The organism is Chloroflexota bacterium (assembly GCA_016235055.1).
Classification (GTDB): Bacteria; Chloroflexota; Anaerolineae; order JACRMK01; family JACRMK01; genus JACRMK01.
In genome coordinates this window covers 57672-114518 of record JACRMK010000061.1, presented here as the reverse complement: position 1 = coordinate 114518, position 56847 = coordinate 57672, and the positions used below count along the sequence as shown (strand labels likewise).

Below are 56847 nucleotides of genomic sequence, written 5' to 3'. Positions count from 1 at the left end.
CCTGCAAGTCACGGAGAACGAGGTCTTGACGATCCTCGGGCCGAGCGGCTGCGGCAAGACCACGCTGCTGCGCTGTATTGACGGGCTGATTCCCCTGACGACCGGGCGCATCCTGATCGACGGCGCGGAGGTCAAGCAGCCGCGCCCGGATGTCGCGATGGTCTTCCAGCACTTCGGACTGTTCCCGTGGAAAACCGTGTACGACAACATCGCCTACGGGCTGGCGCTCCAGCGCCGGCCGAAGGGTGAAATCCGCGACACGGTCATGCATTACGTCAAGATGGTCGGCTTGAGCGGTTTCGAGAAAGCCTACCCCTACCAAATGTCGGGCGGCATGCAGCAGCGCGCCGGTCTGGCGCGCGCGCTGGCCGTGAACCCCAAGGTCCTGCTGATGGACGAGCCGTTCGCATCGGTGGACGCGCAGACGCGCGAAATCCTGCAGGAGCAACTGCTCGGCATCCTGGGCCGCGAGCCGAAGACGATCGTGTTCATCACGCACAGCATCGACGAGGCGCTGGCGCTGGGGCACCGCGTCCTGATCCTGACGCCGCGCCCGGCGCGCGTGCGCGAGATCCTTGCCATTGACATCCCCGGCGAACGCACGCTCGACGCGATCAAGACCAGCCACCAGTTTATCGAATTGCGCAGCCACATCTGGAACCAGATGCGGCATGAATTGCATTAGGACGAGGCCCGCATGACTACTGCCCATACAGCGCCGGTGGTTACTTCGGCGCGCCGCAATGAAGCCGCCGCGCGCGTCCAGCGGCGCGAACGGTTGCAGTTGATCGGCCTGCGCGTCGCCGTGTTGCTCGTGCTGGGCGGGGTCTGGGAATATTTCGGCGCGCGCGCCAGCCCGTTGCAGTTTGCGCCCCTCTCGCTGATTGCGCAGTCATTCGGTGTCGCCTTGGGCAGCGGCGAACTGTGGCACTACCTGTCGCTGAGCCTCCAGACCATGCTCATCGGCGCCGTCATCGGCATATCCAGCGGGCTCGGCCTGGGCCTGGTCATGGCGCGCTTCCGACTGGTCGACCTCGCGCTGGACACCTATATTACCGTCCTGTTCTCTCTGCCGATGATCGCCATCGCGCCGCTGATTCAGCGCTGGCTCAACTCGGGCGAACTGACGGGCATCGTGATCGTCATACTCTTCACCTTCTTCCCGATGGTGGTCAACACCTATCAGGGCGTCAAGAACGTGGACGGGCGCTTGATGGAAGTGGCGCGCTCGTTCCGCACGAACGAATGGCAATTGTGGCGCGACGTCGTGCTGCCCGGCGCCTTGCCGTTCATCGCCGCCGGCTTGCGCATTGCGATTCCACGCGCGCTGCTCGCCATGGTCGTCGCCGACCTGTATGCGACGGCCTCGGGGGTCGGCCGCATGATCGCCGTCTACACCAACCGCTATCAGCCGGAAATGGTGTTCGTGCCGGTGCTGACGCTGGCCTTCCTCGGCGTGACGCTGGTGACGCTGTCCAACTGGCTCGAACGCTGGCTGGTGCCGTGGGCCCACGCCCGGAAGGAGGGCTGACATGACCGCCACCGTGCAACCCGCCGCGCGCAAGCTGACGAGCCGCGCGATCGAGGCGCGCCAGCGCCGTAACGCGTCGCTCTACACGCTGGGCGTGCGCGGCGCCTCGCTGGTGATCGTGATTGGCGCCTGGGAGTACTTCGGACGCGGCGTCAATAATCTGACCTTCACCTACCCCTCCGCGGTCATCGCCGCCTTCGGCGTGCTGATCGGCAACGGCGAATTGTGGAAATACCTGTCCGACAGCCTGCAGGTACTCCTGTACGGCCTGTCGATCGGCACGGTCGTCGGCATCCTGCTCGGACTGCTGATGGGGCGCTGGCGGCCGCCGGAAGTCCTGCTGCAGCCGCTGTTGTTCGCTTTCAACTCGATGCCGCTGGTCGCGCTCCTGCCGTTGCTGGTCATGTGGTTCGGCATCGGCGTGCAGGGCAAGGTCGTGGCGGTCTTTCTGTTTACGTTCTTCCCACTGGTCGTCAACTCGTTTCAGGGCGTGAAGAGCGTGGACCCGCGCCTGCTGGAGGTCGCGCGCTCGTTCAACACCCGCGAGCGCCGCCTGTGGAGCGACGTGCTGCTGCCATCGGCCATGCCGTTCATCGTGACCGGTTTCCGGCAGGCGATCAGCCGCGGCATGATCGGCATGGTCGCCGCCGATTTGCAGACCGCGCTGACCGGCATCGGCTACATGATCGTGCGCTACTCGAACAGCTACCAGATGGACAAAACATTCGTGCCCGTGATCACGCTCGCCGTCATCGCGCTGGTGCTGGTGCAAGGCCTGCGCATCGTGGAGCGTCGCTTGCAGCCGTGGACGCAGCCGGACACGGCCGTCTAAGGAGCCGCCATGCCGCAGCCAGTGTTCCCGCGCTTCTCCGAGGCCGAATACCAGCGGCGCCATGCCAATGTGCGCGCGATGCTTGCCCGCGAACGGCTGGACGCGCTGATCATTCACGGCGACTCGTCGCTCAACCGCTTCGGGCAAGCCGACATCCATTACGTCTCGAACTTCCTGGGCAACCGCGACAATCTGGTCGTCTTTCCGCCGGCGCACCCGCCGACGCTGTTCATGCAGTCGCGCAACCACGCGCCCGACGCGCGCCGCGCCTCGATCCTGCCCGATACGCGCTGGGGCGGCCGCGACTCGGCCGAGACGGTGCTGGCGCACCTGCGTGAGATCGGCCTGACGCGCGGCACGCTCGGGGTGGTGGGCAACTTGCCGTATGGCGCGTATGTTGCGCTGGCGCAGGCGCTGCCCGATATGAAGTTCCGCAACGCAACGGCGGCGTTCCGCATGCTGCGCGTGGACAAGAGCGACGAGGAGATCGCTTGGATTCGCCGCGGCGCGGCGTACACGGATGCGATGATGGTCGCGCTGGAGGCGCAGGTGCGGCCCGGCATGCGCGAGGACCAGCTGAGCGCCATCGTCGAGGGCGCGTACATCCACGATGGCGGCCAGCATCACCTGCACTATATCTCGTCCACATCGATGTACGCATCCGATCGCTGCGTGCCGGCGCAGAACCTGAGCGAGCGCGTCGTGCAAAAGGGCGACGTGATTCTGACCGAACTCAGCGCGGCCTATTGGGGCTATTCCGGCCAGATTCTGCGCCCAATCGCCGTCGGTGCGGAGCCAACAGGCGATTACGCCGATCTGTACCGCGTCGCGGAGGAAGCCTACTGGCGCGTCTGCGCGGCGATCAAGCCGGGCGTGACGGCGCTCGACGCGCAGCAGGCCGGCGCCTACATCGACGGCACGCCGTACACGATCCTCGACGGGCTGGTACACGGCTTCTGCGCCGGGCTATTGCCGCCCTCGATCGACACGCCCGCCACCCAGGAAGAACCGCTCAAGCCGTTCGTCTTCCGCAAGAACCAGTGCCTGGTCGTGCAGCCCAACATCGTCACGAAGGACCTGCAGAAGGGCGTGCAACTCGGTAACCTGTGCCTCGTGACGGACAGCGGGCTGGAGACGCTGCAGAAATACCCAAATATGTTTGTGCGCGCAGGCTAGCCGCTGCACGAATCGCCACTCGGCATCATGACGCCATAGACCCTTCGGGTTTTGAAAACCCGAAGGGTCTCAGGACCACCAACCATGCAAATGCACCCCGACCCGCTGATCCAGCAAGTGCTCGACACCTGGATGCCGCGTTTCCTCAACAGCGACATCGCCTATTACGACATCCTGACGACCGTGGCGCGCATGCGCACCTGGGACGACTGGGGTCCGCAGTGGATGCAGACCGCCGCGATGCACGAGCAACTGGCCGAGCAGGCGTGGTCCGCGGGGCGCAAGATCAGCGCGATCAACGCTTTCCAGGTCGCGGCGGGATACTATCACACCGGCTATCACATCTACACGCGCGACATGGCGGTACACGAGCATGGCCTGCGCAAGATGGTCGAGTTGCACGACCGCATGCTGCCGTACATGGAGCCGCCGGTCGAGAAAGTCACTATCCCTTTTGAGAATAGCCATTTCGTCGGCCTGTTCAGCAAGCCACGCGGCGCGACCAAGCCGCCGGTCTGCATCTTCATCCCTGGCCTCGACTCGACCAAGGAGAACCGGCACCGCGGCCGCGCGCCGTACCTGCGGCGCGGCATGGCCGTGCTGACAATTGACGGCCCCGGGCAGGGCGAGGTCAGCCAGTGGCTGACGATTCGCGCCGACTACGAGACCGTGATCGGCGCGGCGATCGACTACCTGGGTGCGCGCGGCGACGTGGACGTGGAGCGCGTTGGCATCAGCGGCGGCAGCCTGGGCGGCTACTACGCGCCGCGCGCTGCCGCCTTCGAGAAGCGCATCAAGGCGTGCATCGGTAATTGTGGGCCGTACGACTGGGCCGAGTGCTTCTGGATCATCCCGCAGGTAACGCGCGAGGCGTTCCAGCACTACACCGGCGCGCAGAGCATGGACGAGGCGTACGAGCGCTCCAAAGCGCTGACGCTGAAAGGCGCCGCCGCGCAGATCGCCTGCCCGCTGCTGATCGTGCACGGCAAGCTCGACCCGCTGATCCCGTGGCAGCAGGGCGAGCGGATCGTGAAGGAAGCGTCGGGCCTCAAGCAGTTCGTGCTGTACGACGAGGGCAACCACGCGCTGAACAACATCTCGTACAAGTCCGGCCCGCGCATGGCGGACTGGATGGCCGAGCAGTTGGGCGGCGTGGTCGCGTAGGGGCGGGCCTGTGACCCGTCCGCGCCGGACAGGTCAAAGACCTGTCCCTACGCCGATGGGTTCGTCGGCGTACCCGTCTATTCTGTAAACTGCTTCACACGGGGAGGTTCGATGGCCGAGCGCGACATGAGCCAGCGAGGCGGCTGGTCGTTCCGACCGGGCGTCAGCGTCGTGCGCCCGCTCGATTTCGTCGTGCAGGCGCCCGTGCCGGTCGCTGACGGGTCGATCGCTCTGCATATGATCTTCACCGACGACGGCCTGTACGCGCCGGCAATCGTGCGGCGGCCGGCCGGGTGCGGCCCGTTCCCGGCGATCATCACGATGCACGGCGGCTCCGGAGGCCTCGGCATTTCGTATCTGATGGACGAGGTGCTGGACCGCGGCTGGGTGTTCGACCGCTTTGTGCGGGAAGGCTATCTCGTCTGCCACACCGAGGGCCGCATGGAGATCGAGGACGCGTACGGCACGACCGTGCCCGCGCCGCTCGACCACAACGACATGGTCAACGCCTTCCACTACGTGCGGCAGTTGCCGGCCGTGGATCCGGCGCGCGTCGGCTTCTTCGGCGTCAGCCACGGCGGCGAGATGCAGATGAAGCTGATCAGCGAACTCGGCGATGGGCCGGCCGCACTGGTGCCGGGCGAGCCGGCGGTGATCGAGTACCTCGGCCTGCGCTACGACGGCGAACGCATGGAGCGCAACCTGCAATTCAACGGCCCGCAGCCCGACAGCCAGATCGACCTCGCCCGCGCCTGGGAGCGCATCCAGCGCATTTCACCTACGGTGCCGATTCTGGTGCTCGGGCGCGACGGCGACCACTTGCAGGGCATCTTCCACAAACTGTACGAACTGCTGGTGCGGGCCGGCAAGCACGCGCACTGGGCGACCTGGGACCATCCCGAGCACGCCTACCAGTGGGGGCCGCGGCGCGGCGCGGACGGCTATGCGCCTGATCCGATCCAGCAGGCGACGCTGGACACGGTCGTGGAGTTTCTAAACGAGCATGTGCGGGACCGGCAGCCATAACGGCAGGCCCGACGCACGGGCCATTTTGATTTTGAGAGAGGAGCATCCATGAGCGGCTTCGATTTTCAGGAGGTGCGCGCGCGGCTCGACCAGGGCAAGTATTTCAACGCGATGCGCAACACGCCCTACTACGCCGACGCGGTGTACCCGCGCTTCTCCAATGCGGAGTACGCGCGGCGCTACGCGCTGACGCGCGAGAAGATGGCGCGGCTGGGGCTGGACGTGTTGCTGGTGGGCGGCGGGCCTGCGCACTGGTCGTACGGCGCCGGTGTCACGTGGCTGGCCGGCCACCACGAGTGGCACTCGATGGCGACACAGTTGGTCGTGCCATTGGCGGGCGAGCCGACGTTCATCTACTCGATGGGCGGCACGCACGCCGAGGCGACGCGGCGCGCGGTCTATCCGAAAGATGTGCGCGAGTCGGGCGGTGGGCGTTTCACCGAAGTCGCGGCCCAGCGGATCGCCGAGCTGGGGCTGACTAAAGGCCGCATCGGCGTCACGGCGGTCGATTCCGTGTTCATGGACTACATGCCAGTCAACCAGTGGCAGGTCCTGCGTGAGAAGCTGCCGGATGCCAAGCTGGAGCGCGTCGGCGACTTCTTCCATGAGTTCGTGTATATCAAAAGCCCGGAAGAGCAGGCCTACGTCACCCGCGCCGGCGAATTGTGCGTGCGTGCTATCGAGGCGATGACCGCGGCCGCGCGCCCCGGCGTGACCGAGTACGAACTGAAGGCCGAAGCGGCGTTTGCCATCCTCGACGGCGGCGGCGAGATCGACTTTCTGATTCTCGGCGCGTGCCCGATGGACAATCCCGCGTTGATCTTTGGCAACCCGCGCCCGTCGCAGCGCCGCTTGCAGAAGGGCGACATTATCCTGAACGAGTTGGCGGCCGGCTTCAACGGCTATACCGCTCAGATCGGCGTGCCGATCTGCGTCGGGAAGCCGACAGACAAAGTCAGGCGCATGTTTGACGACGTCGCCCTGCCCGCCTACGAGCGCATGGCGGCACAACTGGCGCCCGGTAAGACGCTGCGCGAGGTCTGGCAGGCGAGCCAGTACATCCACGAGCAGGGCTACCAGTCGCGGCCGGGCCACCTGCACGGCGTGGACTTCGTGACCCACTCGCCGCACATCGGCGCGGAAGGGCCGCGCGGCCACGACTACGAAATGGTGCTGTCACCCGGCATGGAGTTGATGCTGGAGCCGAACCCGATCACGCCCGACGGCCTGCTGGGCCTGTTCTTCGGGCACACCGTGCTGATCACCGGCAGCGGCCACCACCGTGTCACCGATCGTCTGCCGCTGCAGATGATGGTCGCCGGGGCATAGGGAGGAGAGACCATGAAATCATTCGACTTCGCTCAATATCACGGGCAGCTCGACCGGCGCGAGCCGTACGGCAACATCAGCGGCACGCCGTGGTACCCCGGCGCGACCTACGCCAAATTCTCCGACGTCGAGTTCGAGCGGCGGTACCGGACCACGCGCGAGAAGATGGCGCGCCTGGGGCTCGACGTGCTGATCGCGCCCGGCAGCCCGCACCACTGGTCGTGGGGCGGCGGCATGCTGTGGCTGTCCGGCCACTGGAACTGGCACGCGATGGTGGAGCACGTCGTCGTGCCGCTGAAGGGCGAGCCGGCGCTGATCTACTCGCAGGGCGGCGCGCACCTCGAGGCGACGCGCCGGGCCGTGTACCCCAAGGACGTGCGCAACTCGCGCGGCGGGCGCTTCGCCGACCTGATCGCCGAGGTCGTCACGGAGCGCGGCTGCGCGGAAGGCCGCATCGGCATCGCCGAGGCCGACTGGAACTTCCACGACTACATCCCGGTCAACCAGGTTGAGCGGATGGGCGAGTTGCTGCCCAAGGCGCGCATCGAGTTGGTGCCGGACTTTTTCCACGAACTCGTGTACAGGAAAAGCGCGGAGGAGCAGGCGTTTGTCGCCAAAGCGGGCGAGATGTGCGTCAAGGCGCTGTACGCCATCCGCGACCGCGCCCGCCCGGGCGTGACCGAGTACGAACTGGCCGCCTCGGCGGCGAAGGCGATCATGATGGAAGACGGGCAGGTGGACTTCCTGATCATCGGCTCGACGCCGATGGCCAATCCGGCGCAGGTCTTCGGCAACCCGCGCCCGTCGCACCGCGTCCTGCAGGAAGGCGACATCATCATGAACGAGTTGGCCGCCGCTTATCACGGCTACTCGGCCCAGATCGGCATCCCGATCTGCGTCGGCAAGCCGACCGAGAACGTCAGCAGCTTCTTCGACGAGATCGTGCTGCCGGGTTACAAGCTGATGGAACAGACTCTGAAGCCGGGCAACGACCTTGAGGAAGTCAAGAAGGCGGGCGAGTTCTTCCGCGCCCACGGCGCGCAGTCGCGCGCCATCCACCTGCACGGCATCGACTTCGTCAGCAACTCGCCGCACGTCGGCACCGAGCACGTGCGGGCGTACCCGTACGAGCAGAAGATGCAGCCCGGCGCCGTGCTGATGCTGGAACCGTGCCCGATCACGGCCGACGGCCTGCTCGGCCTGTTCTATGGCCACACGTACATTATGACGGACACCGGCGCGCGGCGCGTGACCGAGTGTCCCGACGAGTTGCTCGTCGCCAAGTGGTGATCTGACGCTGCGTGGTCGTCATCCATGTCCTGTGCACGGCGGCTTCGCCGCCGTCCGCCGCTTTGCGGCGGGCACAGGATGAAGCGCGAAGGCAATGCCCTGTGCTTTATGGACGCCTCGCGCGCGAAGGACCTCGAATCTGCGCTTCACGGTATCACACTATAGGCTGCGAGTCTGAACAAGGACCCACACATGATTCTCGACATGCACGCGCACGTCATCCCGCCCGAGGCGCTGCGCGAGGTCAACCCGGCTGAGGAGTGGCGCCCGCGCGTCTTCCGCGACGAGCAGGGCAAGCAAAAGGTGGATCACGGCGGCGTGGTCATCGGCGCGGCGACCCGGGAGTTCGTGCACATCGATCGCATCCTCGCCGAGCAGAGGCCCGCCGGCGTGGACGTCATCGCGCTCTCGCCGTGGACATCGCTCTTCAACTACGAGCGATCGACGGACGACGCGCTGCGTTCCGGCCGCCTGCAGAACGAGGCGATTGCCCGTTACGTGCGCGACTACCCGCAGCAGGTCGCCGGTTACGGCACCGTGCCGCTGCAGTACCCCGCGCTCGCGGCGCGCGAAGCCGCGCACGTCGTCAAGCAACTCGGCCTCAACGGCATCGAGATTGGCACCAACGTCAACGGCGTGTACCTGGGCGACGAGAAACTGCTGCCGTTCTGGGAAGCGGTCGCCGCGCTCGACACGTTCGTGTTCGTGCACCCGGTGCCGGGCGTCGGCGGCCCGCTGATGCGCCAGTACGATCTCGGCAACCTGTACGGCAACCCGGCCGAGAACGGCCTGACGACCGCCAGCCTGATCTTCGGCGGTGTGCTGGAGCGCTTCCCGTCGCTGAAGATCTGCATCGCGCACGGCGGCGGCGTCCTGCCGTACATCATCGGCCGGCTCGACCAGGGCTACCGCGCGCGGGCGCGCTCCAAAACGATTATCACGCGCCTGCCGAGCGAGTACCTGCGCATGCTGTACTTCGACACGATCACCCATTCCGCCGAGGCGCTGCGTTACCTGATCGCGGTCGTCGGCGCCGACCACGTTCTGCTCGGCTCGGACTACCCGTTCGATATGGGCTACGAGCGCCCGGCCGAACTGGTCAACAGCCTGAACCTGCCGCCCGCCGAAGCGCAGGCAATTCTCGGTGCGTCAGCCGCGCGCCTGCTGAAGTTCAGCGCCGCCTGACGCCCCACCCGGAGGTACGCACATGGCGCACGTCAAACACCAGTCCGAGTTGCCGCATCTGCGCTCGACGCGCGACCACCGCACGCGCATCGACCTCGTGAAGGACGGCGCGCTGCACGCCGAGCACATCAGCGCCGACATGATCACTTACCAGCCGGGCGACACGGCGGCGCGGCACTACCACAAGGATTGCGAGCACCTGTTCTACGTCACGTCCGGCGAGGGCATCCTGCACGTCGACGATGCCAGCTACCCGCTGCGCGCGGGCAGCGTCGCGCTCGTCGGCCCGGGCGAGGTCCACTGGTTCGCGAACCCGACGCCGGCGACGTTCACGTTCCTGGAGTTCTGGGCGCCGCCGCCGACCGCATCGGTCTGGGTGGACCAGGGCGACATCTGAACGTGGGCCCCCGCGTGAGTTCACGCGGCCATTGAAGCCGGAGGCCCTGCCCTGCCGCAGCGTGGCGAACGGCCGCGAGGCGGCGTCGCTACGGGTATATCTTCTCGCGCCGCTCGAGCATGCTGACGAACTCCGCCAGCCGCCGGGCGCGCGTCTCCGCCTGCTTGGCAATCTGGAGCCGGTGCAGGATGGCGTAGCGGTTGCGGCTGTCAAGCGTGGCGAAGAAGGCGGCCGCCTTCGGTCGACACTCCAGTTCCGCCCGCAGGTCGGCGGGGATGGCGGCGCGACTCTGCGCATCGTACGCCGCCTCCCACTGCCCGTTCTGCTTGGCGCGCTCTACGGCCTGCAAGCCGGCGGGCTGCATGCGCCCGGCGCGCGCCAGCACCGCCACCTTCTCGCGATTGACCTTCGACCAGATGCTGCGGGGGCCGCGCAGCGTGAACTTTTGCAGGAAGTGCGTCTCGCTATGTGATTTCTTTTGGCTGTCGATCCAGCCGTAGCACAACGCTTCGTCAAGCGCCTCGGCGTACGTTACCGACCGGCGCCCGGAGTCCTTCTTCGCAATAGCCAGCCACACACCCGCCGAGGTCGCATGATGCGCTTTCAGCCAGTTCGCCCATGCCTGCGCGCTTCTCATCTTCAGAACCAAGAACTCAGTTCGTATTGGGCGGCTTGTCTTCACGAGTAGCACATACCATTTCGACCTGATGAAGCGGCTGAGAACGATAGAGCGAACAATTCAGTTTCGCAGATGACTCTTCGCAGTCTGTTCAATAAGAGCCTCTACGTGCTTAAGGGCCAGATCGTAAAACAAACCCACTCGCTCCCTATTGGCAACTGCAATCGTCAGGGCGGCTCCAATATCCTCCGCTCCATGGTGCAGCGGGTAATTGACTGATGTGGCTATTTCTATGCTCAACATCGTTGACAACGCCGTCAACCCGGTCTGAAAATGCTCCTCCTCTCCGGTCTGCATGCGAAACAATGGCTTACTGAGATCCGGAGGGTCAAACTGTCGTGCTACTGCGATATGGTGGTAACCATCGATGTACCACGTGCTTATTGATTCAGATATCACATTAAGCCGTCTTCGCAATTCCTCATCTGTCATTCCGGGTTTATCAAGCTCTTTGACTTGGCCCCAGACTCTGTATCCTTCCCGAAGCCATTCGCGTACCGCTTCCAGTTGCTCGATCTTCCGTGGAACGGTTATCTGTTGCATATCCTTCTGTTGATCAAATCGCTTCTGAAGCACAACTAACCGACGCTGGAATATGTATGCTACACACCACCCCACAATGGTGACAAGGAATCCACCGATAGCAATGAGTGTGATGCTCGGATCGATTTGTGTAGTCATAGTGATTGTCCAGGGGGAACTCAACCTGATTAAATCCGCACCGATGTGTCTACGTCCCTACCGCTTCAACAACTGCTGCTCCAGAAACTCGGCCGTATCCTGCACCGCTTTCAGTTCGTTCGCGCGCTTGGTAAAGCCGTGCCCCTCGTCGGGGTAGATGTCGTAGCGCACGGCGACGCCGAGCGCACGCAACTTCTCGACGATCTGGTCGCTTTCGCTCTGCGCCACCCGCATGTCCAGCGCGCCCTGAATGACGAACAGCGGCGCGCGGATGCGGTCCGCGTACGTCACCGGCGAACGCGCCATGAGCTCGTCATGGTCTTTCACGGGGTCGCCGATGGTCAACTCGTCCATGTGCCGCCACCATGGCGGGTCCGTCAGCACCGTCGAGACGAGATTGGACGGGCCGAACCAGTCCACGCCGGCCGCGAACAGGTGTGGCAGGCGCGCCAGCGCGGAGAGCACGACGAAACCGCCGAACGACGGCCCGAAGATGCCGATACGCTTCGGGGCGACCCACGCCAGCCCGCGCAGATACTTGACGGCGTGCTCGACGTCGCGCAGTTCGCCGCCCCCCCAGTCGCGGTAGATCGCCATCTCGAACGACTTGCCGTAGCCGGTCGAGCCGCGGATGTTCGGCGCCAGCACGGCGATGCCGCGCGACAGCCAGTACTGATACAGGCCGTAGCCGTAATACGGCTGCTCCTGCGCTTCCGGCCCGCCATGCACGGCGATCACCACCGGTGCGCGCCGCCCCGCCTTCAATCCGCGCGGTTTGTACAGCCACGCTGCGATGCGCCAGCCGTCCGCCGACGGATAGCGGACCAGTTGCGGCTCCACCAGGTCTTTGCTGTCGATGCCGCCCAGCATGGAGTGCGTGATCGTGTCGAGTTTTGCCGTGCGCAGGTCGAGCACGCACAGCTCCGCCGGGTTGGTGGCCGCACTGCGGAAGAACGCCAGCTTGCGGCCATCGGGTGAGAACGACGGCATGGAAATGACGCTGCGCGGCAGCGGCGGCAGCTTGAGCATTCGTCCGCTGCGCTGGTTGCGCACATGCAGCCGGCTGATCCCGTCCGCGTTGACATCCCACGCCAGCAGGCGGCCGTCGGTCGTGCCCTCCACGTGGTTGATGTCCCATCGCGGCGTCAGCACCCATGCTGCTTGCTGCTGCCGCAAATCGTACTGTGCAAGCCCCCGATACTCGCGCCCCTCGTCGCTAATAAAATAGAAGCCGCTCGAATCCGGCAGCCACGGCCCCGTGGCATACGCCGCATCGCCGCGCCCGGCGTGCGGCGTGATGCAGCGCGTCTTGCCGGTGCGCACATCGATCAGGTGCAGGTTGTAGTCGGTCGCGGTAATCCACTCCAGCGCGGTCAAATACCGGCCGTCGGGCGACCACGCTTCGGGGTAGTACAGGCTCTCGCCGGCGAGCACACGGCGCGTCTCGCCGCTGCGCATATCGCGCACGACCACGTCCATGTGCGCGGGCGACCGATCGTTGGCGGCATACGCAATCCAGCGGCCGTTGGGCGACCACGGGTTCCCCTCGATGTAGTGCTGCACGTGCGGCTCGCTTGTCAACTGCACCGGCTCGCCGCCGCGCGCCGGCACCAGGTACAACTGGTGATACTCGTCACCCTGGTAATCGACGCTCAACAGGATATGCTTGCCATCCGGCGACCAGGCGCCGGTGCGCGCAATCCGGTTGGCGAACGCCGTCAGTTGGATCGGATAGCCGCCCGCCGCCGGCTGTTTCCACAAGTTGAACTGGCCGGAGATGTTCGTGATGTACGCCAGCCACTGGCTGTCCGGCGACCAGGTCAGCGTGGCGCCGGCATTGGTAAAGTAGCGGCGGATCGCCGCGAACTGGTTGAACGTGTAGAGCGGCTGGCTGGCTGAAGTTGTTTGCATGGATTGGCGACGTTTTCCGCTTTCACTTGTCATTGGCGCCCAGCGCCGCGTTGGCCGACCGCGCCATGATGGCGCTGCCGACAAGAAAGATCGCGCCGCCCAGCGCGACCGATATGATGACATTGGCGCGGTTATACTGTGCGACGGCTGTGGCCGCGCCGGCCAGCATCAACAGCCCGCCGGCCAGCATGCCGAACGTTGGCCCAGCCCCGAAGTACCGGGTCATCGGCTGCGCCAGTAACAGTGAGAACAGCATCATGCCGAAGAAGACGGCTGGCCCGACCAGTGCCAGGGTCGGCGTGGGACTGGCGAGTCCCAAAAACAGCGAGATCACCATCGGGATGCCGCCGAAGCCGCCGCCCCAGATCAAAAGGAATAACTGGCCTGGGTCGCGATCTTTGATCATCGTCCGCAAACCGTACCCGAAAGCGGCTCCGCCGATCAATTCGAAGACGCCGAGAAAAGCCAGTGGAAAGATATTCTCGCCGTTCATGTCGCACCTCCGATGGCCGACGCGGTCCGTCGGACAGGTGTATCGCCGCAAGGCTCGCGCGTTTACGATTCCAACTGCCCGCAGTTTAGCGGAAGGTTTCCAACATGGCAAGCACGCGCGTAGCGATGCGTACACTGGCAGACTATCGGAATGCACAAGCGTCAATCCGGCACGGTGTGAGTCCTGCGCGCGGCGTGGCGGGTCACAGGATAACCGGCATCCACGCTGGCCGCAAACACGCATCGCTGGCGTAGCGCGGCCAGCAGTTCCATGTGCGCCCGGCCGAAGCCGGTGGACAGCACCGTGCCGGAATGACCGGCTGGAGTCATGAGCGCGCCACAGAGCGGAAAAGCGCGCTGATCCGAAGAAGAACGGCAAACTCTTCGAAACAGATACATTGCTGTTGCCATCGTCATGATCAAGAAGCAGCCAATTCTGCTTGGCACATTATGTCACGGCAATCCTAGTGATTCTACAATACACACGCTGAGAACTTGCGATTATCAACGTATCAAAGAGCAATCACGGTTCGGTGTACGAAGCACACTACATAATGTGATTAATCGAATTACTTAGCACACCTTAAAATTCCATCAAGTTGTCACTTTATGAACGCAACCGTTCGTTTAATCGTATATCGCCTGCCCATCTCTGCGCACAGACGCAGTGAGACGGCGCCCATACGCGTGAACCATCGCGATGTATCACCGCGATCGGTTTCACGCACAGTCATGAGCTTACACGCACTATCCAGAGGAATCGCCATGCACATGCCTCAGGGCGCCACCGGCCGCAATACCGATTGGCCGCTGGTCGTCATATTCTCGCTGGTATTCATATCAGCCGCGTCGTTCGGCGCCTATTACTACTTCGATCGCTACATGCACGACAACGATCCCGTGCTGACGCGGCAAACGCGGCATCTGGAGGAGATGATTGCGCGCGACCCGCAGAACGCCGATCTGCGCGTGTCGGCCGCCGACTTCTACGTGGAGATCGGCATGGCCGATCAGGCCATTCAACAGTTGAACGAAGCGCTGAAAATCCAGCCCGACCATCTGGACGCGTTGATCCTGCTGGGCAAAGCCTATACGGCGAAGAATGACTATCGCGCGGCGCTGGCGCGCTATAAGCGTGTCGTCAACCTGTACGAGGGCAACCCGATCGCCAAGATCGATCCGCGCATGAGCGTGGTGTACTACCAGATGGGCGAGTTGTACAACAAGCAGGGCGAAACCGCGCAGTCCGTCGACGCGTTGAAACACGCGCTGGCGGTCGATCGCACCGACTCGGACGCGCACTACCTGCTCGGCACGATCTACCAGAAGCGCGGCGACAACGCATCGGCCGCCGCCGAGTATGAGCAGGCGTTGCGCTTCGTGCCGGACTTTGCCGACGCCTACAAGGCGCTCGCTCAAGCATACACGGCGCAGGGCAAGGCGCCGGAGGCCGCCTATGCGCAGGCCATGACGATCCTGGTGCAGGGCGACGCCTCCGCTGCCGTCGCGCAGTTGGAGGCGCTGCGCAAGAGTTCGCCCGAACTGGCTCAGGCGCAACTGGGGCTGGGGCTGGCGTACGACAAACTGGGCCGGCGCGACGAGGCGCGGTCCGCGCTCAAGGCCTATCTCGCCTCGAACCCCGATGATGTGGCGGCCAGCCAGGCGCTGTTCCGCGTGAGCCAGGGAGGCAATCCATGAGCATGCCAAGCGATCTGACCGCCGCGCCGCGCAGCCGCGCACGCGGCCTGCTGCTGCTGTCCGGCGTGCTCTTGCTGGCCGGCACGGTCCTGCTCTGGAGCTACTATCTGGCCACGCGCCAGCCGCTGTCGCGCATGGTGCCGGCCGCGAAAGCGCTGTCCAGCTCGATCAAGCCGCACTATCTGTTCTCGATCTACGGCATGGAGCAGCCGCTCGGCGTGGCGGTCGATCCGGCCGGCGAGCGGCTGTACGTAACCGAGAGCGACGGCGAGCGGCTGGTGCGGGTGTTCGATGGCGACGGCAAGGCGCTCTTTAGCTTTGCGCCGCCGAGCTCTTCGCCGGCATCGCGCTCGCCGGGTTATGTGACGCTTGACAGCAGCGGGCGCGTGTTCGTCAGCGATATCGGGCGTCACACGGTGGACATCTACGATGCGGGCGGCAACTACCAGAACAGCATGGCGCCGGCCTTGAAAGACGGCTGGTTTCCGCTGGGCTTGCGCTATATCGGCGGCACCCTGTACCTGACCGACATCACCGACGCGAAGCATCGCGTGGTGGCGCTGAAAGCCGATGGCACGCCGTTCGTCACGTTTGGCAGGGAAGGGCATGAATCGGGCGAGTTGTGGTTCCCGAACTCGGCGGTGGCCGATGGCGACGGGCGCATCTACGTTGGCGACAGCAACAACGGGCGCGTGCAGGTCTTCGACCGGCAGGGACAGGTGCTCAGCATGATCCCGGGCTTTAGCCTGCCGCGCGGTATGGCGATCGACGCCGAGCAGCGCCTGTACGTGGTGGATGCGGTCGCGCAGGAAGTCGAAGTCTACGACACGACGAAGGCACAGGCGGAACTGCTGTTCCGCTTCGGCGACTTCGGGCTTGGCGACGGGCAGTTCAACTACCCGAACGACATCGCCATCGACGGCAGCGGACGGCTCTACATCACCGATCGCGCCAGCAACCGCGTGCAGGTGTGGGTCTATTGACGGGCTGACATGGCGGGCGGGTTGAAACGGTTATGGTGGCTCTGGCTCTGCCTGGCGCTGTCGGCCTGCGATGGGCTGGCCGATTCGCCGTCGGCGTTGCCGACGGCGTTTCCGGCGCGGCTGGCGGGTGATGCCGCGACGCCGGCGGCCCGGCTGCCAGGGGTGATGGCGACACGGGCGCCGTTTGCCACGCCGCTGCCGCCGACGCCGCGCCCCGGCGCGCCGCCAATCACGCACCCGTTGGCGGGCAAGGCCGACTGCATCTCATGCCACAGCGCGCGGACGACCTTTGCCATGCCGCCCAGCCACAGCCTGCGCACCAACGACATGTGCATTGGCTGCCACACCCTCGATCCGTCCGTGTTGCAACCGGCGCCGAAGCTGGCGCGACACACGGCCGAGGGGCGCGCCGCATGCCTGCTCTGTCATCTGCGCGGGGACAATGGCGCACAGGGCGTACCCGCCAATCACGCCGGACGGTTGAACGACACATGCCGCTCGTGTCATGCGCTCAAATGAGGCGGCGACCGGTGTACACATGCCGGCAGAACCGCAGCGGATTCTGCAGCCGGAAGGGGGTGGTACGGTACCAATGTGCTATTCGCATAACGCGCAATGCCGGTATCCTCTGCGAAGAGCCGCGCGTTAGGGTCTATAGCACAGGTGAGTGGAGTGGATGGATGCCAGCGCATATGCTGGACGGACAATGTGAAAGGAGGCTGTTGCTGTATGAAATATCGTATTGTGCCCGCCGTAGCCGTCGCGATCGCCCTCATGATGGCGCTTTCCACGTCCGCCTTCGCGGATGGTGGGCCGCACGGCGGTTTCAGCTCGACCACCGATTCCTGTTCCGGCTGCCACCGGAGCCACACCTCGGTGGGCCCCAAGTTGCTGCGCGTGACGACCGGCTATGACCTGTGCGTCACCTGCCACGGCGGCACGGGGGCGTTGACGAATGTTGTGCAGGGTACCTGGATGGGCGTGGGCGGCGGCGGCCTGCGCGGCGGCGGCTTTTCGAACGCCACGATGAACTCCAACCTCACGGCCGCAGCCACCAGCGGCCCCACGACGGGGGCGCACAAGGTGCTCGGCATGGCCGGCTACACGAGTGACACGGTCTGGGGCATGGGCGCGCTGAACAGCGGCGCCGGCACCACGGTCGTCTTGCAGTGCTACACCTGCCATGACCCGCACGGCAAGGCCAGCAGCACCAAGAGCGCTTCCTACCGCATCCTGCGCGCGCATCCGGACCTGACCGGTGCGGGCAGCGGCGCGGATGTGCCCGATACCGGCGTGGCCAAGCGATACACCATCAACGACGCGAGCGGCAAGTACTACGGCCAGGTCTATCCGGCGGCGAATGACACCGACGCCGACAACGGCAAGATGACGGCATTGAACGCCTGGTGCGCCACGTGCCACCAGCGTATTCATGCCACCGGCGCAGGCACGGGCAGCACGTCGTCTGGCGATGCCATCTTCAACTATCGTCATCGCACCGACGGCAGCAACGTTTCCACCTCTGACGCCAACGGCGCGCCCGGTTGCCTGACCTGCCATGTGGCGCACGGCTCGAAGGCCGTGATGTCGACCAACTCGTCTGCGGTGCCGAAGCCGGGTACCGCCGAGGGCGGCGGCGTCTATCTGGACAGCGCGATGTTGCGGATTGACAATCGCGGCGTGTGTCAGAATTGCCACAACAAGTAGTAAACTCCCCGGCGGCGCGCCGCTCGCACAGGGCGCGCCGCTGGGTGGTTGGTATCGGCCTGGCCGCCGGAGTTCTGCTCGGCATGGGGCTATTTTTCGTCATTGCCGTGCTGATCACCCCGGCCTCCGCCGGTTCGCCGGCGCCGAATGTGGTGGCGGCGCCCGCGACGGCCAGCCCGACGGCCGTCGCGCCGGCGCGGCCCACGCCGCTGCCTGTGCCGACCGTCACTGTCGTGCCGCCGCGCGGCAAGGCCAGTAACATCGGGCATCGCGTCACAGGACGCGAAAACTGCCAGTCCTGTCACGGCGCCAAACAGATGGCGCCGCTGCCGGCTGATCACGCCGGATACGCGGACGCCGGTTGCCGCGCCTGCCACGAGCATGTGGTGGACGCGCCGGTCACAGCGCACGAAGTCAAGTCGCGCGCCGCCTGCGCGACCTGCCATGCGGGCGGACGCATGGCGCCGCTGCCGGCCTCGCACAAAACATATACCGAGAAAATGTGCGCCGTCTGCCACGAGCAATCCGTGCCCGCACCGGACATGGCGCACCGGCGTGACGGGCATGAGCCGTGCTCACAGTGCCACGGCGGCGCAGACACGCTGGTAATGCTGGCAGCCTCGCACACCTGGCGGTCGGATTCCACCTGCATCGGTTGCCACACCGATGTCGGCAAGACGCCGGTCGCCATTACCCACACCATCAGCGATGCGCGGGCCGCTTGCGTGCAGTGTCATGCCAGCGGGCAGATGACGCCGCTGCCGGACGATCATCGCGGCCGCACCGATGCGATGTGCCTTTCATGCCACGCCACAGCAAAGACGCCGTCGCCCAGCGTGCCGCACGCCATTATCGGGCGCGAGACCTGCACGGGGTGCCACGGCGAGCGGGGCATCGTGCGCCTGCCGTCCGACCACAAAAACCGCACTGACGTCATGTGCAGCGTCTGCCACGACGCTCTCGCGGCGGCGCCGGGCGCGCCGCACTCACTGGCGGACAAAGCGGTCTGCTCGGCCTGCCATAGTAGCAAGACGACGCTGGGCGCGCTGCCGGCCAGCCATGCGCGGCGCACCGACGCCATGTGCATTCTCTGCCACGCCGCGGCCGCCACGATGGCGCCGGTGATTCCACACACGCTGGACAAGCGGCAGGATTGCATGGTCTGTCATCAGCCGGGCAGCAAGCCGAAATGACGACTCGCCGCCGGCGCGGAACAGAACGGAGAACGGGTTTGGAACGCAGTGGTCGAACGATGCAGTCTGGCCGCGGCGGCGCCGTGGCGCTGTGGCTGGCGTTCTGCTGCCTTGGGTGGCTGTTCGCCGGGCCGCTGTCGCCGTGCGCCAGCGCCGACCCGGGCAGTCCGACGCCGTTCGCCACACTGCAGGCGGGCACATCGCCCACGCCGCTGCCGCCCACCGCGACGCGCACGGCCACGGCGACACGCACCGCCACAGCCACGGCCGTTGCAACGTCAACCGGCACGCCCACCGCGACAGCGCCGCCTGCCACGAGCACGCCGATGCCGGCAGCCACGCCCAGCGCACCACCCGCTCTTGCTACCGCCACGGTCACAGCGAGCGCGACGGCGGCCGCAACATCCGCGCCCACGAGTGCCGTCACGGGCACGGCGACCACCGCGCGCGCGCGTGGCTCGGCCACGCCATCGCCCACGTTGACGGCGACGCCGACCATGACGCCGACGCCTGCGCTCAACGTATCCCACTATCGCATCGGCTGGGATAAACCGCTCGAGCGCATGACCTATGCTGCGAACACCGACAGCGTGGCCGGCGCCATGCCGCGCTTCACCGAGTTCCGCGTGCGCTTCCAGATCGTCAACGACCAGGCCGCGGCGGCCGGTTGGAAGCCACGCCTGGAGTGGAGCGCCGCCGCCGATCGCGACTTTCAACCAGTGAGCGCGGGCACGAACGCCGTCGGCCAGCCGTTCTACGTGCGGCCACTGCGCACCGTCTCTAACAACCAGCCAATTCCATCCCGTGCGTTCGGCCTGGGGGCGGGGCGCGGTGTGGCCCAGGATGGCCGGTTGCTGACCGGCCAGAATCCCGCGCCGGCCTTGACGCTCAACGGGCGGTCCTATACGGAGATCGAATTCAGCGTGCGCGCCACGGTGGACGCATCCTATGGACAGGACTACTACTTCCGGCTGACCGATGACGGGCGCGCGCTGAACGGTGGGGCCGTGGCGCGCATCGCGATTGGACCCGCGCCGACCCTGGCGCTGACCAAACCGCAGTATGCCGGTATTCCGGCGGGCAATGCGTCCGGCCCGCGTGCGATGGCCGCAGCCGCGACCAGTCCGCATGGGGCATACGATCCGACGGCGGATGCCTGCGCGCGCTGTCACCGCACGCACACCGGCCAGAACCGGAATGTCCTGTCACGCTCATCGCCGCAGAGCAACCTGTGCTTCACCTGCCACGATGGCACGGGCGCATCGAAGAACATCAAGTCCCAGTTCACCGACACGGCCGTGCCGGCCAACGATGCGGCCACCAGCGCGTTCTATGCGCACCCGGCCACCACCGCCTCGTCGCACACACAGGCCAAGATCAACGAGTTCAAGGGCGTGTTAAACCGGCATGCCGAGTGCGGCGACTGCCACAACGCGCATGCGGCGGCGGGCGGCAATGCCAGCGCGCTGGCGGGCGGCTACACGGCATCCGGCGCGCTGAAGGGTGTCAGCGGCGTCGCGCCGACCAATGGCGCGGCCGGCACGACGCCTTCCCTGGCGTGGAGTTCCTCGATCAACTACGAGGACGAGCTGTGTTTCAAGTGCCACAGCAGCAACACGACGCTGCTCGCCTATGCCCGCGAGTCGTACAAGAAGAGCGACAAGAGCGTAGAGTTCAACCCGGCTAATCCCTCATTTCACCCGGTCGAGGCGGCCGGCAAGAACACGACGACGGCGATGGCCAACCAACTGGCAGGCACCTCGCCCTACAAACTCTGGAACATGACGCCGACCTCGCTGGTGCGCTGCGTGCAGTGCCACGGCGACTATCGCCTGGCGACGCCGGCCTCGCCGCCGGCCGCCAACGCGCGCCTATCGGCGCACACCAGCAAGTATCGCGGCCTGCTGATGAACAACTACCTGGATCGCACACTCAAGCCGACGTCGGGCACCGACAACTACGCGGCCGCCGACTTCGCGCTCTGCTACCAGTGCCACGCCGAGGCGCCGTTCGCCGACGCCAGCGCCAACGCGCGCACTGACACGAACTTCCGCTACCACGGCTTCCATCTGCGCACGCTGTACGACAAGAACCAGAGCCCATCCACCGACATCGACACGCCGGGCGCCGGACAGGGCAATGCGATCTGCGCGGAGTGTCACTTCCGCGTGCACGGCCAGAGTGCCGGCGCGCGCGGCGACGCGGGCGGCACGCGCCTGATCAACTTCGCACCCAATGTGACCGCCTCGGGCACGCAACTGGCCTGGGACCCGGCGACGCGCACCTGTTTTCTGACATGCCACGGCGAGAACCACTCGCCGCAGCGCTATTGAGTGAAAGAGGTCTGCTGCATGCGCCTCATCCGTCATCTCGTCTACCGGCTGCGCCAGGTTTCGCGCGGCGCCTATCTGGTTGGCCTGGCCGGCACGGCCGTTGTGCTGCTTGCACTGGGGGCGTCGGGTGTGTTTACATGGGACTACATCAACTCCAGCTACTTTTGCGGCACGACCTGTCACCTGATGGATCCGCAGTACCAGACGACCCTGGCGTCGTCGCACAACAAAGTCTCGTGCGTGGAGTGCCACGTCGGCCGCACGACGATCGCCATCTCGCTGACCCGCAAGGACGAGGGCGTGCGCGAAACGATCGCGTATGTCACGAACAACTACGAATTGCCGCTGATCGCCAAGGAGACGCGCGCATCGAGCGAATCGTGCGAGAAGTGCCATGCACTGCGCACGCTGCCGGCGACGCGCCTGAAAGAGATCCGGCATTACGATGACCTGGCGCCGAACAAGGTCTCCTCGACCATGATGGCGATGCGGATCGGCATTGGCGGCGCCACGCCGAGCGACCCGCCGGGCGTGCACTGGCACGCGACGCATGAGGTTTGGTACGCCACCGACGACCCCGTGAAGCAGAAGATCCCGTGGGTGCAGGCGATCGACGCGGACGGTCGCGCGACGACGTATACCGAAGGCGGCAAGCCGGTCAGCGCATTCGAGCTGGGCATGTACAAGAAGGTGCGCATGGACTGCCTGGATTGCCACAACCGCCTGGCGCATGACTTCCGCGAGCCGACCGCGTTGATGGATCAGGCGCTGGCGCAGGGGCGCATCAACCCCAATATCCCGTTCATCCGCAAGAAAGGGGTCGAGTTCCTGAAAGGCGGGTACACGTCGCAGGACGAGGCCGACCGGGCGCTGGCGCTGGTGGAGCTGTATTATCGCAAGCAGTTCGGCGACTATTACGACAAGAACCGCGCGGTGATTCAGACGGCGCTGTCGGCGATCCGACAGGAGTACGTCAAAGCCGTATTCCCGGAGTTTTCAACCGACTGGACGGCGCATCCGAGCAACATGGGGCATCTTGAATCACCGGGTTGTTTCCGTTGCCACGATGGGAACCACACGACGCCCGACAAGGCGCAATCGATCCCGCTGAAGTGCAGCCTGTGCCACACGGTGCCACAGGTCGGGGCGCCCGGCCGCCCGACGACCATCAGCACGGGGCCGGTGGCGGGTGCGCCGGCCTCGCACCGCGACGGCAAATGGCTGTCGATGCACGGCAAGACGACCGACGCCACCTGCCAGCAGTGTCACGACACGCGCAACGCGGGCGGCAAGGACAACTCCTCGTTCTGCGCCAACGGCGCGTGCCACGGTGTGGCGTGGCAGTTCGCCGGGCTGGATGCGACGGCGCAGCTCGACACGGCGAATGCGACCGCCGGGCCGGCGGCGGCGCGGCGCGTTGCCAGGCCTGTTTCGCACGGGGTGGAGAGCGTGCCGGACTGCCAACTCTGCCACGGGCCCAAGACCAGCGTGAAACCGTTCCCGGCCGATCACCTCAGCTACGCCAACGACCGCTGTGTGACGTGTCACCGCACAGGACGTTAAGTTCGGTTTCAGGTAAAATGAGCGCGCTCTGGCTTGTGCGCACACGACGCCGTCGCGGTTCGTGAACCGCCCGTGAGGGCAACACGGGCTAGGTACAACCTGAACGGTTGCCAAGTGCGCATCCACCGCGAAGTTCATGGCAATAACTTGTTTGTGCAGATTCCCACTATCAATGCAACGCATTATGTATGCTCATCCGTCCGGTTTACAGACTTATTACATAAGTCTAATAGAAATCAATGACATAGTTAATCGCTTCTTAACCATATACTCATCTTGACTGGTATAATATAGTTTTAAAGGTGGAGGGAAGAGAGACTATCTGCAGTGCAGGCAGACTCTTACACAGGAGGGACTACGATGAAATATGAAGGTGTGGTAGACCGTATCCAGGTCTTGTCGGAGGAGCAGCACAAGCTTTACTTGATTGCATCGTCGCGGGAATTGACCACCGGGGAACGTCGTCGGCTTGGCGAGATCAAGACCGAGTTGCAGTCGCTCTGGCTGAATCGCAAGCAGGAGCGCACCCGCTTCCGTGATCCGTTGAACGACTACGTCGAAGCGAACAAGCGCGGCGGCAAGGCCGTCTAGCGTTCGCCGGCATAAAAAAAGGCCGCCCCACATGGGCGGCCTTTTGCATTCTGAACAACGTGCGCTTATAACTTCTCAGTTGCCTTCTTCTCGATGCGGTAGCGGCACGCGTCGTCGCCGACGTTGATGCAGTTGAACTCTGTCACCCCATGCTCGGCGTTGGTCGCATAGCGCATCGCCTCGGTCAGCGCGCCGACGGTAACGTAGCAGCACGGCGTCTTGAGCTCGCGCTTGCGAAAGCGGCACGGGCAGTCCTGGGTGACGTAGATAAACTGCTCCGGCGTCTCCTCGACATGCGCCGGCATGTTGAGCGTGTCTTTGGCGCCGTGCGCGATCCGGTTCAGGATCAGCTTCATACGCGTGTCGGCCGGCAGCAGCTTCAGCGCCAGCCCGGCCAGGCCGAGGATGGCCGGTTGCTCCTGCAGTGCGTAGCGGAACGTGGCGCGCCCGATGCGCAGCATGAACGCGCGCGCGCCGCGCGGCCCGTAGAAATCCTCCACCGCCTGTTGCGCCTCGCCGTAGTCGAGGAAGCTGACCTCTTTTTCGAGGTTGTTGGGCGGGTAGTTGCCGATGAAGCGCTTGAGACCGCCAAAGTTCAGCACGGCCTTGATGCCTTTTTCGCCCATGACGTCTTCGATCGCCATGAAGAGCGTCCGCAGGGCCGCGTTGGATACCTTCGGTTGATCGGTCATGCTATCATATCCTTGTGCCGGCTAGACAAGGCGCGCGAGATCCTCGGCCGCGCGCTTCATATCGAGGAACACAAGGCCGAGCTTCGCCTCTTTGCGCGCCAGCACGGTCAGCACCGCTTCTTCGCCGACCGCCGAGAGAAAGACGTAGCCATGCTCGCCGCGAATGTAGACCTGGTCGAGGATGCCGCGACCAAGCTCGCCGGCGATGCGCTCGCCCAGCGAGAGCATCGCGGCCGACATCGCCGAGACGCGATCCTCCTCGACGCCGGCCGGCAGCGAGGAGGCGATGATCAGGCCATCCACGCTGACGATGGCCGATGCTTCGATATCAGGTGTGCTGATTTGCAGGTCGCGCAAGCGGCTGACCATGCGATCGGTGCGTGAAACGCTCATAGGAAGGCTCCTTCGACAGGCAGTCGGATGTTGGCCCGTCTATGCCCTCCCCCCGACCCCCTCCCAACTTCGTTGGGAGGGGGCGAGATTCTTAGGGGAGGTGCGCGGCGGCTGCGCCGCCGCGCACCTCCCCGTTAGCTTTTCCCCTTCTCCCCCGCGCGCGCGGGGGAGAAGGGGCAGGGGATGAGGGGGGCATATTGGCAGCCGACTCCAAAATGAGAATTGCTGTGGTACTATGGCGCCCGTCAGGGTCTTTCACCCAGGGCGACTCAAAAGCCGCTTGACAAGGTGAGAGCTCGTGCCCTGAGCGGCACACGGCGCCGTCGAAGGGCACAGCAATGCACGCGCTTCGACCCCGTCTGCGACTCGCCCCGCGCCGTTAGCGGGGGTGGGCGGTACGGCAAGCTCAGCGCCCGCTTCGTCGGATTATGTTCGTGCCCTACGACAATTGAATCGCCCTGGTCTTTCACCGGTGTTCGCGCGCCGCGCCCGTACAGGGGCGAACAGCCGATGGCGGTACGTCCACGTCCGCGTGATGACGGCGCGTCACTATCGGACAAAGTGAGGAAGCGCATGTTGATTGCATTGGTTGGACCGACCGGAGTGCTGGGTCGCGCGCTGGCGCCCCAATTGCTGTCCATCGGGCATCGCGTGCGGGCGCTGGCGCGCTCCGTCGACAAGGCGCGCGCGTTGCTCCCGCCGCCGGTCGAGGTCGCGGCGTTTGACCTGCTGGCGCCAGATGCGGCGGTGCGCCTGCCGGAACTGCTGGCGGGCTGCGATGCCGTCGCGCACATTGCGACCGCGATACCGCGCGATGGGACAGCACTCGGCGCATGGGACGCCAACACCCGGCTGCGCACGGATGGCGTGCGCGTGCTGATCGCGGGGGCGCTGGCGGCCCGCGTACCCCTCTATGTCCAGCAGAGCATCACGATGGCCTACCCCGATTGCGGCGACGAGTGGATTAGCGAAAGCGCGCCGCTGGCCGGGGCCGGCGTGGGCACGCCGGTCGTGCAGATGGAAGCGCAGGTGCGCGCCATCGCGCCGGGTGCGATGCGCTGGTGCATCCTGCGCTGCGGCAATTTCGTCGGCCCGGATACCGCCCAGGACGATGTCATCAGCCGCCTGCGCGCTGGCTCGCTGTCTGTGCCCGGCAGCGGCATGAACTGGGTATCACTGGTGCACGTCAACGACGCAGCGGCCGCGTTTGTCGCGGCGCTGCAGCGCGCGCCCGCCACGGGCGTCTTCAACATCTGCGCCGATCCGCTACGTTACGGCGACTACCTCGACCGACTGGCCGAGGCGACCGACGCACCGCACCCGCGCCGCGACCCGTCTCGGCCAACGCCGCCCGCCTGGCGCTGCAGCAGCCGGGCCGCTCGCGAGACGCTGGTCTGGGCCCCGCAGCGCGGGCTTTATCCCGGGTGATTTCCCACAACGGCCGGACCTCGCAGGTTTTGAAAACCTGCGAGGTCTCGACGCGCCTGGTACGCAACAATATGGGTTATCACCGCCTTACCCATCTTGACCCGCAGGCTTTTTGCACGATAATAAGAGCCGACCGTTGCTTCGATCCGTACAGCGAATCGGAGCCATCTTCGATAGTACCGGGTGTTTGCCTTGATGATGCCGTATAGCGACCGGAAGTGTATCGTCGCGCTGGCGCTGTTACTCGCCGCCGCGCTCATGCTGCCGGCCTGCGCGCCCGCCGCGCCGACCGTGGCGGCGAGGCAGGCCACGCCGTCGGTCGAGCCGCCGACGCCGGTGCCGACGTTCACGCCGACCCCGGCCACGCCATCGCCGACGGCGACCGCGACAGCGGCGCCGACCAGCACGCCCGCTCCGGCCACGGCGACCGCCAGCGCCACGAGCACGCTTGCAGCGACCAATACACCACAGCCTGTGCCGCCCACGGCTACCGCCACGCGCCGGCCGCCAACCGCCACCGCGCCGCCGGCCGCGCCGACCGAGACGCCCAAGCCGTCGGTGGATTTCAAGGTCGTTGAAGCCCGAATGCTAACGATGGCCGAAAACAAGGGTTGTGCCGGCGACCACAACTTCTTCATCACCATCCTGGACAAGAACGGCGCGCCGCTCGATGGCGTTTACGTCTTGAGGCGTTACCTCGATCAGGTCGTTGTTCCACCCAGTGGCGCCAAAGGGCCTGGCAAAACCGAAGACGAAGCTGGCAGCGGCAACGCTTTTCGTGTGGTGCGCGACACAGCGGGCCGGGAATACTCCAGCGAGTGGACACGCGAGATGAGCACCATCGACCAGGGCATTCCCAATGCGGATCTGATCGCGGGCGGATACTGTACGAGCGATGCCGACTGCAACCAGCGCAAGGCGGAAAACGGCTTGTGCCGCAAGCACTATTCGTACAAGGTCGTCTTCCAGCGCCAGTGATAGACGGCACGGCGCCAAGTTCGCTATGAGCCCGCGTTATCGTTGCCTGCTGGCGGGACTTGCGGCTGGTTTGCTTGCCGGGTTGTTGCTGGCCTGCGCGCCCGCATCGCCCACGGTGATCGCACGCCTGGCAACGCCGACGGCCGAGCCGCCGACGGCGGCGCCGACGTTTACGGCGATTCCGGCCACCCCGTCTGAAACGGCCACCACAGTGCCGACCAGCACATCCGTTCCGGCCACGGCGACGGCGACCGCCACGCCTACGCCGACCAGCACGCCGCCGCCCACAGCCACCGCCACGCGCCGGCCGCCGACGGCCACGCCGCTGCCGACCGACACGCCCAAGCCGGCGGTGGACTTCAAGGTCATTGAGCAGCGGTTGCTGGGGGTCAAGGAGAATGGCGGGACTACCTCCAACGGCTCGATCGTCTCGTGCGGCTTCCTGCACATCTACCTGATCAAGGTCATCGATATCAACAATGTGCCGCTGCCGAACATCCTCGTGCGGCGCGTCTATGCCGGCAACGCCCAGATACCACCGACCGGCGTCAAGGGGCCGGGCATGACCGAAGAGGTGACGCCGACTCACGATGGCGACATGCTCTTTGTGATGGGCGACACGACCGGCGCGAAGTTCACCAGCGAGCAGACGCGCGACCTGACGATGCGTGACACGAATATTCCCAACGCCGATCTTATTGCGGGCGGGTACTGCCGCGACAACACGGAGTGCGCCTACCGCAAGGCCAATAACCTGTTGTGCGCCGGGCATTACTCCTACAGCGTCATATTCCAGCGCCAGTGGTGATCGTAGCGCTGCAAACATCGTGACTTCACTATGAGCCAGTTTGACCGCTACTTCCTGGCCGGCCTGGTCGCCGGACTGCTTGCCGGGCTACTGTTGGCCTGGGCGTTGCCGCTCGGGCCGGTCGCGCTCGATCCGCCGGGCCTCAAGCCCGAGATCCGGGAGCAGTGGGCGGTGCTGGCGGCGATGACCTACGCTACCGATGGCGATCTGGACCTGGCCAGCCGCCGTATCGCCGTACTCGGCGGCGAGCCGCGCGATATCATAGCGCCGCTGGCCGAGCAGTATATCAACCAGTTGAAGCCGGAGTCGCAGCGCCGTAGCCTGGCGAAGCTGGCGTTGGCGCTCGGCGCCGACTCGGTCAACCTGCGCGTTTATGGCGCCACCCCGGTGGTGACCACCACTTCGCGCCCGGTCGCCAGCCCGTTTCCGGCGCTCTCACCCAGCCCAACGATTGGCACAGCCATCACGCCGCGCCCGACGCCCAGCGTCACTCCATCCCGCACGATCTACCGCTTGTTCGAGCAGACGCGCGTGGCCTGCGATCAGGACAAGAACGCCCCGCGCGGCCGCATCCTTGTCTATGTTCAGGATTCGGGCGGGAAAGGACTGGCGGGCACGCGCCTGCGGGTGCAGTGGGCCGATGGCCAGGACGTATTCTTCACCGGACTCAAAGGCACCGACCCCGGCTACGCCGACTTCGATATGCAGCCGGGGCGTTCGTATAGCGTGCAAGTCGCCGACGGCATCAGTCCGGCGGCGTCCGGTCTCGACACCGACCAACTCCAGCCTGATTGCCCAAATGACGGCAAACCACATTTCCGTGCATGGCGTCTGGTTTTCCGCCGCGTCGACTGAACGCCCGTTCGATCGCTTCCTGCTCAGCGAGGCCTCGAAGCAACGCTGGTTGAATAAAGTGTCTGGTTCTTGGCTGCCCCGGATTTGCAGGTTTGGGGGATTTCGCTGACAATTACCGCGAACCTTACGCGTGAGGACAAACGCCATACATGAAAGAAACCTTCATACAGAACGCCCCGCTCTTTTCGTCGCTGACGGCCGAAGAACGGCAGGTTGTGGCCGATGCGATGAAAGAGATGGCGTTCGCTAAAGGCGAAACGCTCCTGGCGCAGGGGCAACCCACCCGCCGACTGTATCTGGTACAATCGGGATGGGTCAAACAGGTGACGTCGATCGAAGGCGGGCGTACCCTTATTAACAATCTGGGTGCGGGCAGCCTGGTCGGCGACATGGACCTCTTGCTCGACCAGCCCGCCTCGACCACCGCCCAAACTAACAGCGATGTGCTGCTCTGGGCGCTTTCCCAGACCGACCTCTCCAGGATTCTTGACGAACATCCCCGTATTGGCCTCAAACTAAGCTCTGCGATTGGCGCGCGCATCAAACAGGTGGACCGCTACCTGGTCAACCGCCGTTTGCGCGCCATGCCGCTGCTGGCCGACCTGGAGCCGGACCAGTTGGCCGCCATTGCCGAGCGCTTGTCGCCCATGGAAGTACGCCGCGGCGGCCTGATCTTCCGGGCGGGCGCGCATGGCGATGCGATGTTCATTATTGAGGAAGGCGAGGTCATGTTGACCTCGGCCGCTGAGGAAACCGGCGATCCGTACCGCCAAATGGGCCCGGGCGACCTGCTGGGCGAAATGTCCCTGCTGACCGGCAAGCCATACGATGGCGTGGCGCGCGCTTCGAGCGAAGCGACCCTCTGGGTCCTGCGCCGCGAGGACTTTGCCGCGGTCGTCGCCCGCTATCCCGGCATCCGGGTGGCGATCAGCAGCCGCATATCCGGCTCGCTCGGCGCCGAAGACCGCCAGACGGCGCAGCACTTGCTGTCCAAGTTGCCGCTGTTTGCCGACCTGCCGACGGCATCGCTCGACGCCGTCGCCGGCGTGCTTGTGCTGCGCCACTACCCGGCAGGCGAACGCGTGTTCAACATCGGCGACGCGGGCGACGCGATGCTGGTCATCGAAAGCGGCCTGCTCAAGCTGACCAACGCCGACGGCGTGTCGCGCATGCTGCGCGCGGGCGAGCAGTACGGCCACAACAGCCTGCTGACCGGCCGCAACCGGCCCGACTGCGCGGTGGCCGACGTCGATACCAATCTCTGGATCCTCTACAAATCCGACTTCGAGGCGCTGGTGTCGCGGCATCCTTCGCTGGGCACATCGCTCGGCAAGGCGGTCACGGCGTACCTGGAAGTCTCCGACCGGTTGTTCCTCGATTCGCACCTGCGCGGCATTTCGCTCTTCGCCGGCCTGAGCGACGCGGAACTGCGCGATATCGCCGATTCGCTGCACGCGGTCAAACTGGGGCGCGGCGAGGCCGCTTTCAACGAAGGCGAGCGCGGTGACGCGATGTACTTCGTCGAAACCGGCGAGGTGCAGGTGGCAACGCGCGTGGGCGACTCGCATCAGATGGCTTTCGAGCGTGTCGGTGCCGGCGGTTTCTTTGGAGAGATCGCTCTGCTGACCGACAGCCCGCGCAAGTCGACCGCGCGCGCGATCAACCCCGACACCCAACTCTGGGCGCTGTACAAGTCTGACTTCGACCGGCTGGCGATCAAGCACCCGCAATTGGCGCTGACGCTGAGCAAGGTGCTTGGCGAACGGCTGTCGCGCGCCGATTCGCGCGCACCGGCTGCGATCCGGCAGATCAAGCCGCCGTCCGGCAACGCGCGCATCCCGGCCACGACCGCCATGGGCCAGCGGCCTCTGACGGCCCGGCCGTCGTCGGTGCCGCCCGTTCAGCGGCCGTCGGCCAAACCCGGCAATCGCCCGTCGACGTTGAAAGCCGCGCCGCTGTCTGTGAAACCGGCGGTTCCGACCCGGCCCGGCCAGCCGCAAGCGCGCCCGGTGGCGGCCCGCCCGGCGCCGTCGGTGGTGCGCAAGCCGTCGGGCGCAATCCCGCCGCGCGCCGTGGCCGCGCGCCCGCAGAACCGCAGCGCGGTTGCCGTGCGCAGCGCCGACCCGGTCAGCGTGGCGCTGTACAGCAGCGTCAACTGGATGCTGGAACGCCCGATCGGTTTCAAGTTCCGCCTGGTCGCGATGACCATGGTGTTCGTCTGGCTGTGTGGCATCGCCGCGCCGATTACGGCGATCTCCGCGCTGGCGATGGCCGGCAATAACAACGCGCCCACGGCGGCGATCGCGGGCATCGCGATCAACGTCTCAGGCGACAGCGGCATGCCGCTGCCGATCGAGGTCGCCCAGGCCGCCGCGACGTTCACGGCGACGCCGCTGCCGACCAAGACACCGACCCCGCAGTCCACCGCAACCGCAACCGCGCGCCCGACCGATGCGCCGACGCCGGTCCCGCCGACCGCGACCGCGCGGCCCGTGATCCGCATCGTGCCGACGGACACGCCGGCGCCTTCGGGACCGGTGGCCGCTGGGGCGCCTGCTGCGCCCGCGGTGGACTATAAAATTCAGTTGGTGCGCCGCTTGACGGCATGCGAGAACGGCGGCAATCATCACCTGCATATCATCGTGCTGGATGCGCAGGGCAACGGCATGCCGAATAAGCAGGTGGAGATCACCTGGCCGTCGGGCACGTTCAAAGACACGACGGGGCAGAAGAACGAGAACATCGCCTTCCTCGGCATCAACCAGCAGACCACCCCAGGGTACGTGAACTACCCGATGTACCATGGCAGCTACCAGATCCGCGTGCTGGATGGCACAAGCGAACGGACCGAGCCGCTGACGGTGGACATCCCGACCAACGAGTATTGCGACCGGACGGACAACCCGAACGGCAACTCGCTCTTCCACTACTCGTATCTGATCGTTTTCCGCCGGACGCGCTAACCCGCGCCGGGCGTTCGCAAGAAACCAGAAGGCGGCTCACCCTTGCGGGTGAGCCGCCTTTTTGTTTGCGTAGGGGCGAAGCATCGGCGCGGGGATGCGCGATTGCTTTGAACCGCCCCGCCGATGCTTCGCCCCTACGACGATTCGCGCTCGGCCATCTGCTCGTACGTCTCGCGCCGGGTGGACACCTGCCAGCGCTCGCCCTGCACCACGACTTCGGCCGGCAGCGGCTGCTGGTTGTAGCGCGACGCCATCGCGAAGCCGTATGCGCCTGCATCCATGACCGCGATCAGGTCACCGCGCCGGATGGCCGGCAGCTCGCGGTCTTTGGCCAGCACGTCGGACGACTCACAGATCGGCCCGACCACGTCGGCGGTCAGCGCGGGCAGGCCGTCGCGCGCGGCACGCACCTCGTGCCACGCCCCGTACAGCGCCGGGCGCAGCAGGTCGTTCATACCGGCATCCACGACGACAAACGTCTTGGCGCTGGTGCGTTTCACGTGGACGGTCGTCGCCAGCAGTGCGCCCGCGGGGCCTACCATACTGCGACCCGGCTCCAGCACCAGTCGTGAGCCCTGCAGTGCCGTCTCCGTGCCAAACGCCTCGCGCACGGCCGTCGCCCATTCCTGCGGCGCCATCGGGTTCTCGTCGTGGTAGGGGATGCCCAACCCGCCGCCGAGGTTGATCAGCGGGAGCGCGATGCCGTCGCGCTGCAGATCGAGCGCGAACCGCTTGATCGACTGCGCGGCCTCGAGCATCGGCCCCGGCCGCGTAATCTGCGAGCCGATATGGCAGTGAATGCCGACAATACACACCGTCTCCAACCGGCGCGCCGACTCGTACAGTGCGCCCGCCTCGCCGATCGGCACGCCGAACTTGGACTCTTTCAATCCGGTCGTGATGTGGTGGTGCGTCTGCGCGTCGATATCCGGGTTGACGCGAAAGGCGACCGGCGCGACGATGCCGCGCGCGCGCGCCAGATCGGAGACCAGCTCCAGCTCCTCGGCGCTGTCGACGTTAATGCACAGCACGCCGCTGTCGAGCGCGTAGCCGATCTCGGCGGGTGTCTTGCCGTTGCCATTGAAGACGATTTTCTGCGGCGGTGTGCCCCCCTTCAGCGCGCGCCATAATTCGCCGCCGCTGACCACGTCGGCGCCGACGCCGAGCGCGACGAGGTGGCGCAGGATCGCCAGGTTGGCGTTGGCCTTGTAGGCGTACGCGATCAGCGCGCCAGGGAAGGCGTTCAGGTAGGCGCGGGCGCGGCGCTCGATCTCGTCGAGCGAGTAGACGTAGGTCGGCGTGCCGGCCTCGCGGGCGATCGCCGACAGGGGCACGCCCTCGCAATGCAGTTCACCGTTGCGGTACTGGAAGTTCATAATATGGGCTCCGATCACAGGACACGGTCGCAAATTGTCATGTTGAGTGCGAAGGCACGGCCTCGGCCCGACAAACCCGCCTCGCGCACGAAACATCTGAAATGCCGCGCAATAGATGCTTCGCGCGCGAAGCGTGCTGCAAGCCGAATGCCCGGCGTTCGCGCTTCATCCTGTGCCCGCGCCGTAGGCGCGGAGCGGGGCGTAAGCCCCGCTGCACAGGACATGCATGACAAACGGTGTGTCAGCTTACGCGCACAGGTAATAGATCAGTTCCTTGGTGTGCGCCAGCAGGTCGGCCAAACGGATGTTCTCGTCGGCGCCGTGGGCGTTGCTTTCACCCTGGCGGCCCATGCCGGCGTTGACGAACTGGTCGGTGTGGCAGATTTCCGCAATGTCGGCCATGTCGGTGCTGCCGCTGCCGCCGGCGAATTTGAACTGGTCGTCGGTGTAGCCCTGCGCCTGCTTGAACGCCTCGCGCATGCGCTTGCGATAGGACGAGGTCTCGTCGTAGCGCACGGCCGGATAGGCGCGCACATACTCGACCTTCACGTCGAGCGCCTTGCTCTGCTGCCGCCCGCGCTCCACCGCTGCCAGCAGTTCCGCGACGACGTCCTCGTAGCGCTCCTCCGGGATGTACCGGCGGTTGACGAGCAGCGCGCACGACGACGGCACGATGTTGCTCTTGACGCCCGCGTGGATGATGTCGAGGTTGAACATCGGCGTGACGAACTTCGACGGCGCCTTGGGGTTCGGCCACGCGATGCTCTCCGACTCGCGTTTCTCGACCACGCGCTTGAGCGCCAGCAGTTCGTTCATGATCGGCGCCATCTCCTCGATGGCGTTGACGCCGAGGAAGTTGCTGCCGCTGTGGCACGACTTGCCGATGGTCGTGATGGTGAAGTCCACGTCGCCCGCCGAGCAGAGCCGCTCGATCGGGTCCTGCGCGCCTTCCATGCACAGGATGTGGCCTTTGACGTAACCCTGCTCGGCGAGGTATTTCGCGCCCGGGTAGACGCCGATCTCCTCGTCGGTGCAGATGATGATGTGCACGTCATAGCGCAGCGGCAGCTTGAGTTCGCGGATGATGTCGAGCGCAGTCAACAGCGAGGCGATGGTGCCTTTCATGTCGGCCGTACCGCGTCCGTAGATGCGCCCGTTGTCCAGTTCGCCGCCGAACGGGTCGTGCTGCCAGCCCTCTTCGATCGGCACGACGTCCATGTGCGCGTAGATCGTCACCGCTTCGGGCTGGCCGCTCGCGCGCGTAGCGACGAGGTTGATGCGCGGCCCCTCGAGCGGCAGCGGGATCTGCGCGACCATCTCGGGCGGCACGACGACCCGCTCGGTCGCGAAGCCGGCGGCGCGGAACTGCGGCTCCAGGTAGTCCACCAGCGTGTCGTAGTTCAGCCCCGGCGGCACGACCGTGTTGACGCCGACGATGCGGCGCAGCCGCTCGATGGTCTGCGCCTGCCGTGCCTCCACCAGCGCAAACGCTTCGGCAAACTCCGTCATAGCTCTCCTTCTCGCTTTACTCTCGCAGCCCCCGGTGCTGCTTACCGCTTCAACTGAACGTCGCGCGGGGACTTGTGTTTGGGATTTGGAAGTTGGGAGTTGGGATTTCTTAGAATGGCCATTTGTCCTGCGCGCGCAGCGGGCGCTCCAGGTCCTGGTCGATCAGCACCTGCTTGATCTCGTCGCGGCTCTTGCGCGCGCCCAGCAGTCCCGCGTGGTCGGCCAGCCGCGCCAGCATGCGCGAGACGGTCATCACGGCGGCCTTGATGTCCACTTCGGAAACCTTGTCGAGCGTGTCGGCGGCCGTGTGGCCGAAGCCGCGACCCAGCGCGGGGTTCTCCGTGCGCGCGGTGAAGTGCAGCGCCGGGATGCCCTGCATGAAGAACGGGAACGAATCGGTGGCGGTCACGACCCGGTCGCGCAGCGCCAGCCGGTAGCCGAACGACTGGGCGAGTTGGCGCAGCACGGCATCCGTGTCGGCGAAGCCATGCGTCAGGAAGCCGTGCGACGAAACCGGCCCCGACGCGCCGTCGAGGTTCAGCATCAGCGCCACGCGGCCAAGCGCATTCGCGCGTGCTTGCGCGTCGACGTAGAGGGTGGAGCCGAGGACGCCCAGTTCCTCGGCATCGAACGCGATCAGCCGCACCGTGCGGCGCAGGCGGCCGGATAGGCTGCCGAGGATGCGCGCCAGTTCCAGCACAACGACCGCGCCGGTGCCGTCATCTATCGCGCCCTGCGAGATGTCGTGGCCGTCATAGTGCGCGCCCGCGACGACGGTTTCGTCGCTCTGCCCGATGATTTCGCCGACAACATGGTAGCCCTGCCCCGGCTCGGCGCGGTTCTGGATGTGCAACTCGGCTTCGACGCGCCCGCGCTTGCACTGGCGCGCGATCTCCCAGCCATCCTCGTACGACAGGCCGACGGCCGCGATCTCCGCCAGCCGCCCGGGGCGCAGCGAGCCGGTTTCGGCCAGCATGCCGGGCGTGTGATTGACGTAGATGAACCCGATGGCGCCCGCCGAGACGGCGCGCCCGTACTTCTCGCGGCGGTGGATGATGCGCCCCTGTTCCGGGTTGGCCGTGGTGACCATGGCGATCTTGCCGGCCAGCAACTGCCGGGCGACCGCGTCGTCCCAATGCGCAACGCCGGTGCCGCGCGCGAAGTCCGCTTCCGAGCCAATGCCGCAGTCCACGACCTCACCGCGCAGGTGAGCGGCGTTGGGCGAGTAGACGAGCGAGATCGCCGAGCGCATGACACGCTCGACCGGAGCGCTGATCTTCAGGCTGCACTCGCCGCGCGTCCAGACAAGGAAGTCGAACGGCTCGGTGCGCGCGTTCGCCAGGCCGTACGCCTTGAAGCGGTCGAGGATGAAGTCGCGGGCGGCGCGGCCGCCGGGCGATCCGGCGAAGCGCGAGCCGATGTCGCACAGCGCTTCCAGGTTGGGGTAGGCGTCGGCAGAGGTCCAAGCTTCGCCGATCAGGTAGCGGTCGAGTTCAGTCCAGTTCATGAAATCTCCGATCGAAGTCACTAAACGGTAGTCCACAAGTTTTCGGTAACTTGATGTGACATCTGGTGAGATTAGTGCCCCTATGCCCTGCCGGAGGCCCGCTTGGAGGCTTTCTTGCGTGCCAGATAGTTTCTTGCAAAGCCGTACAAATATGTCTCGTTTGTAGGATCCTTTAAGCCCGCAGAGATTAGCATTCTACCGAGGCTATTGTCAATTTGCTTTGCGTCGATCTCGTGAAAACGCGCGACGGCAACGCTCAGTTTGTCATAGTCGAGACGGCGCGGTGTTTTGCCAACCGTTGGCTGGATTGCAACGTAGTCAACTTCAATATCAGTGATCTTAAACGTTGTTCGGCCTCCGCCGGTTTGAATCTCATCGCCAATCTGATAGCCTGCGTTGATTAGTTCAGCACGGGTTATTTTCACACAAGCCTCCTCAATTGAGTTGCTAATACCGTTTCAACCCGACCATGTCACAGCAGATCACAGTTTGGCCCGAGCCAAGCACTGTCATCCTGAGCGCGGAGGCAGCATCAAACCCTTTCATAGGAGCACGCGCACGAAGGACCTAAGACCTGTGATCTGCTGTGCCGCAGTCGATCACAGGTTGAGATGCTTCACGCGCGCGATGGACCGTATTCTGCGGGTCTTGCCTTCGCGTTCAGCATGACACATGCGCCCGCATGGTTCGACAAGCTCACCATGCGGCAGGTTCAGCCGACCTTAATCCACGTGGCGCGGGTCGAGCGCGTCGCGCAGGCCGTCGCCGACGTAGTTGATCGACAGCACGGTCAACAGGATGAACAGGCCGGGGAAGACGGCGGTCCACGGCGCGTAGGTCATCTGCCCCTGTGCGTTCTTGAGCATGTTGCCCCACGTTGCGGCGGGCGGCTGGACGCCGAAGCCGAGAAACGACAAGGTGGACTCGGTGATGATCGCCTGGCCGATGCGCAGCGTGGCGGCCACGATGATCGGGCTGGCGGCGTTCGGCAGGATGTGCCGGAAGATGATGCGCGGGTTGTGCGAGCCGGACATGATGGCGGCCTCGACGAACTCCTTGCGCTTCAGCGCGAGGAACTGGCCGCGCACCACGCGCGCCACGCCCATCCACGACAGCACGCCGATGATGATGACGATCGGGATCTCGCTGCCACTGAGCTCGGGACTGTTCAGGCCGCGCAGCAACTGCGCGAAGATCAGCAGCAGGAACAACTGCGGGATGGAGAGCATGAAATCGGTGAAGCGCATCAGGAAGATGTCGACCCAGCCGCCATAGAAGCCGGACAGCGCGCCGACGACCGTGCCGATCAGGATGGCGATCAGCATCGTCGCGAAACCGATGCGCAGCGACACCTGTCCGCCGACCCAGATACGCATCAGCAGGTCGCGGCCCAGCTCGTCGGTGCCGAACAGGTGCGCCGCCGAGGGCGGCTCGCGCATGATATCGACGTTGGTCTTTGGATCGTACTGCAGGACGAACGGTATGAGGATGCAGCAGGCGACGATCAGCACGATCGTGACCGCGCCGGCGACGCCGGTGCGGTGCCTGGTGAAGCGGCGCCAGACGATCTCGCGCAGGGTGCGCTGGCCGCGCGAGACTTCGGCAAAGGCCGCCGCGCTCGGCGGGTTCATCGGTTGGGCCTGGGCCATGTTCCGGCGACCTCCCTTAGTCGAAGCGGATACGCGGGTCGAGGAACCCGTACACGATGTCGGTGATAAGCCCGAAGAGCACGATCAGCGTCGCGCTCAGCATCAGGATGCCCATCATCACGGCATAGTCGCCGCGGTCGATCGAATTGAAGAACAGCCGGCCCATGCCCGGCCAGGAGAAGATCGTTTCGGTGATAATCGCGCCGGCGAACAGGCCGGGAATCTCCAGGCCGATGATCGTCACCAGCGGCAGGATCGCGTTCTTGATCGCGTGCCGCAGGATCACCAGCCGCTCGCGCAGGCCCTTGGCGTGCGCCGTGCGGATGTAGTCCTGGCTGATGACGTCGAGCATGCCGGCGCGCATGTAACGCAGGTGCGAGCCGAGGCTGAAGAACGTCAGCACGCCCATCGGCATGACCAGGTGCAGCAGCCGGTCTTCGAGCGTCGGGTTCGGATCGCCGATGGTGAACATGCCGCCGCCCGGCAGCAGCGGCCCGCCATCCGGGTTTCTGAGCATGACATTGAAAACGATAATGAGGATAAGTCCAAGCCAGAACAGAGGGATCGACTGGCCGACAAACGCGATGGTCGTCGTCAGGTAATCGAACCACGAGTACTGGCGAATCGCGGCCAGGATGCCGGCCGGAATCGCAAGCAGCAGCGCCAGTAGAAACGCGGGCAGTTGCAGATAAAGGGTGTTGGGCAGTTTCTCGATGATCTCGGTCATCGCCGGGCGGCGCGTGATCTCTGAGATGCCGAGATCGCCCGACAGCACGCTGCCGAGCCAGCGCAGGTAGCGCACCGGCAGCGGCGCGTCGAGCCCGAGCTCGGCCTGCAGGCGCGCGAGGTCCTCGGGCGAGATGTTGGGGTTGTTCTGGTACGCGGCCATTGGACCGCCCGGAATCAGGTTCATCAGCGTGAACACGGCAAAGCTGATGAGCACGAGCAGGGGCACGGCCTGGATGAAGCGCCGGATGATGAAGTTGGTCATCGCCGCGGTTTTTGTGCTGTCATGGTGCGGACCTGTGCGGCCGCCGGGGATTCGGTGAAGGTCCGGCCGCCCCACACTGCGGGCGGCCGGACCGTGAATCAGCACGAGCAGTCTGTTATTTCGAAACCCACCAGTTTTCGGCGTTCCAGCCGTTGTTGTCCCACGCGTTCTCAACCCAGCCCTGCAGGCGGTCGCGGTACGAATCGATGTCGAGCCGCTGATACAGGTAGATCATGTTGGTCGCGTCCTGCCCGGCCTTGACGACCTGGCAGTACATGTCCTTGCGCTTGACGGTGTCCGGCTCGGCGGCGGCCTTCTTGAGCAGGTCGTCCACCGCCGGATCGTTGAACCGCGTATAGTTCAACCCGCCCTTGTTGTCCACGCTTGGGATCACCCACGAGGCGAACAGGTTGACCATCTGCGAGTGCGGGTCTTCGCCGGCATTGGTCGTGTACATGATCAGGTCGAAATTGCCGCGACGGCGCGGCGAGGCCGCGTCCCACGTGCCGATCACAACCGCGGACGGCGCATTCTCGATGTACGCTTCGATACCGACGGCCTTCCAGTTCTCCACGATCAGCACCTGCGAATCCTCGCGCAGCTTGTTGCCGCTGGTCGTGCTGTACTTCAAGCGCAGGCGCTGGCCGTCCTTCACGCGGATGCCATCGGCGCCCGGCTTCCAGCCGGCTTCGTCGAGCAGTTGTTTGGCCTTGTTCGCATCGAAGGCGCGCGGTGTCGCCTTGCAGTCCCAGTAACCCGCATTCAATTCGCTGGTGCCCGGCTTAGCCTTGCCGAACAGCAATTTATCGATGATCACCTGCTTGTTGATCGCATACTCCAGCGCCTGGCGCACCTTGATGTCCGACAGGATCGGGTGCTTGGTCTTCGGATCGGACGGGTCTTTGTTCTCCGCCAGGTTGAGGAAGATGCGCTCGCCGCCGATCTGCAGCGGCTGTGACACCTTGATGCCGGGCAGCTTCTCCAGTTCCGGCAGTTCGGCCTCGGTGTTGTTCCACATGATGTCCACTTCGCCCGACTTCAGCAACTGCAGCGCGACTTCCGACGACGGGACGATGCGGATGATGAGCTGGTCGAGGTACGGCTTGTCCTTCTCGCGGTAGTTCGGGTTGCGATCGAGCGTGATGAAATCGTCGGCCTTGAACTCCTTGACCATGAACGGGCCCGTGCCGACCGGCTTGCGGTTGAACGCCCAGTTCTTCATGTCCTTCGGGTCGCCCGCGACCCTGGGCACGATCTCGTTGAACAGCGTCAGGTAGGGCGCGAAGAAGGTCTTGTATTTGACGACCGCAGTCAGGGGGTCGGGGCATTCGACCGTGTCGATGTCGGAATACCCGGTCGTCGAGCTGACGCCGACGTCCTTGGTCATGGTGGCCTGCCAATGGAACTTGACGTCTTCGCAGGTGAACGACGTGCCGTCGGAAAGTTTCAAGCCTTCCTTGAGTTTATACGTAACGGTCTTGCCGTCGGCGCTGACGCCGCCGTTCTGAACGGACGGCACTTCTTTGGCCAGGCTGGCGATGCGCGAGCCATCAGCGAGCACTTTGGTCATGCCTTCGAGCACGAAGATGTTGACCTCGTTCATGACTGTTTGCGTGCCCAGCAGCGGGTTCAGCGTGACGGGCGACTGCCAGACCGCCATAGTGATCTTGCCGCCTTTTTTCGGGGCGACGGCCGTCGGTGTGGCGGCTGCGGCGGGCGCGGTCGCGCCGGCCGCGGGTTTGGTGGCCTGGGCGGCCGGGGCGCTCGTGGGCGCGGGCGTCCCCGTCGTGCCGCAGGCGGCCAGCGCGAACAGCGCGGCGGCCAGCAGCAGCCAGGATATACGGAACTTCATACGGCTCCTCCTGTGTGGTTGGTAAAATACTGCACATTACGGGCCATTGCGTACAGAATATAGCATAGCCGTACTATCCAGTCAATCACATTGACGCGACGCCTGCGCGGTGTTATGATGGCGGGCATAATTAGACCGTTTCGAAGTGAGCGTGTCCCCAGGGGATTGTTGCAATAATCTGTGATACGATAGCAAACTCTGCCCTCCCCCCGGCCCCCTCCCAGCAAAGCTGGGAGGGGGAGCGAGTTAGAGGGGATTGGCGCGGCGGCTTTGCCGCCGCGCCAATCCCCAATAACTTTTCCCCTTCTCTCCCGCACGCGGGGGAGAAGGGGCCAGGGGATGAGGGGCTACTTCTGCCCATGCGCAACCGGCATGAGGAAATATGCAAGACGAAGCAGTATTTAGACTGTAACAGGGAGTCTGACGCATGCGCTATGTGCAACTGGGCCGTACCGGCCTGAAAGTCTCCGAGGCGTGCCTCGGCACCAACATGTTTGGCAACGTCGCCGACGAAGCGGCGTCGCGGGCGATGGTGGACGCGGCCATCGATGCCGGCATCAACTTCATCGACACCGCCGATATGTACGCCAGCGGGCGGTCGGAAGAGTATCTGGGCAAGGCGATTCAGGGGCGGCGCGGCAGCCTCGTGATCGCCACGAAGGTGCGCGGCGCGATGGGCCCGGGGCCCAACGACGAGGGATTGTCGCGCCGGCACATCATGGACGGCGCGGAGGCCAGCCTGCACCGGCTCGGCATCGACACCATCGACCTGTACCAGATGCACTGGCCGGACGCACACACGCCGCTCGAAGAGACGCTGCGCGCGCTCGACGACCTCATCGCGCAGGGCAAGGTGCGCTACATCGGGGTCTCCAACTTCGAGGCGTGGCGGATCATGCAGGCGCTCTGGATCAGCGACCGGCACGGCCACGAGCCGTTCGTCTGCCTGCAGCCGCACTACAGCCTGATCAATCGCGAGATCGAAGCCGAGACGCTTCCGATGTGCCACGAACAGGGCATCGCGGTGATCCCGTACAGCCCGACGGCCGGCGGCTTCCTGACCGGCAAGTACAAGCGCGGCGAGCCGCTGCCGGAGGGCACGCGCGGCGCGCGCAACCCGCAGTTTGCCAAGCGCTTCACCGAGGCCAACTGGGCCGCGCTCGACCGCCTGCAGGCGATGGCGCAGGCCAAGGGCTGCGGGCCGCATCACCTCGCGCTGGCATGGGTGGCCGCGCACCCGGCCGTCACCGCGCCGATCGTCGGCTGCAGCAACGCCGACCAACTGCGCGACAATTTGAAGTATCTCGATTACCGGCTCACGCCCGCAGAGCGCAAACAGCTCTCCGGCGAGTGAGATATCATCAATTCATGTTCGGGAGGATTCTATGACTCTTAACCCTACCTCAACCGTGCCGGTGGCGCCGCCGCCGAAGAAGGGCGGGCCGTGGCTGTGGATCGCCGGCGGCTGCGGCTGCCTGGTCGTGCTGTGCCTGTTTGTGGCCGCCGCGGGCTGGTTGTACGTATCGACCAACAAGGAACTGCAGGCGCTCTTCAGCGACACGCCGACGCCAACCGCGACTGCCTTCGTGCTGCCGACAACCCCGCCGACCGATGCGCCGATCCGCACTATTCCCACGGTGCGCGGCATCACCACGCCAGCCGCTACGCCTGCCGCTACATCCGCCGCGCCGCGCACGACGCCGACCGCGGCCGGGCCGACCGGGCGTTCGACGCCGGGCATCAGCCTGACGATCCCGCCGATCCGGCTGCCCACCATTGGCGGTGCCACGCCAGCAGCCGGTGGGGCGGCCGGTTTTGGCAAGCCGCGCTTCGCCGTCGGCGTGCTGAACGACGACACGCCGATCGACGTCCTCGACGCGTTCCCGCAGGGCACGACGGTCGTCTATGCCGTCTGGGATTACTCCAAGATGCAGGACGGCCAGACCTGGCGCCGCGAGTGGCAGTTGAACGGCAAGACGCAGACCGACCTGGTCAAAGAGACGGCGTGGCAGGGCGGCAATAGCGGCGTCTGGTGGGTCAGCCTTTACAACAAGGAAGGCGTATCGGTTGGCGACTGGACGCTCAACCTGTACGTGGACAATAAGCTGCAGCAGACGTCGAAGTTCCGCGTGGATGCCTCGCCGTCCGGCCAGCCGAACTTCACGCCGATCGTGTTTGCCGAGAACCGCGATGCCAAGGGTGGGCCGGTCGATCCGCTGCCGGCCGACAACGCCGTGCTCGATTCGGGTGTGACGCAGGTGCATGCGTTCTTCAACGGCATCGCCGTGCCGAAGGGCACCAAATTCACGACGCAGTGGTTCTACAACGGGCAGCCCGACACGAATGAGCAGTCGTTCACCTGGGACACGACGCCCACCGACTCGTACTGGGTGCGTTACTTCAAGACCGATGGCTCGGAACTGCTGTCGGGGGTGTACGAGGTCAAGATCAAGATCGGCACGCGGCTGGTGAAGGTCGCGTCTGTCACAGTGCCGTAGATTCGATCGCTTCGCGGATCCACGCGGCGACCGCCCGGTCGGCCGCGTCGGGGTACGCGACGTTCCACCGGCTGGCCGTCTCGCGCGCCAGCCGGTGGAACAAACGGTGCGTCGCGGCCATCGCGCGGATCAGGTCGGCCGCATCGTAGCGCGCGAAGGTGGCCGGCAGGTCGGCCAGCGCCGCCCGGTCGGCCCACTCGGACAACATGCGCCCGTCGTGCCATACGTCGGTCGCGGGGTCGCGGGTGGCGAGTGCGTGCCACTCCAGCATCGTCAGCAGATGTCGCTTCAGCGCGCCGTCGCAGGTCTCCCGCGCGCGCCACAGGTCGCTGCGCAGCGTGAAGCGCACGCCGCGCATCCACGCCATCAGGAATTCGCCGCAGCGGTGCGCGAACTCGTCGGCGGTTGGTGGTTGCGGCTGTTCCGGCGCGAACGACGGCAGCGGCTGCTCGCCCTGCGGGTCGAGCCGGTCGAACAGGCGACGCACGCCGCGCGCGACCACGAACGCATACGGCGACGCGCTCAGCAGTTCGGCCAGTGTTTGCGGTTCGCCGGCGCAGCCGGTGAACACGAAATCAACTTTCAGCCCGCCCGGAAATAGCGCCTGCCACTCGGGGTCTCCACGGCCGGTACGCTCCGGCACGGCCAGCCACGGCTCGCCGACGGCGGCCAGCCAGTCGGACGAGCCGGTATAGCGCGCCAGATCAGTTGTGAATACGACCAGATCGAGATCGGACCAGGCATCGGGGCCGTTCGCCTGCCGTGCCTGCGAACCGACCACCACCACGGCGCGCACGGCCGGATCGGCCAGCGCCCACGCCGCAATCGCCCGCTCGAGCGCAGCGTAGCGTGCCGTTGCGTTGTCGGCCGGCATCAATCCTCCGGGCCGCCCAGCCATTCGAGCAGCTTCATCACCAGCCAGAGCAGGCCAACGACGAGCGCCAGCAGGCCGAACACACCGAGCGCCGTCGCCAGCGCGCCGCCGCCAATGCGGAATGCCGCGAACGTCAGCGCGGCGATGATCGTGATGATCACCCCGCCAGTGATCAGTTGCCGCACCAGTTGCTGCGGGTGCTTGCGCGAGTTGAACTCCTGGGGCATGGGCCTCCTACCCGGCGGGCAGCGTGCCCGGCGCATGCAGCGCCGACTGGATCGCCAGGAACTCGCCGACATTTTCCAGCGTCAGCAGGCCGACGAGCTGGCCGCCGTGCATGATCGGGATCAACGGCGTGTCGCTGGCCTGCAAGCGCGGCAGCACCGTCTCCAGCATGTCGTACGAATCGGCTGTCTCAAAATTGCGCGCCATCACGTCGGCCACGCGCGCCGACTGGCCCTGCCGCGCCAGCGCCGCGAAGACCGTGCCGCGCGCCAGCACGCCGACCACGCCATGCCCCTCATCTTCGACCGGGAAATCGTGCTGCGTGCCGGAGAGAATCAGCGCGACCACATCGGCGAGCGTGCCGGCGCTGCTCACCCGGTGAAACTCGGTCAGCATGGCGCGGCCGACCGGAATGCCCGCCAGCGCCGTGCGCATCTGCGTCGCGCCGGACTCCTGCCCCGCGCCAATCCAGACGAACAGCGCGATGAAGAGTAGGAACGGGTTGCTGAACAGCCCGATGAACCCGAGTATGAAGGCGATGGCCTGACCGAGCGTCGCCGCCCATTGCGTGGCGCGTGCGTAGTCCAGTTTCATCGCCAGCAGGGCGCGCAGCACACGGCCGCCGTCCATCGGGAAGGCGGGCAGCAGATTGAACAGCGCCAGAAACAGATTGGTCGTCATCAGCCGCTCGAGGAACGGCCCGCCGGTCATACTCAACTGCTCGAGCGGCGTCCACTCGCCGCTGATCACCAGCCAGCCGAACAGCAGCGCGGCGATCACGAGATTGACCGCCGGGCCCGCCAGCGCCACCCACAACTCCTGCCGCGGGTCGTCGGGCATGCGCTCCAGTCGCGCCACGCCGCCAATCGGGTACAGCGTGATATCGCGCGTCTTGATGCCGTAGCGGCGCGCGGTCAGCGCGTGGCCGTACTCGTGCAGCACAACGCAGGCGAACAGCAAGAGCGTAAAGCCGACGCCCGACGCGACCGCCGCCAGGCTCGAACCGTCGAGCCAGTAACTCAGGGCGATCCAGCCGATGATGAGCAGAAACGTGGCGTGCATATACACGTCGATGCCGGCGAACCGGCCCAGCCGCCAGGCCCACTTCATAGTATTCTCCCTCCCGTCACGAAGACGGTATGCGCCCGTAGGGGCGCGTTGCACGCGCCCGGCATCCGCGCGGACCGCGCGGTCTCCCTATTCCAGCGCGCGCACAAACGGCGCGCGCGCCAGTACCAGTAGAAAATACAGCAGGCAGACCGATCCGCCGACCAGCACCGCATACGGCGCGCCGTTGGATGCGCCGTATGCGCCGGCAAAGACGGTCGCCAGCGTGCCGGCAAATAGCCCGGCCAGCGGCTGCATGCCGCGGAACGTCATCATATATACGCTCATGACCCGCCCGCGCAATTGGTCGGGCACGTTGGTTTGCAGCAGCGTCTGGATCGACGACGACTGCATCAGCAGCGCGCCGCCGACGAACGGCAGGACGAGCATCGACGTGAGCAGGTTGCGCGAAAAGGAGAACAGGATATGGCCGCTGGCAAAGACGAAGCCGCCGCCGGTGACGAGCCAGCCTTTGTGCTTGAAGTTGTGCAGCGAGGCCAGCGTGAGCGCGCTGATCAGCGAGCCGAGCGCGGCCGCCGAGAGCATCAGCCCCTGCCCGCTGGCGTCCATGTGCAGCACCTCGGCGGCGAAGACCGGCATCAGCGTCGAATACGACATGCCGAAGATCGCCGGCACCGTGACCAGGCTCAGCAGCACCAGGACCTGCCGGTCCTGCCGGATGTAGCTCAGGCCTTCCTTGAGGTTGCTCCACATGGAGGCTTTCATCAGCTTCGGTTGGAACGGCGCGATCCGCATCGCCAACAGCATCCCGATCACCGCGAGGTACGAGAGCGAGTTGAGCGCGAACGCGCCCGATTCGCCCAGCGTGGCCACCAGCACGCCGGCGACCGCCGGGCCGACGATGCGCGCCAGGTTGAACATCGTCGAGTTGAGCGCGATCGCGTTCATCAGGTCTTCCTTGCCGACCGTCTCGGCGACGAAGACCTGGCGCGCCGGCATGTCGAACGCGTCGGAGCAGCCGAGGCAGAACGCGATCAGTGCCACGTGCCAGACCTGCACCAGCCCGGTGAACGTCAGCACGGCCAGGATGCCCGCCAGCGTCATGGCCACCGTCTGCGTGACGATGATCAGCCGGTGCTTGTTGACCCGGTCCGCGACGACGCCGCCGAACAGCGCCAGCGCGAGGATCGGCACAGTCTGGCTGAAGGAGACGAGGCCGAGCGCCAGCGGCGAGCCGGTCAGGCGGTACACCAGCCACGGCTGGGCGACGTTCTGCATCCAGGTGCCGATCAGCGATATCAGCTGCCCGAACCAGTACAGGCGGTAGTTGCGATGACGCAGCGCGCGGAAGGTGTTCGGCACGGTGATGCCGAAGCGCCCGGCGATCTGCACGCGGATGGGCGGCCGCGGGTCCGGATCGGTCGATTCAACGGCCATGGATGCTCACGCTCCCGATGGGACCCAGACGGGCATCTCGGTTTATGCGGGCCGGCGGCGGGCCTGCCGGAGCGCCCAACCGAACACGGGCAGCCAGATCAGTTCGTTGACGACGGCCGCGAGCAGCATGAAGGCGACGGACTCGCCGCGCGCCGCGTAGTAGAGGAACGTCACGGCAGCCGCTGCCTTCGCCAGCAACAGCAAGGCGGCCAAGTCAGCGTTTCGCCCGTCGCCGCGCGCCAGCCGGTACGCTCCGAGCGCAACGACCAGGCTCAACACGCCGGCCAGGCGGAACAGCAGCACGTGCAGTGAGAACTCGTACAGCGCCGGGGGTATGTTTATGGCGCGCAAGACGATTCCGGGGACGGCGAATAGCGCCAGGCCGCTGACGGCGTGGTAGGCAGCCGCAACGGCCAGGCTCCACTGCAGGCGATTCATAGCATCCTCCGAGGCGCACCGGGCGCGCCTTCAATTATAGCCACAACGGGCAGGCCCGCCGAATGCGATCAGCCGAATCCGAGTCCGCGGTCCTTAAGGCTGACGTAGCGGCCGTGCCCGATCACCAGGTGGTCGAGCACCTCGATGTCGAGCAGTTTGCCGGCCTCGACGATCTGCTCGGTGACGCGCACGTCGTCGGGCGAGGGCGACGGGTCGCCGCTGGGGTGATTGTGCGCGACGATCAGCGCGGCGCAGTTGCGCCGGATCGCCTCGCGGAACAGTTCACCGACGCGCACGATCGCGCTGTTGAGGTTGCCGGCATAGACCGTCTGGATGTGGAGCACGCGGTTGCGGGTGTCGAGCAGGATGGTACGCATCTGCTCCTGCTCCAGCGCGCCCATCTCGACCAGCACCAGGTTGGCCGCATCGGCCGGCGACTTGACGACCGGCCGCTCATCGGGCGCTTCGACCATCAGCCGCCGGCCGAGCTCGAGCGCCGCCTTGATCTGCGTGACCTTGCTCTCGCCCATGCCGCGCACGCGCACCAGTTCATCCATCGGCGCGCGGTACAGGCCGCCCAGCCCACCGTGCTCGGTCAGCAGCCGTTCCGACAGCCGCACGACGTTCTCGCCCTGCGTGCCGACGCGCAGGACAATCGCCAGCAACTCGGCGTTGGTCAGCACCGCCGCGCCGTGCGTCTTGAGGCGCTCGCGCGGGCGGTCGCCGGCGACGAGGTCGCTGATGCGGGGGCTGTATTCGAGGCCGGCGGTTGGCTCCGCCGCGTGCTTGCGTCCGGCCATGGCGCTTCTCCTTGACGGTGACTATACGCCAATCGCCGCGCGCTTGTCAATCGGGTGGCGGGAGGGTTCAGGACCTTGCCAACGTCAATGCCTCCCTCTCCCTAACCCTCTCCCGCGACGCGCTGGTCAGCGGCTTCGCGCCGCTGACCGATAGGCGCGGCGGGGCCCGAAGCCCCGCCGCATCGCCCGCGTCGCAGGCGAGGGGATTGACTCCTTCCCCCGTTCGCACACGCCGCGAACAGGGGAAGGTCGGGATGGGGGCGCATAATCGACGCACCCTGCAGCGAGATCCCTTCGACGGCGCTTGCTGCCATTCAGGGTACGGTTGCCCTGACCGCAACAGGCCATGTCGCTTTCCCCGCGCCACACAGGACATTCGACCCGTGACCGCCGGCCGCTCACCCGCTATCCTTGAGCGCGGAGCGTTTGCGCCTACGGCGCGTTCAAGACCAGGAGGCAACGGATGAATGCTTCGCTCAATGTCCCGCCGCCGACCGGCGTGCGACCCGGTCGCGGCCCGCTCGGCGGCATCATGCTGATCGTGATCGGCCTGATCGCCCTGCTGTGGCAATTCATGCCGAACGACACGATAGCGCTCTGGTTCATGCCGCTGCTCGGCATCGTGTTCCTCACCTGGGGTCTGCTCTCGCGCGAGGTCGGCCTGCTGGTGCCGGGTGGCATCCTGATCGGCATCGGCGCCGGCGTGCTGCTGATGCGCGAGTGGCAGATGCCAGACAATTCGATGGGGACGTCCGCTATCTTTATGCTCACCTTTGCCGCCGGGTGGGCGCTCATCACGCTTGCCTCGTGGTTCATCCACAAGACCGTCTGGTGGCCGCTCATCGTCGGCGCGATCCTCGCGCTCGTCGGCGTCGGCTTGCTGTTCGGCAAACCGGCGCTGCCGTACCTGGAAATGGCCGGCAAGCTGTGGCCACTCATTCTGGTGGCGCTCGGGGTATGGGTGCTGTTCAAGCGGTCGGGCTGGAAGCGGTCGTAACGCCGTTTTCACCCCCAATATACGCGAAGCCCCGGCATGGTTTGCCGGGGCTTTTGTGCGTCCATCGCTTTGACAGACCTCCCCCCCGTCATTCTGGCGAGTCGTAGGGGCCGGGTCGCCCGGCCCGCTTGTCATTCCGGTATGGTTCGTTGTCCGCCGGCCTTCATCCTGTGCCCGCGCTACAAGCGCGGGGCGGGGCGTTCGCCCCGCCGCACAGGACATTGCCGGAGGACGCTTAACGGTCGGCGGCGCGGAGCCGCCGACCAGCGCCGGAATCCAGCAGCGGGCACATCAGGGCGTGGACATGGATTCCGGCTAACGACATGCCGGAATGACGATGGGCGTGGATGCCAGCCAACGACATGCCGGCATGACGATGGGCGTGGATGCCGGCCAACAACATGCCGGCATGACAAGTGGGCGGTGGATTCCGGCCAGAACCACGCCGGAATGACAAGTGGGCGGTGGATTCCGGCCAGAACCACGCCGGAATGACGGGTGGGCGGTGGATTCCGACCTGAAGCATGCCGGAATGACGCGAGGACCATAAGGCGAAAAAGCCAGCCCCCTGTGAGCTAGGCCCGGGTTCCCGGACGCACGGCATGGAGCCGGCTTTCACTCGCAGGCGACTGGCGCACAACTGCACATAAGCTTACCACGGGTCTGCGCGGTCACCAACGCCAGAGCGCCATGCAATTCACTCATGGAGTATAATCATACCGTAGTCCTGCTGTAATCATACTCGAATGCGCTACTCCGTGATAGCGGCGCAGCATTCAGGAGACAGGGACCATGGGCAAATTGTATGCGCATGCCCCGATTGTGGAAGCGCTTTGTGAGTTCCGGTTCGTGCCCAGCCAACCGTGGGACTGGACGGTTCCGGGACTGGTGTACGACAAGGTCAAGGCCGACTTCCCTCACAAACAACAACAGAACGTCCTGCAAGTTGAGATGCATGCCGAAGCCGATACGGTCGGCCAGACCGTCAAAGGCGGCATGGCGCGCATGCAATTTCTGCGCCAGGACAAACGCGGGTTGCTTCAAGTCGGGCCTGATCTACTCATTGTCAACCAACTCAAGCCGTATGCCCATTGGGCGCAGTTCAAGGAGATGGTGGGCCGGGGGCTGCAAGTATATCGCCAGGTCGCCGAACCTAAAGCGCTTGCGCGCATCGGGTTGCGTTACATCAATCGAATCGAAATCCCGTTGTCAGAAGTTCAGATTGAAGAATACATGGTGGCCGTGCCGCACATTCCGGCAACCGTGCCCCAGGTGTTCGCTTCTTGGATCGTGCGCGTCGAGATACCATTTGAGCAGTCAAACGGTCTGCTGGCGCTGCAGTCGGGCCAGATCGGACAGGACGGCAAGGGGCTGGCATTTCTGCTCGATCTGGATTTCATGACGCTCAATGCCGAAGCCGTGATGTTGGACAGCGCATTGCAGTGGGTGGAAACGGCTCACGACAACCTTGAACGGACGTTTGAGGCGTGTATTACAGACACTACCCGACGCCTGTTTGGAGAACAGCTATGATTGCACAGTTTGCAGCCCGCTCGGGGCCGGCGCTGCGCAGGCCCGATCACGGGTCCGCGGTTAGCCGGCACACGGTGGAACATGCGCCTGACTTGCCTCGGCCGTATGGCGAACGCGCATCGGCGGTTGAAGACGAGGGGATTCAAGACCTGTTCGCAAAAATCGAGGAAATGCTTCAGCGCATTCAGGAAATGAAAGCGACTTCAACTGAAGCCGAAGAAGAGATCCCCGAGGTGTTTGATCTGAAGCCGCTGATTAGCCGACGTGTACGCGTGAGAATCCTGCGCGTGGAGCGGTCGCCGTTCGTTTTCGTCGACGACCCAGACGCGCTTGATGATGAATTAGATTGAAGGGCGGTCACAATGCCCGGTGTGTATCCGTGGTATGAGATCGTTGAGGGCCCGGAACTCGAGCAGGGTGATATCTTGTTTGATTGCCCTGTTATCGAGCTTCCACCCGAATTGACTTACCCGCTCTCCGAGCCACTGGATGTCATCGTTGATCAACTTGACTTGATCATCATGACCCAATCGTGCGATCTCGTGAATGACAAGGTGCGCGATGTCATTCTATGTCCGCATTGGGAATTGAATGATGCTCCGCGCATGGATCCGGACTTTGCCAGGCGCAAGGCCTTGGAGTCCATTCTTAAGGGACAGCGCTATCGTTACCTGATGATTGATGCGCACACACAGCCGGAACTCGCGGCGCTGCGGGGAATTCGCATAGTCGATTTCGGTAGAGTGATCAACTTGCCCAAGCCATTCGTATCCACCCTGGCAAAACAGAAGGGACAACGTCTGCGCCTGCTGCCGCCATATCGCGAGCATCTGTCGCAGGCGTTTGCGCGCTTCTTCATGCGCGTCGGCCTGCCGCAGGACATCGAACTTCCAAAGTAGGCAAAGCGCGCCCTTCGCCCAATCAGCATGCCCCGCCTCCGCAAAACCTCGCCCGACCAACTCGGATTGCTCGAAGTCCGCTTGCCAACCGCGCCCTGCGTGCCCGCCATCCGCGAAGCCGTCAAGACTTGGCGCGACGGCGGTTACAAGGGCGCCAGCGAGACGACGCGCCTGCTGCTCAATCACTGGTTCAAGACCGACCATCGCATCAACGGGCGCAAGTTCGCCTACTACTACTTCCAGCGCGAAGCGATCGAAACGCTCATCTACCTGTACGAGGTGGCCGGTATTCGGCGACACAAGGACCTGCTCGAAACCTATGCGCCGGCCAACCTGACCGACCTGCGCCTGCTCCAACACGACGAGTTCGCCCGCTATGCGGTCAAGATGGCGACCGGCAGCGGCAAGACTAAAGTCATGGCGCTGGCGATCCTCTGGCAATACTTCAACGCTGTGGCCGAGGGGCGCGACGACTACGCCAGGACGTTCCTGCTCATCGCGCCGAACGTGATCGTCCTGGAACGCCTCAAGACCGACTTCACCAACGGGCGCATCTTCCGCAGCGACCCGATGATACCCCCGGCACTGCGCACCTTCTGGGATTTTGACGTATACGTGCGCGGCGACGCCGAGCGCGCGCACGCCGCCGGCGCGTTGTACCTGACCAACATCCAGCAGTTCCACGACCGGGCCGGCAACGGCAACGACGAGCCCGAGGCCATGACCGGCGTCATGGGACCTCCCCCGCCCGCCCAGACCACGGAGATCGAGGATTTCGACAAGCGCATTGTCACGCGGGGCGGGCTCTGCGCCGTCCTCAACGACGAGGCGCACCACACCCACGACGAAGACAGCGAGTGGAACAAGTTCATTCGCCAACTGCATGACGACCTACGCGGCAAGGTCAACGATGGACAGGCTCCGGCCGGCCTCGCCGCCCAACTGGACTTCACCGCCACCCCGCGCTACAGCAAGGGCGCGCTGTTCACCTGGACGGTATATGACTACCCGCTCAAGCAGGCGATCCTCGATTCCATCGTCAAGCGCCCCGTCAAGGGCGTGGCCCGCAACATCCAGGAAGGCCGCTCATCCATCGCCAGCACGCGTTACAAACCGTTCCTGACCGCCGGCGTGGAACGCTGGAAGGAATACGTCGCGCAACTCGCGCCGCTCAAGCGCAAGCCCGTCCTGTTCGTGATGATGAACGACACTGCCGAGGCCGACGAAGTAGCCGACTACCTGCAAAAGACCTACCCGACGGAGTTCGGCGGCGACAAGACGCTGGTCATCCACACCAATCGGACCGGCGACGTCGCCAAAGGGCAGGAAGACGACCTGCGCGACAAGGCCAAGTTCGTCGATAGGCCGAGCAGCCCGATCAACTGCATCGTCAGCGTGCTCATGCTGCGCGAGGGCTGGGACGTCGAGGGCGTCACGGTCGTTGTCGGCCTGCGCCCCTACACGGCGAAGGCGAACATCCTGCCCGAGCAGACCATCGGGCGCGGCCTGCGGCTCATGTTCCGCAACCAGGCCGAGCAGTACCAGGAGCGCGTCGATGTGATCGGCAACAACGCCTTCATCAAGTTCGTCGAGGAACTTGAGAAGACCGAGGAGATGGCGTTCGAGACGTTCGAGATCGGCAAAGACAAACTGACCATCGTCACGATCAAGCCCGACGAAGCCAAACTCGACAAGGACATCTCGATCCCCACCCTCTCACCCATCCTGGCGCGCAAGAAGTCGCTGGCGGCGGAGATTGCGGCGCTGGACGTGTCCGCGTTCACCTGCCCGAAACTGCCGCGCAAGCAAGGCGACGGGACCGCCGAGAAGTTCCAGTACGAGGGCTACGACATCATCACGCTGCAAAAACTGGTCGAGCGCGAGTACACCATTCCCGAAGCCCAGACGTCACAGGAAGTCATATCGTTCTACGCCAAGCGCATCGCAGATGAGGTCAAACTGCCGTCACAGTTCGCCGCACTGGCGCCCAAAGTGCGCGAGTTCCTGGCGACCAAAGCGTTCGGGGAGCCGGTCGATCTGGACGATCCGACCCTGATCAAGCCGCTCAGTTCCAACGTAGCGCAGTATGTGGTCGTGCAGACGTTCGTCAAAGCCCTGCGCGATGTGGTCGTGCAGCAACTCGAACCGCAGTTGACCGGCGCGGGCCGCAAACTGTCGGAGACGCCACCCTTCCCGTACTCCCGGCCAACGCTCGAAGCCGCCAAGTGCGTGTTCAACCTGTGCCCCTGCGACAACGAGTTCGAGAAGGAGTTCGCCGCGTTCTTGCAGAAAGCCGGCGACGTTAGCCGCTTCTCCAAACTGCCGCAGCCGTTCGCGTTCAGCATCGAATACACCGATGCCGTCAGCAACCTGCGTTACTACGAGCCGGATTTTGTCGCCGTCGCGCACGACGGGGCGCACTACCTGATCGAGACCAAAGGCCGCGAAGATGTGGACGTGGCGAACAAGAACCGCGCCGCGCAACTCTGGTGCGAGAACGCCAGCACCCTGACCGGCACGCCCTGGCAGTTCGTGATCGTGCGGCAGAAAGACTACGAGCAACTCCAGCCCACCGAGTTCGCCGACCTGATGGCGCTGGCCGGACCGCCGCCGTTTGCATAGCCACGCATCTGTTGAATTAGAGCGGATTCACGAATAACCTGATACAGCTAGTGGTTGGCAAGACGAGGCCAAGATTTCTCAGCTGCTGCGCAGCTTCGAAATGACATTACCGCGCGCACTGTCATTTCGAAGGCACGCAGTGCCTGAGAAATCTTGCCGGTCGCGCCGATCGCGTATCGATTTATTCCAGCAAACACTCTAAAAAGCCGAAGGCCCCGGCGGTACATCCGTCGGGGCCTTCGCTTTCCCAACTCCCCTTCCCTCCGCTCCGCTCGGCCTGCCCGTGCTATTCGAAAAGTCGCGTACTCAAGTACTTGTCGCCGCTATCCGGCAAGAGGGCGACGATGACGCCCTCGCGCAGTGAACGCGCGACCTGCACAGCGGCATGCACCGCCGCGCCGGACGAGAAGCCGACGAACAGCCCTTCGCTGCGCGCCAACCAGCGCGTCATCTGCCAGGCGTCCTCGGCCTCGACGGCGATCTGCTCGTTGTGCACCGACGGGTCGTAGATGCCCGGCACGATGGCGCTTGCCATGTGCTTCAGTCCCTCGATCACCTGCAACTCGTCGGCCGGCTCGACAGCGACGATCCGCGAAGACGGCTTGACCCGTTTCAGGTAGCGCCCGACGCCGACCAGCGTGCCGCTGGTGCCCAGCCCGGCGACGAAATGCGTCACGCGCCCTTCGGTCTGCGCCATGATCTCCGGCCCGGTCGTCTCCATGTGCGCGCGCACGTTGGCCGCGTTGTTGTACTGGTTGGCGTACCAGTACGCGTCCGGCCGGTCGGCTGCCAGTTGCCGCACCATACGGATGGCGCCGTCGGAGCCTTCCAGCGGATCGCTGAACATGATCGTCGCGCCGTAGGCACGCGCGCGCTGGATGCGCTCGCTGCTGACGTTCTCCGGCATGACCAGCGCGACCGGAATGCCGAGCGCCGCGCCGACCATCGCGTAGCCGATGCCGGTGTTGCCGCTGGTCGAGTCGATCAGCGTGCGGCCGTTGCCGAGCAGGCCGCGCCGCAGGGCGTCCTCGATGATGTATTTCGCCGCGCGGTCTTTCACGGAGCCGCCCGGGTTGTACCACTCGGCCTTGACGAGCAACTGCACGCCGGCCGGCACGGCCAGGTGCGGCAGACGGAACAGCGGCGTGTTGCCGATGCTGTCGACCACGCCGCGACCGAGCGGCGCGGGCGCAGCAGTTGGAGCGCCCGCCGCCGGCCCGACGATGGATGCCTGCATGGTATTACGCCGTCGCGGCCAGTGCCGCCACGTTGCTGATCGTTTCGCCGGCCAGGATCGCGCGCAGTTCCTCGACCGTCTCGCGCCAGAGGCCGCGGTTGATGAACAGCTCGTTCTGGTAGAAGCTGGCCTTGTTCATGCCGTATTCCCGCCAGGCCGGCTGGCTGAAATCCGGCTTGCCCGCCGGCATGTGGCCGCCGGCCCACTCATTCAGCAGCGCCTCGACCTTCAGCGGCCGCTCGACCCAGTGGCCGATCGCGTGCCACTGCGCGTCGAAGAAGAAGAACGTCGGAATAGCCATGCGCTCGCCCTTCTTAGCGTGCGCCAGCAGGTCCCAGTTCGCCTCGCGGCCGACGAAGCGCACGGCGAGCGACGGGTGTGCGGCGGCCACCTTCATCAGCACCGGTATATTGGCGGTGCAGTCGGGGCACCAGTCTTCGGTGACGGCCAGGCCGTACAGCGGGCCGCGCATGGCGGCGAACGGCGCGCGCTCCGCGGCGCTCAACTCGATCGCGCCCATCAGCGTCTCCAGCTTCTCGCGGTTGTGCTGCATCGCGGCGACGTACTGCTCGAACGTTTTGCCGCCGGCCCAGCGGGCGGCGACATCAGCAATTAGAAACATAGCTGTCCTTTCTCTCGCGCCGACGCTCTTTGGCGCGGTTTTCTGAAGCATGGGCTCGCACAGATGATTGGGCCGGATGGCGTTCGGACGGGTCAAAGACCCGTCCCTACAGGGCTTGCGGCGTGATGGCGCGAGGACGGCAGGCCGCAGAACTCGTCGTAGTCGATCAACTGCGTGATGCTCGGGTCGTCGCCGCAGACCGGGCAGTTGGCGTTCTTGGGCAGCTTCAGTTCCGAAAACTCGCCGGACAGCGCATCGTACAGCATCAGGCGGCCCATCAGCGTGTCGCCCACGCCGAGGATCAGCTTGATCGCCTCGACCGCCTGCAGCGAGCCGATCACACCCGGCAGCACGCCGAGCACGCCGCCCTCGGCGCACGACGGCACCTCGCCCGGCGGCGGCGGCGTCGGATACAGGCAGCGGTAGCACGGTCCGCCGCGCTCGACGTCGAAGACCGTCAACTGGCCCTCGAACTGGAAGATGCTGGCGTCCACCAGCGGCTTGCCGAGCATCGCGCACGCGTCGTTGACCAGATAGCGCGTCGGGAAGTTGTCGGAGCCATTGATAACGACGTCGTAGTCCTTCAGCACATCCTTCGCGTTCTCGGACGACAACTGGATGCGGTGCGCGATGACGTTGACATCCGGATTCATGGCATGGATCGCGTCGGCGGCGCTCTCGACCTTTGGGCGGCCGATGTCGTCGACGTGATGCAGGATCTGGCGTTGGAGGTTCGAGAGGTCGACAGTGTCGAAGTCCACAATGCCGATCGTGCCGACGCCGGCCGCGGCGAGGTAGGTCGCCGCGGGCGAGCCGAGCCCGCCCGCGCCAATCA

General features: G+C 65.2%; 53 protein-coding genes (2 of these 53 running past the window's edge). 30 read left to right on the top strand and 23 right to left on the bottom strand.

The annotated features are described in order from the left end of the window. The 10 genes from HZB53_16000 to HZB53_15955 all read left to right on the top strand — a co-directional run. Nucleotides 1-685, top strand: partial view of an ABC transporter ATP-binding protein gene (locus HZB53_16000; protein ID MBI5879151.1) — the 3' portion only. The gene continues 80 nt to the left of window position 1, outside the view; only the last 685 of its 765 coding nucleotides appear in the window; the start codon falls outside the window, past its left edge; it ends in the stop codon at nucleotides 683-685. Nucleotides 686-697: 12 nt separating this feature from the next. Beyond that, the gene (locus HZB53_15995; protein MBI5879150.1) at nucleotides 698-1531 is read left to right on the top strand and encodes an ABC transporter permease; all 834 of its coding nucleotides are present in this window, start codon (nucleotides 698-700) and stop codon (nucleotides 1529-1531) included. Between the two features lies 1 nt (nucleotide 1532). Next, nucleotides 1533-2363: an ABC transporter permease gene (locus HZB53_15990; GenBank protein MBI5879149.1), complete on the top strand. Its 831-nt coding sequence runs from the start codon at nucleotides 1533-1535 to the stop codon at nucleotides 2361-2363. A 9-nt stretch (nucleotides 2364-2372) separates the two neighbouring features. Then, nucleotides 2373-3539 (top strand): aminopeptidase P family protein, encoded by a 1167-nt coding sequence (locus tag HZB53_15985; protein ID MBI5879148.1) that lies wholly within the window; start codon nucleotides 2373-2375, stop codon nucleotides 3537-3539. Nucleotides 3540-3623: 84 nt separating this feature from the next. After that, entirely contained in the window at nucleotides 3624-4703 is a 1080-nt protein-coding gene (locus tag HZB53_15980; GenBank protein MBI5879147.1) for a prolyl oligopeptidase family serine peptidase, read from the top strand. Nucleotides 4704-4829: 126 nt separating this feature from the next. Continuing rightward, a complete protein-coding gene (locus HZB53_15975; GenBank protein MBI5879146.1) occupies nucleotides 4830-5729 on the top strand; it encodes a hypothetical protein in 900 nt (299 codons plus the stop codon). 48 nt (nucleotides 5730-5777) lie between these two features. Next, nucleotides 5778-7058 carry an aminopeptidase P family protein gene (locus tag HZB53_15970; protein ID MBI5879145.1) on the top strand — a complete coding sequence of 427 codons (1281 nt, stop codon included), beginning with the start codon at nucleotides 5778-5780 and terminating at the stop codon, nucleotides 7056-7058. A 12-nt stretch (nucleotides 7059-7070) separates the two neighbouring features. Beyond that, nucleotides 7071-8348, top strand: coding sequence for an aminopeptidase P family protein (locus HZB53_15965; protein MBI5879144.1), 1278 nt, complete (start codon nucleotides 7071-7073; stop codon nucleotides 8346-8348). A 192-nt stretch (nucleotides 8349-8540) separates the two neighbouring features. Next, nucleotides 8541-9533 carry an amidohydrolase gene (locus HZB53_15960; GenBank protein MBI5879143.1) on the top strand — a complete coding sequence of 331 codons (993 nt, stop codon included), beginning with the start codon at nucleotides 8541-8543 and terminating at the stop codon, nucleotides 9531-9533. Nucleotides 9534-9555: 22 nt separating this feature from the next. Then, complete coding sequence (locus HZB53_15955) at nucleotides 9556-9930, top strand: cupin domain-containing protein (protein MBI5879142.1); 375 nt, start codon at nucleotides 9556-9558, stop codon at nucleotides 9928-9930. An 88-nt stretch (nucleotides 9931-10018) separates the two neighbouring features. Here HZB53_15955 and HZB53_15950 read toward each other — a convergent pair whose 3' ends face one another. The 5 genes from HZB53_15950 to HZB53_15930 all read right to left on the bottom strand — a co-directional run bounded on the left by HZB53_15950 (nucleotide 10019) and on the right by HZB53_15930 (nucleotide 14023). Next, complete coding sequence (locus HZB53_15950; protein ID MBI5879141.1) at nucleotides 10019-10567, bottom strand: YdeI/OmpD-associated family protein; 549 nt, start codon at nucleotides 10565-10567, stop codon at nucleotides 10019-10021. 102 nt (nucleotides 10568-10669) lie between these two features. Beyond that, nucleotides 10670-11290 (bottom strand): hypothetical protein, encoded by a 621-nt coding sequence (locus tag HZB53_15945; GenBank protein MBI5879140.1) that lies wholly within the window; start codon nucleotides 11288-11290, stop codon nucleotides 10670-10672. Nucleotides 11291-11347: 57 nt separating this feature from the next. Further along, the gene (locus HZB53_15940; GenBank protein MBI5879139.1) at nucleotides 11348-13201 is read right to left on the bottom strand and encodes a S9 family peptidase; all 1854 of its coding nucleotides are present in this window, start codon (nucleotides 13199-13201) and stop codon (nucleotides 11348-11350) included. A 22-nt stretch (nucleotides 13202-13223) separates the two neighbouring features. Further along, nucleotides 13224-13694: a hypothetical protein gene (locus tag HZB53_15935; GenBank protein MBI5879138.1), complete on the bottom strand. Its 471-nt coding sequence runs from the start codon at nucleotides 13692-13694 to the stop codon at nucleotides 13224-13226. 161 nt (nucleotides 13695-13855) lie between these two features. After that, on the bottom strand, nucleotides 13856-14023 hold the full coding sequence (locus HZB53_15930; protein ID MBI5879137.1) for a hypothetical protein: 168 nt from the start codon (nucleotides 14021-14023) through the stop codon (nucleotides 13856-13858). Nucleotides 14024-14458: 435 nt separating this feature from the next. Between HZB53_15930 and HZB53_15925 the strand changes: the two genes are divergently transcribed. From HZB53_15925 to HZB53_15890, 8 genes are all read left to right on the top strand, one after another. Beyond that, nucleotides 14459-15391, top strand: coding sequence for a tetratricopeptide repeat protein (locus HZB53_15925; protein MBI5879136.1), 933 nt, complete (start codon nucleotides 14459-14461; stop codon nucleotides 15389-15391). Then, nucleotides 15388-16374 (top strand): hypothetical protein, encoded by a 987-nt coding sequence (locus tag HZB53_15920; protein ID MBI5879135.1) that lies wholly within the window; start codon nucleotides 15388-15390, stop codon nucleotides 16372-16374. Before HZB53_15925 ends, HZB53_15920 begins: the two co-directional genes overlap by 4 nt. Before the next feature lie 21 nt (nucleotides 16375-16395). Then, complete coding sequence (locus HZB53_15915; GenBank protein ID MBI5879134.1) at nucleotides 16396-16893, top strand: hypothetical protein; 498 nt, start codon at nucleotides 16396-16398, stop codon at nucleotides 16891-16893. Nucleotides 16894-17103: 210 nt separating this feature from the next. Continuing rightward, the gene (locus HZB53_15910; protein ID MBI5879133.1) at nucleotides 17104-18081 is read left to right on the top strand and encodes a cytochrome c3 family protein; all 978 of its coding nucleotides are present in this window, start codon (nucleotides 17104-17106) and stop codon (nucleotides 18079-18081) included. Then, nucleotides 18066-19274, top strand: coding sequence for a hypothetical protein (locus HZB53_15905; protein ID MBI5879132.1), 1209 nt, complete (start codon nucleotides 18066-18068; stop codon nucleotides 19272-19274). Before HZB53_15910 ends, HZB53_15905 begins: the two co-directional genes overlap by 16 nt. A gap of 59 nt (nucleotides 19275-19333) precedes the next feature. Beyond that, nucleotides 19334-21607, top strand: coding sequence for a cytochrome c3 family protein (locus tag HZB53_15900; GenBank protein ID MBI5879131.1), 2274 nt, complete (start codon nucleotides 19334-19336; stop codon nucleotides 21605-21607). Nucleotides 21608-21625: 18 nt separating this feature from the next. After that, complete coding sequence (locus HZB53_15895) at nucleotides 21626-23170, top strand: NapC/NirT family cytochrome c (GenBank protein ID MBI5879130.1); 1545 nt, start codon at nucleotides 21626-21628, stop codon at nucleotides 23168-23170. Nucleotides 23171-23530: 360 nt separating this feature from the next. Then, a complete protein-coding gene (locus tag HZB53_15890) occupies nucleotides 23531-23761 on the top strand; it encodes a hypothetical protein (protein ID MBI5879129.1) in 231 nt (76 codons plus the stop codon). 65 nt (nucleotides 23762-23826) lie between these two features. Here the strand turns inward: HZB53_15890 and HZB53_15885 are convergent, their stop codons facing one another. Both HZB53_15885 and HZB53_15880 read right to left on the bottom strand, forming a co-directional pair. Next, complete coding sequence (locus HZB53_15885; protein ID MBI5879128.1) at nucleotides 23827-24453, bottom strand: hypothetical protein; 627 nt, start codon at nucleotides 24451-24453, stop codon at nucleotides 23827-23829. 21 nt (nucleotides 24454-24474) lie between these two features. Beyond that, entirely contained in the window at nucleotides 24475-24846 is a 372-nt protein-coding gene (locus HZB53_15880) for a roadblock/LC7 domain-containing protein (GenBank protein ID MBI5879127.1), read from the bottom strand. A gap of 573 nt (nucleotides 24847-25419) precedes the next feature. Here HZB53_15880 and HZB53_15875 point away from each other — a divergent pair. The 5 genes from HZB53_15875 (at nucleotide 25420) to HZB53_15855 (ending at nucleotide 31878) form a co-directional block, all read left to right on the top strand. Further along, on the top strand, nucleotides 25420-26274 hold the full coding sequence (locus HZB53_15875) for an NAD(P)-dependent oxidoreductase (GenBank protein MBI5879126.1): 855 nt from the start codon (nucleotides 25420-25422) through the stop codon (nucleotides 26272-26274). Nucleotides 26275-26466: 192 nt separating this feature from the next. After that, complete coding sequence (locus HZB53_15870; GenBank protein ID MBI5879125.1) at nucleotides 26467-27252, top strand: hypothetical protein; 786 nt, start codon at nucleotides 26467-26469, stop codon at nucleotides 27250-27252. Between the two features lie 25 nt (nucleotides 27253-27277). After that, nucleotides 27278-28060 (top strand): hypothetical protein, encoded by a 783-nt coding sequence (locus HZB53_15865; protein MBI5879124.1) that lies wholly within the window; start codon nucleotides 27278-27280, stop codon nucleotides 28058-28060. Nucleotides 28061-28090: 30 nt separating this feature from the next. Then, the gene (locus HZB53_15860) at nucleotides 28091-28915 is read left to right on the top strand and encodes a hypothetical protein (GenBank protein MBI5879123.1); all 825 of its coding nucleotides are present in this window, start codon (nucleotides 28091-28093) and stop codon (nucleotides 28913-28915) included. Nucleotides 28916-29064: 149 nt separating this feature from the next. After that, complete coding sequence (locus tag HZB53_15855) at nucleotides 29065-31878, top strand: cyclic nucleotide-binding domain-containing protein (GenBank protein ID MBI5879122.1); 2814 nt, start codon at nucleotides 29065-29067, stop codon at nucleotides 31876-31878. Nucleotides 31879-32012: 134 nt separating this feature from the next. On the opposite strand, the gene lysA is transcribed toward HZB53_15855, so the two are convergent. From lysA to HZB53_15820, 7 genes are all read right to left on the bottom strand, one after another. Next, nucleotides 32013-33257, bottom strand: coding sequence for a diaminopimelate decarboxylase (gene lysA, locus HZB53_15850; protein MBI5879121.1), 1245 nt, complete (start codon nucleotides 33255-33257; stop codon nucleotides 32013-32015). Between the two features lie 243 nt (nucleotides 33258-33500). After that, on the bottom strand, nucleotides 33501-34763 hold the full coding sequence (locus HZB53_15845; protein MBI5879120.1) for a M20/M25/M40 family metallo-hydrolase: 1263 nt from the start codon (nucleotides 34761-34763) through the stop codon (nucleotides 33501-33503). A 109-nt stretch (nucleotides 34764-34872) separates the two neighbouring features. Beyond that, a complete protein-coding gene (locus HZB53_15840; protein ID MBI5879119.1) occupies nucleotides 34873-36270 on the bottom strand; it encodes a M28 family peptidase in 1398 nt (465 codons plus the stop codon). An 80-nt stretch (nucleotides 36271-36350) separates the two neighbouring features. Next, on the bottom strand, nucleotides 36351-36695 hold the full coding sequence (locus tag HZB53_15835; protein ID MBI5879118.1) for a hypothetical protein: 345 nt from the start codon (nucleotides 36693-36695) through the stop codon (nucleotides 36351-36353). A gap of 297 nt (nucleotides 36696-36992) precedes the next feature. Continuing rightward, nucleotides 36993-37901, bottom strand: a complete 909-nt coding sequence (locus HZB53_15830; GenBank protein MBI5879117.1) for an ABC transporter permease — start codon at nucleotides 37899-37901, stop codon at nucleotides 36993-36995. A gap of 34 nt (nucleotides 37902-37935) precedes the next feature. Continuing rightward, on the bottom strand, nucleotides 37936-38910 hold the full coding sequence (locus tag HZB53_15825) for an ABC transporter permease (GenBank protein MBI5879116.1): 975 nt from the start codon (nucleotides 38908-38910) through the stop codon (nucleotides 37936-37938). A 115-nt stretch (nucleotides 38911-39025) separates the two neighbouring features. Continuing rightward, nucleotides 39026-40762 (bottom strand): peptide ABC transporter substrate-binding protein, encoded by a 1737-nt coding sequence (locus HZB53_15820; GenBank protein ID MBI5879115.1) that lies wholly within the window; start codon nucleotides 40760-40762, stop codon nucleotides 39026-39028. Between the two features lie 427 nt (nucleotides 40763-41189). On the opposite strand from HZB53_15820, the gene HZB53_15815 reads away from it, so the two are divergent. Together HZB53_15815 and HZB53_15810 are read left to right on the top strand one after the other, a co-directional pair. Continuing rightward, nucleotides 41190-42116 carry an aldo/keto reductase gene (locus tag HZB53_15815; protein MBI5879114.1) on the top strand — a complete coding sequence of 309 codons (927 nt, stop codon included), beginning with the start codon at nucleotides 41190-41192 and terminating at the stop codon, nucleotides 42114-42116. A 31-nt stretch (nucleotides 42117-42147) separates the two neighbouring features. Further along, nucleotides 42148-43260 carry a hypothetical protein gene (locus HZB53_15810; protein ID MBI5879113.1) on the top strand — a complete coding sequence of 371 codons (1113 nt, stop codon included), beginning with the start codon at nucleotides 42148-42150 and terminating at the stop codon, nucleotides 43258-43260. Here the strand turns inward: HZB53_15810 and HZB53_15805 are convergent. The 6 genes from HZB53_15805 to radC all read right to left on the bottom strand — a co-directional run bounded on the left by HZB53_15805 (nucleotide 43247) and on the right by radC (nucleotide 48102). Then, on the bottom strand, nucleotides 43247-44134 hold the full coding sequence (locus HZB53_15805) for an aminoglycoside 6-adenylyltransferase (protein ID MBI5879112.1): 888 nt from the start codon (nucleotides 44132-44134) through the stop codon (nucleotides 43247-43249). The two genes, HZB53_15810 and HZB53_15805, sit on opposite strands and share 14 nt — an antisense overlap. After that, the gene (locus HZB53_15800) at nucleotides 44134-44361 is read right to left on the bottom strand and encodes a hypothetical protein (protein MBI5879111.1); all 228 of its coding nucleotides are present in this window, start codon (nucleotides 44359-44361) and stop codon (nucleotides 44134-44136) included. The genes HZB53_15805 and HZB53_15800 overlap by 1 nt, the downstream gene beginning before the upstream one ends. Before the next feature lie 7 nt (nucleotides 44362-44368). Next, nucleotides 44369-45469, bottom strand: coding sequence for a site-2 protease family protein (locus HZB53_15795; protein MBI5879110.1), 1101 nt, complete (start codon nucleotides 45467-45469; stop codon nucleotides 44369-44371). Nucleotides 45470-45556: 87 nt separating this feature from the next. After that, nucleotides 45557-46864, bottom strand: a complete 1308-nt coding sequence (locus tag HZB53_15790) for an MFS transporter (protein MBI5879109.1) — start codon at nucleotides 46862-46864, stop codon at nucleotides 45557-45559. A gap of 42 nt (nucleotides 46865-46906) precedes the next feature. Beyond that, a complete protein-coding gene (locus tag HZB53_15785) occupies nucleotides 46907-47302 on the bottom strand; it encodes a hypothetical protein (GenBank protein MBI5879108.1) in 396 nt (131 codons plus the stop codon). A 68-nt stretch (nucleotides 47303-47370) separates the two neighbouring features. Beyond that, nucleotides 47371-48102 carry a DNA repair protein RadC gene (gene radC / locus HZB53_15780; protein MBI5879107.1) on the bottom strand — a complete coding sequence of 244 codons (732 nt, stop codon included), beginning with the start codon at nucleotides 48100-48102 and terminating at the stop codon, nucleotides 47371-47373. A 463-nt stretch (nucleotides 48103-48565) separates the two neighbouring features. On the opposite strand from radC, the gene HZB53_15775 reads away from it, so the two are divergent. The 5 genes from HZB53_15775 (at nucleotide 48566) to HZB53_15755 (ending at nucleotide 54153) form a co-directional block, all read left to right on the top strand. Then, nucleotides 48566-49099, top strand: coding sequence for a hypothetical protein (locus HZB53_15775; GenBank protein MBI5879106.1), 534 nt, complete (start codon nucleotides 48566-48568; stop codon nucleotides 49097-49099). 792 nt (nucleotides 49100-49891) lie between these two features. Next, nucleotides 49892-50632 carry a TIGR04255 family protein gene (locus tag HZB53_15770; GenBank protein ID MBI5879105.1) on the top strand — a complete coding sequence of 247 codons (741 nt, stop codon included), beginning with the start codon at nucleotides 49892-49894 and terminating at the stop codon, nucleotides 50630-50632. Beyond that, a complete protein-coding gene (locus HZB53_15765) occupies nucleotides 50629-50982 on the top strand; it encodes a hypothetical protein (protein MBI5879104.1) in 354 nt (117 codons plus the stop codon). The genes HZB53_15770 and HZB53_15765 overlap by 4 nt, the downstream gene beginning before the upstream one ends. A gap of 12 nt (nucleotides 50983-50994) precedes the next feature. After that, a complete protein-coding gene (locus HZB53_15760) occupies nucleotides 50995-51531 on the top strand; it encodes a hypothetical protein (protein MBI5879103.1) in 537 nt (178 codons plus the stop codon). A 27-nt stretch (nucleotides 51532-51558) separates the two neighbouring features. After that, entirely contained in the window at nucleotides 51559-54153 is a 2595-nt protein-coding gene (locus HZB53_15755) for a DEAD/DEAH box helicase family protein (GenBank protein MBI5879102.1), read from the top strand. A gap of 286 nt (nucleotides 54154-54439) precedes the next feature. On the opposite strand, the gene HZB53_15750 is transcribed toward HZB53_15755, so the two are convergent. The 3 genes from HZB53_15750 to moeB all read right to left on the bottom strand — a co-directional run. After that, nucleotides 54440-55390, bottom strand: coding sequence for a cysteine synthase family protein (locus HZB53_15750; protein MBI5879101.1), 951 nt, complete (start codon nucleotides 55388-55390; stop codon nucleotides 54440-54442). A gap of 4 nt (nucleotides 55391-55394) precedes the next feature. After that, the gene (locus HZB53_15745) at nucleotides 55395-56012 is read right to left on the bottom strand and encodes a thioredoxin family protein (GenBank protein MBI5879100.1); all 618 of its coding nucleotides are present in this window, start codon (nucleotides 56010-56012) and stop codon (nucleotides 55395-55397) included. Nucleotides 56013-56104: 92 nt separating this feature from the next. Further along, nucleotides 56105-56847 carry the 3' portion of a molybdopterin-synthase adenylyltransferase MoeB gene (gene moeB / locus HZB53_15740; protein ID MBI5879099.1) on the bottom strand. 463 nt of this gene lie beyond the right edge of the window, so only the last 743 of its 1206 coding nucleotides appear in the window; its start codon lies beyond the right edge, outside the window; it ends in the stop codon at nucleotides 56105-56107.

What these genes read in the sequence shown, in the direction of transcription:
- HZB53_15995 (MBI5879150.1), top strand. Translation starts at nt 698, where the DNA reads ATGACTACTGCCCATACAGCGCCGGTGGTTACTTCGGCGCGCCGCAAT.
- HZB53_15990 (MBI5879149.1), top strand. Translation starts at nt 1,533, where the DNA reads ATGACCGCCACCGTGCAACCCGCCGCGCGCAAGCTGACGAGCCGCGCG.
- HZB53_15985 (MBI5879148.1), top strand. Translation starts at nt 2,373, where the DNA reads ATGCCGCAGCCAGTGTTCCCGCGCTTCTCCGAGGCCGAATACCAGCGG.
- HZB53_15980 (MBI5879147.1), top strand. Translation starts at nt 3,624, where the DNA reads ATGCAAATGCACCCCGACCCGCTGATCCAGCAAGTGCTCGACACCTGG.
- HZB53_15975 (MBI5879146.1), top strand. Translation starts at nt 4,830, where the DNA reads ATGAGCCAGCGAGGCGGCTGGTCGTTCCGACCGGGCGTCAGCGTCGTG.
- HZB53_15970 (MBI5879145.1), top strand. Translation starts at nt 5,778, where the DNA reads ATGAGCGGCTTCGATTTTCAGGAGGTGCGCGCGCGGCTCGACCAGGGC.
- HZB53_15965 (MBI5879144.1), top strand. Translation starts at nt 7,071, where the DNA reads ATGAAATCATTCGACTTCGCTCAATATCACGGGCAGCTCGACCGGCGC.
- HZB53_15960 (MBI5879143.1), top strand. Translation starts at nt 8,541, where the DNA reads ATGATTCTCGACATGCACGCGCACGTCATCCCGCCCGAGGCGCTGCGC.
- HZB53_15955 (MBI5879142.1), top strand. Translation starts at nt 9,556, where the DNA reads ATGGCGCACGTCAAACACCAGTCCGAGTTGCCGCATCTGCGCTCGACG.
- HZB53_15950 (MBI5879141.1), bottom strand. Translation starts at nt 10,567, where the DNA reads ATGAGAAGCGCGCAGGCATGGGCGAACTGGCTGAAAGCGCATCATGCG.
- HZB53_15945 (MBI5879140.1), bottom strand. Translation starts at nt 11,290, where the DNA reads ATGACTACACAAATCGATCCGAGCATCACACTCATTGCTATCGGTGGA.
- HZB53_15940 (MBI5879139.1), bottom strand. Translation starts at nt 13,201, where the DNA reads ATGCAAACAACTTCAGCCAGCCAGCCGCTCTACACGTTCAACCAGTTC.
- HZB53_15935 (MBI5879138.1), bottom strand. Translation starts at nt 13,694, where the DNA reads ATGAACGGCGAGAATATCTTTCCACTGGCTTTTCTCGGCGTCTTCGAA.
- HZB53_15930 (MBI5879137.1), bottom strand. Translation starts at nt 14,023, where the DNA reads ATGACTCCAGCCGGTCATTCCGGCACGGTGCTGTCCACCGGCTTCGGC.
- HZB53_15925 (MBI5879136.1), top strand. Translation starts at nt 14,459, where the DNA reads ATGCACATGCCTCAGGGCGCCACCGGCCGCAATACCGATTGGCCGCTG.
- HZB53_15920 (MBI5879135.1), top strand. Translation starts at nt 15,388, where the DNA reads ATGAGCATGCCAAGCGATCTGACCGCCGCGCCGCGCAGCCGCGCACGC.
- HZB53_15910 (MBI5879133.1), top strand. Translation starts at nt 17,104, where the DNA reads ATGAAATATCGTATTGTGCCCGCCGTAGCCGTCGCGATCGCCCTCATG.
- HZB53_15900 (MBI5879131.1), top strand. Translation starts at nt 19,334, where the DNA reads ATGCAGTCTGGCCGCGGCGGCGCCGTGGCGCTGTGGCTGGCGTTCTGC.
- HZB53_15895 (MBI5879130.1), top strand. Translation starts at nt 21,626, where the DNA reads ATGCGCCTCATCCGTCATCTCGTCTACCGGCTGCGCCAGGTTTCGCGC.
- HZB53_15890 (MBI5879129.1), top strand. Translation starts at nt 23,531, where the DNA reads ATGAAATATGAAGGTGTGGTAGACCGTATCCAGGTCTTGTCGGAGGAG.
- HZB53_15885 (MBI5879128.1), bottom strand. Translation starts at nt 24,453, where the DNA reads ATGACCGATCAACCGAAGGTATCCAACGCGGCCCTGCGGACGCTCTTC.
- HZB53_15880 (MBI5879127.1), bottom strand. Translation starts at nt 24,846, where the DNA reads ATGAGCGTTTCACGCACCGATCGCATGGTCAGCCGCTTGCGCGACCTG.
- HZB53_15875 (MBI5879126.1), top strand. Translation starts at nt 25,420, where the DNA reads ATGTTGATTGCATTGGTTGGACCGACCGGAGTGCTGGGTCGCGCGCTG.
- HZB53_15865 (MBI5879124.1), top strand. Translation starts at nt 27,278, where the DNA reads ATGAGCCCGCGTTATCGTTGCCTGCTGGCGGGACTTGCGGCTGGTTTG.
- HZB53_15860 (MBI5879123.1), top strand. Translation starts at nt 28,091, where the DNA reads ATGAGCCAGTTTGACCGCTACTTCCTGGCCGGCCTGGTCGCCGGACTG.
- HZB53_15855 (MBI5879122.1), top strand. Translation starts at nt 29,065, where the DNA reads ATGAAAGAAACCTTCATACAGAACGCCCCGCTCTTTTCGTCGCTGACG.
- HZB53_15845 (MBI5879120.1), bottom strand. Translation starts at nt 34,763, where the DNA reads ATGACGGAGTTTGCCGAAGCGTTTGCGCTGGTGGAGGCACGGCAGGCG.
- HZB53_15840 (MBI5879119.1), bottom strand. Translation starts at nt 36,270, where the DNA reads ATGAACTGGACTGAACTCGACCGCTACCTGATCGGCGAAGCTTGGACC.
- HZB53_15830 (MBI5879117.1), bottom strand. Translation starts at nt 37,901, where the DNA reads ATGAACCCGCCGAGCGCGGCGGCCTTTGCCGAAGTCTCGCGCGGCCAG.
- HZB53_15825 (MBI5879116.1), bottom strand. Translation starts at nt 38,910, where the DNA reads ATGACCAACTTCATCATCCGGCGCTTCATCCAGGCCGTGCCCCTGCTC.
- HZB53_15820 (MBI5879115.1), bottom strand. Translation starts at nt 40,762, where the DNA reads ATGAAGTTCCGTATATCCTGGCTGCTGCTGGCCGCCGCGCTGTTCGCG.
- HZB53_15815 (MBI5879114.1), top strand. Translation starts at nt 41,190, where the DNA reads ATGCGCTATGTGCAACTGGGCCGTACCGGCCTGAAAGTCTCCGAGGCG.
- HZB53_15810 (MBI5879113.1), top strand. Translation starts at nt 42,148, where the DNA reads ATGACTCTTAACCCTACCTCAACCGTGCCGGTGGCGCCGCCGCCGAAG.
- HZB53_15805 (MBI5879112.1), bottom strand. Translation starts at nt 44,134, where the DNA reads ATGCCGGCCGACAACGCAACGGCACGCTACGCTGCGCTCGAGCGGGCG.
- HZB53_15800 (MBI5879111.1), bottom strand. Translation starts at nt 44,361, where the DNA reads ATGCCCCAGGAGTTCAACTCGCGCAAGCACCCGCAGCAACTGGTGCGG.
- HZB53_15795 (MBI5879110.1), bottom strand. Translation starts at nt 45,469, where the DNA reads ATGAAGTGGGCCTGGCGGCTGGGCCGGTTCGCCGGCATCGACGTGTAT.
- HZB53_15790 (MBI5879109.1), bottom strand. Translation starts at nt 46,864, where the DNA reads ATGGCCGTTGAATCGACCGATCCGGACCCGCGGCCGCCCATCCGCGTG.
- HZB53_15785 (MBI5879108.1), bottom strand. Translation starts at nt 47,302, where the DNA reads ATGAATCGCCTGCAGTGGAGCCTGGCCGTTGCGGCTGCCTACCACGCC.
- radC (MBI5879107.1), bottom strand. Translation starts at nt 48,102, where the DNA reads ATGGCCGGACGCAAGCACGCGGCGGAGCCAACCGCCGGCCTCGAATAC.
- HZB53_15775 (MBI5879106.1), top strand. Translation starts at nt 48,566, where the DNA reads ATGAATGCTTCGCTCAATGTCCCGCCGCCGACCGGCGTGCGACCCGGT.
- HZB53_15770 (MBI5879105.1), top strand. Translation starts at nt 49,892, where the DNA reads ATGGGCAAATTGTATGCGCATGCCCCGATTGTGGAAGCGCTTTGTGAG.
- HZB53_15765 (MBI5879104.1), top strand. Translation starts at nt 50,629, where the DNA reads ATGATTGCACAGTTTGCAGCCCGCTCGGGGCCGGCGCTGCGCAGGCCC.
- HZB53_15760 (MBI5879103.1), top strand. Translation starts at nt 50,995, where the DNA reads ATGCCCGGTGTGTATCCGTGGTATGAGATCGTTGAGGGCCCGGAACTC.
- HZB53_15755 (MBI5879102.1), top strand. Translation starts at nt 51,559, where the DNA reads ATGCCCCGCCTCCGCAAAACCTCGCCCGACCAACTCGGATTGCTCGAA.
- HZB53_15750 (MBI5879101.1), bottom strand. Translation starts at nt 55,390, where the DNA reads ATGCAGGCATCCATCGTCGGGCCGGCGGCGGGCGCTCCAACTGCTGCG.
- HZB53_15745 (MBI5879100.1), bottom strand. Translation starts at nt 56,012, where the DNA reads ATGTTTCTAATTGCTGATGTCGCCGCCCGCTGGGCCGGCGGCAAAACG.